This is a genomic window from Shewanella sp. SM55 (genome assembly GCF_025654025.1).
GTDB lineage: Bacteria > Pseudomonadota > Gammaproteobacteria > Enterobacterales > Shewanellaceae > Shewanella > Shewanella oncorhynchi.
The window spans coordinates 173,015-230,685 of the sequence record NZ_JAKKRS010000003.1 but is presented as its reverse complement, the minus strand read 5'-3'; the positions used below and the strand labels follow the sequence as shown (position 1 = coordinate 230,685).

The following is a 57,671-nucleotide window of genomic DNA, read 5'->3' as shown; positions in this document are numbered from 1 at the left end:
TTCCTAAATGATGCTTGTCACGTTTGTCTTATCAAGCGAACCAAACGCTCATCATAAAACAAAAGGAGCGCAGTGTACTTGATTTCGGCCCAGAAAGATCGCCAAGATGAAAATATTCATGCCAGTTTCATCGACTCGCTCAGTGGAGTCAATGCTCACATCTAAAGCAACACTGTGCATATATCCCGACCGTCCTCTGTCTAAGGCAGTTTATCGCAAGCTAGCGTGCCTTAGATAATCGTCGTGCAAACGGTATATATTCTTGTTTATGTCATACAAATAGGCTTTTTCAGTCACATTAACACTTTAGAGTTTCTGATTAATATTAATAACTTACATCATTACTCATAGGTAAATCTGATGAAACTACACCCTATTTCGTCGCTCTCACTCGGCCTGTTAATTGCCACGAGCGCTTTATTAGCCGGTTGCAATAATGACGATGATAACGCCGCTATCACGCCACCCACCAGCAAACCCGTTCCTGCTCAAGTGGGAGAAAGACCTTTATTCCTCGTACGTCAAATGCAAGACAGCACACTTAAAACCCGCTTAGAACAATGCACCACTGACAGTTTTTATCGCAGCGAATTTTCTATCGGTCACCGTGGCGCACCAATGCAATTCCCTGAGCATACAAAGGAATCCTACCAAGCGGCTATCGATTCGGGCGCAGGCATAGTCGAGTGTGATGTCACCTTCACCGCCGATAAAGCTTTAGTTTGCCGCCACTCACAGTGCGATCTTGCCAGCACGACCAACATTTTAGCAGTGCCTGAACTGGCTAATAAATGTTCGAGCCCATTCACTCCAGCCGATGCAGCCAATGGCGTCAGCGCATCGGCGACCTGTTGCACCAGCGATATCACCCTCGCCGAATTTAAAACCCTCAAGGGTAAAATGGAAGGCAACAATCCAAAAGCGACCACTGCGGCCGAATTCATCAATGGTACCCCAAGCTGGCGCACCGATCTTTATGCTGGCAATGGCACCTTGATGACCCACGCTGAAAGTATTGATATGTTTAAAAAAGCCGGTGTGAAGATGACGCCAGAGCTAAAAGCGGCGAGCGTATCTATGCCCTTCGATGGTTTTACTCAGCAGGATTACGCGCAAAAAATGTTGGATGAATACACTGCGGCGGGCGTCGATGCTTCGCAAGTATTCCCTCAATCATTTATCTTAGATGACATCAAATATTGGGTCGCCAACGCACCTGAATTTGCGAAGCAAGCCGTGTTTCTCGATGACAGATACGATTATAACAGCGCCTTTGATCCGCAGAACTCTGCCACTTGGTCGCCATCAATGGCGGATTTAAAGACCCAAGGCGTCGAAATTATTGCGCCGCCACTCTGGGTATTAGTCGCCTTAGATGCGGACAAAAAGATCATTCCTTCGGAATACGCTAAGGCCGCCAAAGGCGCAGGGCTTAAGATCATCACTTGGTCGCTGGAGCGATCTGGTTTATTAAAAAATGGCGGCGGCTTTTACTATCAAAGCATTACCGAAGCGATAGATAACGAAGGCGATACCTTTGAATTACTTGATGTACTGGCGAAAGATGTCGGCGTGATTGGAGTGTTCTCCGACTGGCCCGCCACAGTGACTTACTATGCTAACTGTATGGATTTATAAGTCATCGATATAGAAAAAAAAAATGCGTTAACGATTAATCGTTAACGCATTTTTTTATTGCGAAAATAATCTATATCTCGCCGCGAGCTATTTAAACAGGTGCTGGATATTCTTTAAATCGCCCTTACCTTCGGCAATTTCTTCAGGCGTTAAACCTGTGACTTCGTGCGGGAAAACTAACCAGTCTTCAGAGGCATGAATGTAATAGTCGGGTTTTAAAGGCACTGCGGTATTTTTTGGCTTGTAATAAGGGCAAGCGATACGGATATCGGTTGGCATATTTAGGCGCATCAGTTGGCTGAGTTTTTCTTTTAATGCATGAATACTACGGCCAGAGTCAAACACGTCATCCACAATCAATAAACCATCGCTCGCGTTCGCATTTTCAACGATGTAATGCAGGCCATGAACTTTGATTTCTTTGCTTTGTTTGTCGGTGCCAATCCCATAATAGGAAGAAGTACGCACGGCAATGTGATCGGTTTCAACTTGTTTAAAGTCGAAAAATTCCTGTACCGCGATCCCGATTGGAGCACCGCCACGCCAAATACCCACGATAAATTGCGGACGAAAGCCACTCTCATACACTTGCGAAGCTAATAAAAATGAATCTTCCAGCAATTGCTGCGCGGTAACAAAATACTTTTCTGACATGACACAGTCCCCATCACATTGATTTTATTCTTAGGTCGTTAAAGCAAAAGCTTATGACCCCTGTAAGGTCTGTTCGGCGGGTAAAGGTTCCCAAAACACTAGAACAGCTTTGCCTTAGCAAGTGTAGGCAGCCGCCGAATTTTGGGAGCGAATTTTATACCAAAAAAATGCGATGTGCTGCAGTAATAGTAAGAACTTGCGTGACAACAGACATTTATTTTGCCTTTTAAAGCCAAAAGCAACAAAAAGGCCACCCTAAGGTGGCCGATAAACAAGCGAACAATACCGCATTAAACGATAGGCGTAATCACATGCTCGCCTACTTTTGTCTTAGCACTATAACCACGGGCCGTTGCAACTTGGAAATCCTTCGACAAAATGGTATCCACATAATGCCAGTCGCTGCGCACCTCATCAGCGGTAAAGGTGAGCGTCATAAAGCCTCGGTCTTTTAAGTTAGCGTACTTAAGATCTGGCACTAACTCGACGATTGCCGCCTCGGTCGCGGGGATCTGTTCCGCTGGCAGATTCAAATAATATTCAAGGCCTGGCGATGATACTGAGCTGGTCGCAAACTCCACCCCAACGGTATCGCCATTCACGTCTTTAAGCTCGTTTGCCCATGCATTATGGGTGTCACCCGCGATCACAACTAGATTGAGATTTTTCGATTTAGCCGTACCTAAAATCACTTCACGCTCATAGGCATAACCATCCCAAGCATCTAAGTTGTACGGGATTGCAGGTAATTGCAGCAGTGCGATAACTTCTGGCGTGAGTAAAGCTTGATTGGCTTGAAGATATTGCAGCTCTTGGGCAGTCAGCGTGGGATCATTTGCCGCCGCACGGGCCGCTAACTTAGCTAAAGCCCCTAACATGGCAAATTGGGGAATGCTCATCTGCTGAGTGGCAATCGCCGCCGGCAATGACATCTTACCCATTAATACCTGCTGTCCCAGTACCTGCCACTTGCCTGTCGACTGTAGCAATGTGCCCTGTAGCCATAATAATTGCGTCAGCCCCAGCATAGTGCGAGTGGTCGAAGTGACATCGGCAAGGAAACGCTCTCCAGCAAACGAGCCCGTGGTAGGATCCATATAATCGGCATAATCGAGCTGTTTATCACGGGCTAATACGCGAGTATCCAGCATATGCAGATCGACGAGATTGCCGTAACTGAAGCTGCGGTAAATCTCTTCATGGTTCCCTTCACGCCATGGGCGAATCGGCAACCACTCGAAATAAGCTTGTAGTGCCGCTTCTTTACGAACGGCAAAATCCCCTTCGCCTTCGTTGTGATTCTCGGCACTATCACGCCAAGTATCATTGGCCACTTCATGATCATCCCACACTGTAATAAAAGGCACTTTCGCGTGTAACTTTTGCAGACTCGCATCGGTATGGTACTGACCATGGCGAGTGCGGTAATCACTCAACGTCAGCAACTCATTGGCGGGTAACACTTCACGCCCCAATTCGGCAGCATGCTCACTGGCATAACCACCGCGGGCATATTCATAGATGTAATCGCCTAAATGCACCACAGCATCTAAATCATCCTGCGCCGCCGCTAACTCATAGACGTTAAAATAACCGGCAGGAAAGTTAGCACAGGACATCACGGCTAATTTGACTGAGCTAACGTCACCCTCAGGCAGAGTGCGGGTTTTACCCACAACTGAGGTTTTATCACCCGTCATAAAGCGATAAAAGTAGGTTTGCCCGGCACGTAAACCACGGGCATCAATCTTAACCGTGTAGTCACGGCTCGCATTAGTGACAGTCTCACCTGTGGTCACTAATTGACTAAAGGCCGCATCGCTTGCCACTTGCCAACTCACTTTTACATCGCCCTCAGACTCAGGCGTGACACGGGTCCAGAGGATCACGGCATCGACTGCCGGATCGCCACTGGCAATTCCATGTAAAAATTGCGCGGGTACAGAATTATCATCATTACTATCACTACAGCCCATCAAGCCGTAAGAGATCACAGCAACACCAACACCTTTGGCCGACATAGCCAAAAAATCACGACGAGTTACGGTACGATTCATTATTATTCCTTGTTAGATAAGGCTTCACTGGTATGAGGTCTAATAAGACCACGATTGTGAGATATCACTGTTACATATTTGTGACATCTTTGTCAGCCTTTTATGATATCTATCAATTCAAACACTTATACTGGATAGCGTACTTTATTTGTGCAGGACTGGCGTAGGTTACAGAGAAGCTGCTAACATCGGTGCAGGCTAACGCAGCGTGTTAAATGCACGCCTAAGAATGGCAAGAAAAGGAATTTAACAATGAAAGTCAGCGATATTATGAGTGATCAAGTCATCTGCATCAGCGATGGCGCCAGTTTGAAAGATGCCCACCATCTGATGCAAACCCGTGGCGTACGCCACTTACCCGTGATTTCTGAAATTGATGGCACCCTCGTTGGCGTACTCACCCATAAAAAGATGATCGCCAGCGTGATGACTATGTTGAACAAGTACGGCCAAGGCGCGCTCGAGCGCAAGGAACGATACACGCCGATCACAACTGTGATGGATAAAGACTATCAGCATCTCACCGCCGACGAGCCCTTAACTGTGGTGGTTGAATATTTTATCGAGAACAAACTTGGTTGCCTGCCCGTCGTCGATGTCGATAAAAAGGTACTCGGTATCGTCACTTCATCGGACTTTATTAAGCTGTGCCGTACCCTACTGCAAGAGCAAGCGTAACGTTTTACGCTCCTTTTCTTCTATGTCAGCCTTTTACTACGTAAAGGCTGACGCTGTCTTTTTTATAAACTGTGTTTTCTATAAAAAGAAAGGATTCCCTTGGCTAAATTACTCTCACAAGAACAATTTATTCGCGCCTATGAATGCGCAGAATTTGGCTGTTTTGCCAATCAACAACAACTCGCCAAATTACTCGCCGATCCCGATTACGACTTTTTACATCAAGACAGTACCTACTTTGGCAAAGCGGCGACACAAATCACCTGTATCAGTGACTTACAAAGTATGGAGGAATTGCATTTTGTCGCGGCCAACTTGAATTGGGATAACGATGATCCCGACATGGTCAGGGCGATTATCGAACATCCACTCTGCGACGCAGGTACCGCCTTATTACTCTACTGGTACGGACAAGGCTTTTATTACTCCACGCCGGAGACGCTCGACACGCCTTTTGGACAGCTATTCAAAACCATAACCGATAGATTTGTTGCGCGCGGCTATGCCAGTTATAAAATCCATTTTGACCCGCTTAAAGAATGTTTTATGCCCTCATTAGAAGACGTTCTTACTAGAGGATGCCAAATTCCAGGGGCTATTTTTGCCCCCTACAGCACTATGGAAATCGAAACCTATGAAGGGCATCCAAGGTATCTACAATTTAAAAATGAACTACTGAAATCGGGCAAATGGGGCAACCAATAAGTGCTGACCTTTTGTTATCAGCGCGGTTTAAGCTAGGGTTACTGGCGGAATACGCGTAAAACGCTGCCAGCGACCCGAGCGCCAACGCTGCACCATAATCAATCCACGCACCCATTCATCTGCCGCGACGGCAAGCCAAGCAGCCAACACGCCATAACCTAAATGCAAGCCAAAGAACCAAGCAAAAAATACCCCAATACCCCACATACTAAAGAGGCCTACCCGCACAGGGAACGCCACATCACCCGCGCCTTTTAAGGCCGAAATAATCACCAGATTAAACACCCGCCCCGTTTCGAGCGCGATTGAACCTGCCAGTAATAACGCCGTCAGTTGGATGACTTCTTCGTTCTCACTCAACCAGCCGACAATAACGAATCGCTGCCAATAGAAGACTAATACTATGGTCAGTGAAGCCACAAAGCCCACCAAACAGTAACGCTGCACCCGAGTAGTGATTTCATCGAACCATTGTTTACCCACATAGTATCCGGTCTGAATTTGCGTCGCCTGCCCGAGTGCTACCGCAAAACAATAGATAAAACGGCTAATATTCAAGCCATAGGTGTAGGCCGTGAGCGATAAAGTGCCCATCTGGCTGATAAAGTAGATGATGGTCATCTGAGCCACATTGTAAGACAGCATCTCGCCAGCATTGAGCAGGCCAATACGCATCACACTCCAATAAGTGCTGCGCGGTAAGAGCTTAAGTCGTTGCAGTGGCAGCGGAATTTGCTTATGCCGGATCACCATCAGCATGATACACGCACCGATGATCTGGCTGGTCACTGTCGATATCGCCACCCCAGTTACCCCATAAACAGGTAAACCAAAGGGTGAATACAGGGCAATATAATTACCGATCACGTTCATTAAGCCCGTGCTCGAGGTAACTAACATGGCCGAGCGGGTAAAACCGTAACTACGCAAAATAGCGGCGAAGGCAATGTTCATCACTAGCCCTATGCTCAAGCTGCCGCAAATCACTAAATAGTCATATCCAAAACCAGCCACATCGTGCTCAAGCGCAAATAAGCCGATAATGCCCTTAGCACCAAAGAACATAGATGCGCCCATGACCAAGGCTAATACCAAACTCAATACGACACTCGCCACCCCGATATCGACAGCCTGCTGCGGTTGGCCTGCCCCATTGCTTTGGCTAATCAAAATACTTGCGCCCGTACTCACCATCATGGACATGACCATCATGAAGAACATCAGCTGAGTCGTGAGTCCCACTGCGGCAACCGCATTATCGGAATAATGGCTCAGCATAAAGATATCGCTGATCCCAAGCAGAGATTGCAGCAAGGTCTCGATAAAAATCGGCCACGTCAGGGCAACTATGCCCATGCGCTGTTGCAATGTTTTGGGTGCTTTTGCCACGAAAGATTCCTGCAAATAGAGAACGAATAACGAGTGTGATCGCTGGCTCAATGTGTCGCTCAAACAGCATCTTGGCAACCTATATTTTAGCCAAGAGACTGAAACCCACTTTCACAAATAGACATCAAAGTGCTATCGAACGCACAATCAGGCGGACATTTAAGCGCATTAAGCCTGACAGTCAATTAAGTTGGTAATTTTCTTACAAGACACCCTACAACTCAATCTGTAATAGTGAAAAAGATGCCGACTGCAACCGTATTCATTACTAAGTTAATACCAAAGTTAATTTCCGCAATCATGATAGAGCTCATGGCTGAGTGTGAATCTAGGCTACCAATTCAATTAAGCTGCCGATAAACTCAGCACATTGCAGAACAGCCGAGCGCACTAAAAATTGAGGGAGTATTAAATGAGCCAACTCTATTTAGAAGAGGGAATTAAACAATTGGTTAGCGAGTTTATCGCGGCGGGTTGCCCATCGGTACGAGAGCAAAGCATTGAGCAACGTCGGCAAGGTTATATCGCCAGCACTGTACTCGCGGGTGAGCCTGAAGAGGTGTTCGAGGTGCGCGCAATTTCCATCGATGGCGCAGAATTAACTCTGTTTAAACCCTCGGCGGCAGACAATTTACCTATCGTCATTTACTACCATGGTGGCTGTTTTGTCAGTGGCGGCGTTGAAACCCATAATCAACAACTGCGAAAACTCGCCAATGATTCTGGCGCACTGGTGATCGCCGTTCGCTATCGCCTCGCCCCAGAACATGTTTATCCCGCTGCCCACGACGATGCCTGCCATGCCGCAGAAGTCATCTATCAACATTGTCACCAATGGGGCGGTGATAACACTAAGATCACCCTAATGGGCGACAGCGCCGGCGGCCATTTAGCCCTAGTCACTTGCCTGCGTTTAAAAGCCAAAGGGCAATGGTTGCCACACAAACAAGTGCTTATCTATCCTATGCTCGATGCCACCGCGAAGAGCCAAAGCTATAGCGACAATGGCGAGAAATACATCATCACCCGCGACACCTTGCTAACAGGTTTCGATCTGTATTTAGATTGGCACCCCAGAACCGATGCCGAAGCCAGTCCACTTCGCCGTGATGACTTAGCAGGCTTACCGGAAACCCATATCATCACCGCCGAATTCGATCCACTCGTCGATGAAGGTGAACAGCTATTTAGGAATCTATTAGAGGCTGGCGTAAATGCCCACTGCCGTCGTTATCTTGGCGTCATCCATGGTTTCTTCCAACTCTCGGGCGTGAGCCGTTCCGCTCGGGATGCCATGGTGCAGGTGACCAATATAGTGAAGACAGCCTAACGTCATACTTGATGATTAATTCATTCATAAAAAAGGCTTTCTATCTAGATAGAAAGCCTTTTTTAATCGTTTGATATTCAGATTTAAACGGTTTTCTTTCGATACGCCAAGAACAACAAAACTATACCTACGGCTAAAAACGGTAAGCTCAGAAGTTGTCCCGCACTTAAGAAAGTTTCAGAGTAAGCCGCTTGGCTAACTTTAATCGACTCAATCGCAATTCGCGCACTAAACACCGATACCAGAAACAGGCCGAAAATAGCCCCATGTCCTTGTTTAATCTGCGTGTATTGATACAAAGCATACAGACCAATAAAGATAGCTAAATAAGCGAAAGCCTCATAGAGCTGTGCTGGATGTCTTGGCAACATGTCGACACGGGCAAATATAATGCCCCAAGGTTGAGTCGTAGGATCGCCTAAAATTTCTGAGTTGGCGAAGTTTGCCATACGCACAAAAAAGCCAAAAATGGCGGTGGCGATCGCGAGTCTGTCCAACAAAAACAGGAAGGGTAGCTTCACTTTACGTTGGTAATAATACAAGGCCAGAATCGCGCCTAAACCACCACCGTGGCTGGCGAGTCCGCCTTCCCAAATCGCCAAGATCTTAAGCGGATGAGCAAAGTAATAAGTCGGATCGTAGAACATACAATGGGCCAAACGCGCACCCACAATAATGCCAACCACACAATAAATCAGTAAATTATCAAGGGACTCAAGATCGAGATTTTCCTTGATATAAATCCGCTTCATCACCTGAAAACCAGCAGTAATAGCAAGAGCAAACAGGACTCCATACCAATGTATTTTTAGTCCCATAAACGAGATTAATACAGGATCGAGCTCCCACACTAAGTGTTCCAAATTCAATTACTCCATAACACTTGGTACATAGAGGTACGCCAAAAAGCATGTTTTACGTGGTTAAACGCCAATAGACAAGCCTTGTCGCGGGGATATCTTACTATTGAGTCAAATTTAATGACTCAGAGCGACCTTGGTTTTGCCGAATGAGGCAATGTCAACCAAGTTACCATTTAACAAATCAACTAGCTAAATTTAACTGACTTTGGCGCTTCCCTAACGGCTCAGACGTTGGATGATGTCACTATGCTGTGGATATTGGGCTAACAAAGTTTGTTGGCTAAACAGCTCAAAATCATCAAAGGTAAAACCGGGCGATACCATACAGCCCACTAATGAAAAACCATCTTGATTCATGGCTGAACCAAAGATACAGCCCTTAGGGACTAAAAACTGTGGCCGCTCGCCCGCAGCTAAATTAAGCCCTAATTGCGCCGTCGTTAGCACCCCATCAGGATCAATCATGTAAATCGTCAGTGATTGCCCCGCATGGAAATACCACATTTCATCAGCTGTCAGACGATGGAAATGGGAAACCTCTCCCGTACGCAGCAAAAAATAGATACTGCTCCATAATGCCCGAGTCTGATCAAATGCCGTTTCTGAACGATAGGATGAGCGGTAATAACCGCCTTCAACATGCTGCTCTAGCGCTAAATGTTCAATAAAATCATCTGCAGTATGCATTATAAATCCCTGTGTAAAATTAAAACCACAATTAAGGCCCTAGATTCTACTCGAAAATCATCTGTCCACTAAGCACTGCAATGAAGCTTTTTGAACATAAGCACAAACGCTAAAATTCAAGACATCACGACTGACTCGATACGATCGCAGGGCTTAGGTTTTAAGCCTCAACAGGGATACAACTCTGCGCCATCGAACGCTCTGATGCCTTGGTAAAATCGCGACGACAAATAAATTGTACGGCATATTGTTATGGTTTGTTGTTACCCACAAAAGCGGCTAAATTGTAATGAGTTCGCAGGATGCATTCGCGGCTAAAGCGCCAAAGAGTAGTTTATCTATGATAACTTGGACACGCGGACTTAAGGTTGGGTGATTTTCCACAGGGATTTTAATCGATGATCAAAATAGAAGAAATGGCTTTAGTCCTTGATGCACTTCCTGATCCTACTTTTGTTCTGTCAAAAAGTGGTAAATACATTGCCGTCTTCGGTGGTAAAGATGACCGTTATTACCACGATGGTAGTGGCCTAATCGGCTTGTATCTTAGCGATGTGTTAAAGGCTGACAAACTCAATTACTTCTTACAGGTTATCGAAAGTGCATTAACCAGCCGAAAATTACTGATCGAAGAATATGAATTGAGCAATAAAGATGTCAAAGGCTTACCCGATATAGGCCCTGAACAACCCATTTGGTTTGAGGGACGCATTCAAGCACTAGACTTTCTGGTTGATGATGAGCCTGTGGTGCTTTGGGTCGCCAGTAATATTTCCAAGCGGCATGAACTTGAACTGCAACTACGTCAACTAAGCGATACCGATCAGCTGACAGGGCTGTATAACCGTCGCCGCTTAGAACGTGATTTAACCTTTCAATTCGATATATTTCAGCGCCACCGTATTCCCACCTCAATCTTGATCCTCGATTTAGACCATTTAAAGTCCATCAATGATCAGTTGGGTCACTATGCTGGCGATCAAATCATCATCGCAGTTGCCGAAACCTGCCGAACTCAATTTAGAAAAACCGATAGCGCGTATCGTTTTGGTGGCGATGAATTTGTGATTGCCCTACCTGGGGTTGAGCATTCGCAAGCGGTTGAATTTGCAGAATACCTCTGCGATTGCTTTTACACTGAACTGCAAAAATATGCGGTCAATGGCTTGTTTGCCACCGTAAGCATTGGAGTCGCTTCTATCGAACCATTGGATAAGTCCTATGAAGAAACGCTTAAGCGGGCCGATGCGGCCTTGTATCAAGCTAAACGTAACGGTAAAAATCGAGTTATATCAAATACAGCCTAAGCGGGCTGAACATTTCAAACCACACATAGCAATAACAAACGCCCTTAATAAATGATAGCCACAAGTGCTCATAAGAAGCGCGAATCAAAAGAGCAACAAACAAAAAAGCGAACCAAAAGGTTCGCTTTTAAACACATGAAGCTAATGCCAAATAACAGAATTAATTCAGGTCTTTCGCAGCTTTACGGGCTTGATGCAACTTCTTATAGCTTTCAATCAATCTTAAATGCGGCTCAATACCTTCGAGCTGCATGCTAGTCTTAGTTAAACCATAAAAACGCACTTTACCTGTGACTGAGCCAACGACGTTGTCCATCACTTCTTTACCGAACATACGGTTGAAGTTATGGATAAAATCATCAAGTTCTAACTCTTCATCTAAGGTCACTTCCAGCACAGCATTCATGGCTTGGTAGAACAGGCCACGTTTAACGGTATTGTCGTTAAACTGTAGGAACTCACCGACCAGCTCAATCGCGTCTTCGTGTGCACCGAGTGCCAAATAAATCAGGATCTTAAGCTCAATAATCGTCAGTTTTCCCCACACGGTATTTTCATCAAATACAATGCCGATTAAGGTGCGAATATCCGTGTAGTTATCGAGTTGGCTTTCTTCTAAACGGTTGACCAAATTAGCCAATTGCTTAGTGCTTAACGAATGCAGATTTAAGATATCTTCACGGTACGCCAGCGCTTTGTTGGTGTTATCCCAAATCAAGTCATCAACTGGATAAATTTCAGAGTAATCAGGTACTAATATACGACACGCCGATGCGCCTAAATCGGTAAACTCGGCGATATACACCTCTTTACCTAACGCTTCTAAGATCCCAAACAGGCCGTCGGCTTCTTCTTCGCTGGTGCCAGAAAAATCCCATTCGCAGAATTCATAATCAAATTTACTGCTGAAGAAGCGCCATGAAATCACTCCTGTTGAATCAATAAAGTGCTCAACAAAGTTTTCTGGCTCGCTGACCGCCATGCTGTTAAAGGTCGGTTTTGGCACATCATTTAAGCCTTCAAAGCTACGGCCTTGCAGCAATTCAGTTAAGCTACGCTCTAACGCCACTTCAAAGCTTGGGTGCGCGCCAAAGGAGGCGAATACACCGCCAGTTTTCGGGTTCATCAGGGTGACGCACATCACTGGGAACTGGCCGCCGAGTGAGGCATCTTTAACCACAACTGGGAAGCCTTGCTCTTCTAAACCGTTAATGCCCGCGAGGATGCTTGGGTACTTTTCTAGTACAGACATAGGCACATCGGGCAGGACAATTTCTTGCTCAATAATTTGGCGTTTTACAGCGCGCTCAAAAATCTCTGACAAGCACTGCACATGGGCTTCTTGCAGGTTATTACCCGCACTCATACCATTGCTTAAGAACAAGTTTTCAATCAGGTTCGACGGGAAGTAAACCGTTTCACCGTCAGATTTACGGGTGTAAGGAATCGCACAAATGCCGCGCTTAATATTGCCCGAATTAGTATCAATCAAGTGCGAACCGCACAGCTCGTCGTCTGGGTTGTAAATCTCTAAACAATAGTCATCCAGAATACCCGCTGGCAGCGCATCATCTTCCTCTAACGCAAACCACTTTTCATTGGGATAATGCACAAATTCGCTATTGGCGATTTCAGTCCCAAAGAATTGATCATTATAGAAAAAGTTATTATTTAACCGCTCAATAAACTCGCCGAGCGCCGAACACAGCGCGCTTTCTTTGGTAGCGCCTTTACCATTGGTGAAACACATTGGCGAAGCCGCGTCACGAATGTGCAGTGACCACACGTTCGGCACGATATTGCGCCATGATGAGATCTCTATCTTCATTCCAAGATCGGCGAGCATGCCCGTCATATTGGCAATGGTTTGCTCCAGCGGCAGATCTTTACCCAGAATAAAGGTGCTCGATGCGCCATTAGGCTGGCCCATCAACATGGCATTGGCGTCTGAATCTAGGTTCTCAACGGTTTCAATTTTAAATTCTGGGCCAGTTTGCACCACTTTTTTAACGGTACAACGGTCAATCGAGCGCAAAATACCTTCGCGATCTTTCTCCGAAATATCTTCGGGTAACTCAACTTGAATTTGGAAAATCTGATTGTAGCGATCTTCTGGATCAACAATATTATTCTGCGACAGTCTAATGTTATCCGTTGGAATATCACGGGCTTTGCAATATACCTTCACGAAATAGGCCGCACACAGGGCTGACGACGCTAAGAAATAGTCAAACGGACTAGGGGCAGAACCATCACCTTTGTAGCGGATTGGCTGATCGGCGGTCACGGTAAAATCATCAAACTTGGCTTCAAGTCTAAGATTGTCGAGAAAATTAACTTTGATTTCCATTGAATATGATTTCCACTAAATATGCGAGTCTGTAGCAGCCCATCGACCAAGTCGCGTCATTGGTAATGAGTCATTAAGGGGGAATTATCGGTGTTTTTGGCCCATTAGTCTTGGGTTAATTATGTTAAAAACCATAATCAGGGCATTTACGGCTGAGCTTGGTGGGTTGAATAGTAGGGTTAAGCGAGTACTTAGATTGAGTATCAAGAAGGCGAGGAAACCAATGAGTCGCAGAGTAACACTCTGTGCAAAAACACATTATGGATGTTTTTCAGTTTCGCGCTTAACCAACAGGAAGGTTAAATACATCTTAGTCGGTAATGACAAGGCCATGCCAAAGGCAACACACATGGCACTGAGAATAATCCCTTGCACACCCATCGCTTCAACGGTGTCATTAAAGTTATGCAGATAAATCCCCAGCGCAATAAGACAAATACCCACACTAATGCAGATTTTCAGCGTTAGGATCAACTTTTCATTTGTCACAACCCTGCCCTTACTATTTGCCACTATCTGCACCGGCTGCACCAGCTCTAGCTAATTTTGCATCAATTTTAGCTAATATAGTGAACTCATTGGGCCCATATAATGTTGATAAAGATCAAAAGAAAGGCCTAGATTCACAGCATAGTTAACGATTTTGGAATCAATCAACAGCGCGCATTTTATCGATTTCCATTACATTTTTGTTAACTTAAGCACTTAAGAATGCGGGAAATTAGCTATACTGCCCTGCAATAAAAGAGATGTTCATCATGGAGTCGTCAAGCATGTCTAATTTCAGCCTACGTAATAAATTACTGCTGTTGTCGTTATTCCCTTTAATTTTTACTTTGTTCGTACTCATGACCGTTTCTTACTATGTCGAAAAAGACGCCCTTGCAGATGAAGTGACGACCTTTAGAACTAAGCTCATCGGTGAACGTAAAACACAAATAAAAGAAGCCACCGAAATTGCCGCAGGAATAGTGCAGTATCAGTTGTCTTTAAAAGAAAATGGCAATGTAAACCAAGCGCTACGTGATATCCGTTTTGGCAGTTCTGGTTACTTCTTTATTTACGACTCCCAAGGTAAAAACCTGTTCCATGCCGTCATGCCCAACCTCGAAGGGCAAAATAAAATTGATATGACAGATCCCCGCGGCACTAAAATCATTGTCGGTTTACTCGATGCCGCTAAAAAAGGGGACGGTAACTTCTCGTTCTACTTTCAAAAACCCAATACCAATGAGCAAATTGAAAAAATCGGTTACTCCATGATGATCCCTGGCACTGACTGGATGCTAGGCACGGGAGTCTATATCGATGATATCGACACTGTCGTTGAGGATTATCGTGCGACGGTCACTGAGCAGATGATCGAAAAATCCTATGCCATTCTGTTAATTGCGCTGTTACTCGCCGCGATTACTGTCGCTGTTATTCTGATCACTGCCCAACGTATGGTCGCGCCAATTAAAAATATGGCGAATAACTTAAACGATATCGCTAAAGGCGAAGGCGATTTAACCAAACGTCTTATTGTGAAAGGTGAAGATGAAATTGCACAACTAGGTCAATCCTTTAACCTATTTGTCGATAAACTCCAAACCATCATAGGCGATGTGGCAAACGCGACGGCTAAAGTTAAAACCGCCGCCAACGCGATTCACGATCAAACCAAAGTCATGTCGAGCCAACTCATCAGCCATAACAATGAAACCGATCAAGTGGTTACCGCTATTACTGAAATGTCAGCTACCGCCAGCGAAGTAGCGCAAAATACCACGCAAGTGGCCGAAGCGACCCATGCTGCCACTGGCGATGTAGCCAATGCCCAGCGCTGCGTCGATGCTTCTTTAGAAGAAATTTCGGCACTCATGGCGCAAATAAACAATGCGGCGGGCAGTATTCAATCCTTGAGCGAACAGTCTAAAAAAATCAACAACGTGCTATCAGTGATTGGCGGTATTGCTGAGCAAACTAACCTATTAGCATTAAATGCCGCCATCGAAGCGGCCCGCGCCGGAGAACAGGGCCGAGGCTTTGCCGTGGTGGCCGATGAAGTGCGTAACTTAGCGAGCAGAACGCAATCAAGCACTTTGGAAATCAATGAGATGCTAACTGAACTGCACAAGCTTGTCGCACTGGCAGTAAAAACGATGGAAGAAAGTCAGCAAAGCTGCGTGCGCTCGGTAGACTCATCTCGTGCAATTTCTGAAAGCCTAGGCTCAGTGACATCGGCGGTCACGGCAATTAACGACATGAGCACCCAAATTGCGACTGCTGCCACGGAACAAAGCTCTGTGACCGAAGAAATCAACCGTAATGTGTTCGCCATCCAAGAGATAGTGAATGAGTTACTCCATTCCAGCGAAGATGCTGCCAGAGTCAGCCAAACCGTGTCGCAGGAAGGTATTAACTTAGGTAAGCTCGTCGGTCAGTTTAAGATTTAAAATATTTTCAATGGGTTGCAAGCTAGATAAGACATAGCAACCCATTAGTTTGCTGCAAATGTAAGATAAGGTCTCAGCCTTGCTGAGACCGATGGCAGTGGAATTGAAGGATTGTGGGATCGTGGGATTTTTAATTTCAAAAAGTAAAACTTAAATCCCATTGCCTACGTATATAAGTCCAAATACCCAATCCAATAGAAATGACCATGTTCTCAATATTTAAGAAAAATCCCTTAAAAAAATTAACTCAGCAATATAACGCCAAGCTTGAACAAGCTATGCATGCCCAGAGAAAAGGCGATATTAGATCCTACTCACTGCTGACCGCTGAAGCCGAGCAAATTGAAAATCAAATAAAAGTGTTAGAAAAAGCAGCCCAGCAATAGAGGCGCATAGCGAGAGCGAGAACGCGAAACAAGCAAACTACCAAGAGTCGGCTTGAAAACGTGCCAATCTGGCCTCTGTGACTGTGCATTGGGTCAATTGCATCAACTCACCTAAGGTAATCGCAGGGTTGTCTGTGATAAGCCGAATCAGCTTAGCGTCTAATGGTTCAAGTTTGTCCGCATGTTGCAGCAAGGCTGACTCCAACTTTTTGATAAGATAACCAAACTGGCCATCTTTAGCTGTTAACTGCTGCGCCAGCAATGGCTCACTTTGTAAATGCGCACAGCAGGATTGGATCTTGATCGCCGCGCCAACAATGCACCAATTCCTTGAACGCCGCACACGCTTAAGCTCGCAATCATATTGGGTTGCAATCACTTGAGCTTGTTTAACCGCCTCCCGTCCAATTCGATGAATCAGCGAGGGCAGCGAGATACTAATGTCGTCGTTCATAACGCTTGGTTAATCGCCGCTCTTTTTATGCCTGCATGGGTAAAAGCCTGCTCGACTTTACATTCAAATACAAAAATTCAATGCGCGGCAGTGTACTCTGCCTCACTTTATTCTAAAAGCTCCACCCTCTGCCGGATAAGATTTGATGCGATTATGCTTTTACTCATTAACCCACATATTTTGAGTGAGTTTCGCACCAAGTTTGTAGCTTATGTTGTAAATCGCGCAGCTTCTTTGGGTAATGGCTCTGCTTGGCATAAACCATATACAACTCATGTGGATAGCATTGCCATTGGGGAACGAGCAAAGTGAGTTTGTGCTGAACGATATCCTCCTCTACCAAATAATAAGGCAGGCTAGCGATACCTGTACCACTCAAAGTAAGAAGATGTGTAGTGGCATAGTTTGAACTGCACAGTGCAGGCTCAAAAGTGAGCGTGAGACTGTCCCCTGTGAGCGGTTCAAACACCCACTGAGTTTCGCCCGAAGACAATAGACGATAATGGCGTAAATCATCAGGGTGACGAACTTCTGCGGCTGCGGGATGCGCGGGCGAAACCACTAAGACATGGCGAATTCTGCCAAGATATCTGGCGATCAGATTATCGCTGTGCGCAATGCTTGTTCTTAAGGCGAGATCAAAATTACCGAACTCAACATCTTGAATACTCTGCTCAAAACACAGTTCGAGTTTCACTTGAGGATACGAAGCAATAAACTGAAGCAGCATAGGACTCAGCAATTTTTTGCCCAGTTCCGTTGGAGCGGTGAATTTTAAAGTCCCACAGGAGTCCTGCGTTAAATCCTGCACTAAACGTCCAGCTTCATTGGCCAGCCTCTCGATTTCGCAGGCTTTACCATATAATGCTTGCCCTGCTTCGGTCATAGATACTCGCCGCGTGGTTCGGTGGAGTAATTGACAACCCATTTCATCTTCAAGGGATTTAACATGGCGCGACACTAAGCCTTTAGATGCGCCGAGTTGTTCAGACGCAGCGCTAAAACTGTGCATTTTGGCAACCAGCATAAATGACTGCAGATGAGTGAGATTCATCAATTAAGCCTATTAACGAAACAATGTGGTGATTATATGCGCTTTTTCTATTTAATTAACCAGATTATCCTCAATTCGTATTCAATTTAGGAGCATGTCATGAAAATAGTCGTAGTGGGTGCATCAGGCACAATCGGACAAGCCATAGTCCGCTTATTTCATTCAACTCAGCATGAAGTTATTCAGGTAGGGCGAACAACGGGGGATGTCCTGATAGACATTCGGGATGAACATTCACTTCATCAAGGGCTAGAAAAAATCGGTAAAGTCGATGCAATGATTTCGGCCATGGGTGATGTCGTGTTTAAACCCTTTAACGCTATGACTCAAGCAGACTGGTATACAGGGCTCCAAAGTAAGTTATTGGGGCAAATACAGTTAGTGCAAATAGGTAGCCAATACCTCAACGCTGGGGGCAGTTTTACACTGACCAGTGGCATTATTGCCGATGTCCCAGTAAAAGATGGCATCAGTGCCGCCACAATCAATGGCGCACTTGAGCATTTTGTTACCGCCGTCGCGGGTGAATTACCTGCGCAGCAGCGGATAAACATTGTCAGCCCAACGGTATTAAGCGAGTCATTAGCGAGCTATCAGGACTATTTTCCCGGTTTTAGTGCAATCAATGCCGACATATTAGCCAAGGTTTATTTGCGCTCAGTCATGGGCAGAGAAAACGGCCGAGTGCTGAAAGCCTTTTCCAGCTGCGGCACAGTGTCCTAACAGCTGTGCCCTAACAGCAGTGCCCTAACAGCAGTGTCCTAACAGCAGTGTCCTAACAGCAGTGTCCTAACAGCAGTGTCCTAACAGCAGTGTCCTAACAGCAGTGTCCTAACAGCAGTGTCCTAACAGGACAACCTAACTTTGTAACGCAAGGCGCGCAATCAGTCACAGTTAAAGTCTTGAGCGTTGCGCTGGGATTGCCTACAATAGCGCACGCTTTTTCACTATAGACAACGACAGATCACGACCATGACCGACACAACATCATTACCTGCTTTACCGGATCGCCTTTCCGTTAACCCACGCAGCCCACACCATGTAGCAGAAATTTTCGAGCACGATATCGGTATTAAGCTCAACGGCAAAGAGCGTTTTGATGTCGAAGAATATTGCATCAGTGAAGGTTGGGTAAAAGTGCCAAGCAAATCCTTAGACCGTCGCGGCCAACCTCTTTTGCTCACAGTAAAAGGCACAGTTGAAGCCTTTTATCGTTAAGCTTTAGCGCAAAGAGCAGGATCATAACAACGGCCAATCTAATTGGCCGTTTTTGTTTGCCCAGCAGCAAATGATACTAATTCAATACTACTTGCTGAAACTGCACCAGTGCAGTGAACGACTATTCGGAACAGCTATCTAGTCGTTTTTTGGCGAAATGGATTAAATCAAATAGCATTATGCATGCCTACTTATTTGAATATCATCAAGTTTATCTGGGGATTCGCTAGAGAAAAGCGTTAGAGAGAGGAGAAATAGTTGATGTCTCGGTAACTCCAATATATAAAGGTCCTTCCAGAATATCGGCAGGTATAACAGTAAATGCTCAAGATAGTGATGGTTTCTTTGAAAGCATTGCTCTTCTTAATCCTCGTGGAATGTAGATCATGACCCTATCTGTATTAAATAGCATTTTAACTCCCCCTAACTTCCCTAATGAATCTGGGATTGGTAACGTTTGGCCTTCTATAGATGAAGGTCTTAGTTTTCCCAGGGATTACATTGCGTTTATTAATCGTTATGGCACAGGAAGAATTGCCGATTTTATAGCGATATTCAATCCATTTACTACGAATTGTGACCTTGATTTTTTTGAGCAGAAGAAATCAATCATTGAGGATTTCAATTACCTTAATAATGAAGACCCAGAGTATTTTAAATATAACCTCTATCCAGAAATTAATGGCCTTTTACCAATAGGCGTAACGGATAATGGTGATTGCATATTTTGGGTTGTTTCCGATCTGAAAGACAGTGAGACATGGGGCACTGCAATAATCGCATCTAGATCGCCAGATGTAGAATATTTTGATGAAAATATAACCTCTCTATTGACTGGTTTATTGTTAAGAAAAATAAGATCAGGATCATTACCTAATAGTTTCCCTCCTAAAAATGTTACCTTTGAAAAAATTTAAACAAAAAATAAATGGTCATCCGCAATAAATCATGGACCGCCACGGCCAACCACTGCTACTCGCAGTAAAAGGCACAGTTGAAGCCTTTTATCGTTAAGCTTTAGCGCAAAGAGCTGGATCATAACAACGGCCAATTAATATTGGCCGTTTTTATTTGCCTATTCTACTTCTGCGGCTAAACCATAAGCTTGGTAAATCTGTTTTACACGGCCCGATGCAGCCATATCAAGCAGCGCCCGATTAAGTTCATCGAAAATAGCAGCATGGGTAGAGTTACGGGACATACCAAAATAATGTTCGATCCGATTTGACTGACGGTAATCGGCATAGCTAAAACGATCGTAACCGAGCTGCTTGAAGGCATTCTCAATGGCGGCACGATCGAGCACCACCATAGTGTCGAAACGCCCCATGATAAACATGCGAGCCATGTTTTCATCATCGGTAGACTCAATTTTACGTAGCGCGGGATCCGTATTAAAACGCTCAAAATAAACTGTGCCCCGTTTAACCCCTACAGTAACCTGATACAAATCCTCATAGGACTTAATCCGTCCTTCCTCGCCGGCTTTTACGAGAAACAAAATATCGCGAGTCTGAGTGCCGATAGGACCAAGAAACCGTACAAATGCCTCTCGCTCTTCGTCTCGTATCGTGCGCGGCACAATGTCGACCGTGCCTACCCGCAACTCATGAATGCTGCGTGCAAAAGGACGAGCGCTCCATTCGACGCGATAACCGACCTTAGCCGCCGCTTCCTCAAGAATATCCTTTAACGGACTCGTCATAGTATTAGTTCGCTCATCAAGCACCATCTCAGGAGGACGATGCCGAAAATCGGCACGCAACACGTTAGAAAAAGTAGCCGATTGCACCTCAGCGGCGACAATGATGCCCGCGAAAAAACCACAACCAAGCACACACAAAATTGCGTAAACAGAAGGCAACGAAACAAAGATACTTTTAAAATACATAGAGATACCCGCAAATTTATATGCTGCATTTAGCATAACTCAAAAAATCGAAAACTAAAGTGCATAAAACATTAAAATAAATGGCCATCCATAATGAATCCTTAGACCGTCGTGGCCAACCTCTTTTACTCGCAGTAAAAGGCACAGTTGAAGCATTTTATCGTTAAGATGTATGCGTACTGATAATATCGGTACGACTGTTGATGTAGTGGCTAACAAGATGTGATCACTACACTCAGAGACTCATTATTTTTGGCATAAAAGTACTAGCAGCTAACGGATATGTACTTAACAAGTTACAATGACAATACTAAACAAGGATGTAATGATGAATTCGAATCAATTAATACTTATCGGGCTGGGTTTGGCGATTATCATTTTCGTGCCGCTACTCTTACGCATTTTCACTAATCTGCTTATCCCATCTTCAGATAATAACTATCGCTACCGTAAACAAGACGCCCTATTTTCCAGTGCTGAACGCTCCTTTCTCGGGATATTAGATCAAGCTGTAGGCGAACAATTCCGAGTTTTGGGCAAAGTACGTATCGCCGACGTTATCACCCCAGAAAAAGGCATGAACCGCAAACACTGGCAAATTGCCTTTAATAGAATTTCAGCCAAGCACTTCGATTACTTACTCTGCGACAAAAATACACTTGAAGTTATCGCCGCCATCGAACTCGACGATAAAAGCCATAAGCAAACACGTAATCAGCAACGCGACCTCCTCATCGAGCAAGCCTGCGAAAGCGCCAAACTGCCATTAATCCGCTTCAATGCCAAACGCAGCTATCAGCTAGAGCTTATTCGCAGCACTATACATGCAGCCTTACCAGCAAAAACTCACGCAGCTGAAGAGTCGCCAATCATACTGACCGCGGACTAAACATAAACTAAATCCATGAACACTACACATCCTGAGTTTGAGGATGTTAAGCTTGACTCGATTTTTTACCCTTATGCTGCTTTTTGAATTCATGTACATCATGTAAGCGGGCAGCGCTTACTCGTCTAACAGCGCTTGAGATTTAAAGCGGCCTTCCCCAAACGCACCTTTAATACTTGTCTTAACGATTGGCCTTGTGAGCAATTCCTTCAATAAAACAAAGCATAAGCTAGCTAATACTACTTAGCAGCTCATTCTACTCGGCGAGCAACACGTCAAGTAACATGATTTCACCACAGTTCAAAGTATCAGCATTATTCGGGCAATTTAAAAGCGGTGCTAAAAAATGCAAAAAGATGTGGCTTTACTGGCTTAAATTATAACTGACTCAATTTACTCATGGAGGTAAAGCAGCTTTGACTGGCTTACCTCCATATTATTGATTATTTAGAGATATATTTAACCAAAATATCTTACTCGCCGACTATTCGCCTGTTAATGACGATTAAAAAAACCTGTTTCAATAATCTTATCCGCAAAAACTTTATGCACGGCAGTCGTTGGATGAGTGATCCCCCAAAACAGATACTTATCAGAGCCATAGTAGGCACAATCTTTTGTTAAGCTGTGTGACAACAAATAATCCTTACTACTATCTCTATTGATATCTAAGCAAGCATCTGTGACATTAACAAAACCATACTCTTTAGGATTTTGAATAATTTCATCGAAGATAGAATGAGCATCAAACAACACTAGATCTATACCTTTTGCTTGATACAACAGAGCCTGCTGTTTAATAAAACCATTGAACTCTTCAATTTTTGATTTTATTTTTACAATGTTTTCTTGAGTAGAATACTTGAACTGTGGTGCGCGCGTAGCATCGGGCAACGTGAATAAAATAATATGCAGAGCTCCGCCTTCATCAACTAAACGTTTTAACCCATCACTTAAATTCTGACTCACATCTTTAACCTCACGATCATAATTCATAAAATCATTAAGTCCAATTTCAAGTGTAAATAACGTATTTGCAGGCTGGTAATTTTCAGCCTTTTTTAAATAATGAAAATAGGATTGTATTTGATGACCTAAACCGGGAATAATCTTATATTCATCAATACCTGCTGCCCCGCCAACAGACCAATTATACAGAGGAATATTCTGCGATTTAGCTAAATATTCCGGCCATACAAATCCATTAGAAAAATGACCTAAAAACCAAGAGTTAGGATTTGGAAATCGCCACTCAGAACCATTAAATAGATTTCCCGTATCAGACAAACTATCCCCAAATGCGATAATTTTGTTAATTTTATTCCCTTGATCCGCCTTATCTTGCGTCCAGATAGTCTGATTAAATGACAATTTTTCATTAGCAGCAAAGAAGGTAATGTCTGCGACTTCGTTGCTTGAAACGCCTAATGTATCGACACACCGTTGCATGATTTCATCTTGTGACGTCTCTGTATAAAACATATTTTTACCCGAAAGCTTATGTCTCCAAGCGCCTTGAATAGAATAATATTCATCACTGTCCTTTTGCTTTGCCCATCTATGTTCAGTTGCAGGATTATTATGCGTTTGATCTAATCTATACCAACAACGAATATAAGTATGACTGTGACCAGCTTCCAAATGGTTATCTGGACCATCTGTCTCATCTATATCATCTATCTCATCGATATCCGCAGATCTAAGCGTTTCCAATATGCTAGTTTGGCTCTCCATATCATCCTTAAACGTTTCATTAGCAGCCCAAGCAGCTGAAAAAGGTAGGGTTAATGAAAAAAATAATAAAGCCTTATTCATACATTTCCTTAACAAAAATAAAATCAACACATATAAATTGGCCATAAAGTTAAAATTGAGAAACCTAGTCATTCAACAGACTAATAAGTTTTTTCACAGCCAATATCAGAATAAATATTAAGTATGGGAGAATAATGATAAAAAACTCAAAAAAATATTATAATTAGTATGTTGACACTTAAAACTGGTCCGATGAGGCAATATAAAATATCCTTACTACGGGTAGTTATTTACATGAAGTGTTTAATCTTGTTTAACACTTGTGTAAATCTGCAAGTTTAGTAAGTAAAAATATCAGAATCTAAAAACGCGACGCGACAAATGATGCCTATCAGATCTTTTCCCCAGAGTAACTTGTATACAAGTTGTTATTTAAAATACGTTTTTGTGATAAAGCGCATTGATTAAACCGTATAGAGCGGGTTAAAGTGTGACCACTCAGGAAAATGCAGGGCAAACTCGAACTCAATCATCGAGCACGCCATTTAGGGAAGAAGAAGCAAATCAGCAATGTGCGCCCAAACTCTAAGCAGACAAGTCTGCCACCACTTTCCAAAATAATAAGTACATTTTATTAGCGGGTTATGTCATCGGGTTAACTATTGACTCGCATTACTTCAGGGACGTAAATGACCGATTTCAGCAGCATTCTTTTATCCTACGGGATACTTCTGTCTGGCCTTCTTGTCACAGTGGGTGTGATGTATGTGTTGCTCAAACATCGCGATGCAACCGTCAAGTTGCCCGTTGATCGTGAGCAACTGACCCGTATCCCCGCCTATGGCTTACAAGAGCAAATCCATGATCTGCAATTAGATTTAATCGGCTGCATGATGATGGGACTATTGATTGTTTGCCTTCCATTTGCCGCCAGCAGCATCCAAGCGCATATCACAGTCGGAAAATTCCCTTGGTTGTTCGCCTTAACAGGTTTAATAGGAGTAATTTACTTCGGTATTAAAACCTGGAAACTCTTTTCAAAGCTCACCAAATTACGCCTCGGCCATACAGCAGAAATCGCCACAGCCAATGAGCTCATAGGCTTACAAGCATTGGGTTATCAAGTGTTTCACGATGTCCAAGCCGACGGCTTTAACATCGACCATCTCGCCGTAGGCAAAAATGGCGTATTCGCCATTGAAACCAAAGGCCGCCATAAACGGAACAAAGACCTACTCCAAACCAATGGAAATGGCCCAGTCTCTGGTAAAAAAGGCTATCAAGTATTTTACAAAGACGGGCGCTTAAACTTCCCCTCCTGGACTGAAACCAAACCGATAGAACAGGCTGAACGTCAAAGTAAGTGGGTCAGCCAATGGTTAACCAAAGCCACAGGAACATCTGTCGCCGCCACCCCAGTACTCGTATTCCCCGGCTGGTATGTCACGAGTCAATCAAAACCACCGTTCCCACATATTTGTAATAAAGAGTTGAGTCACAAATTTCTAGTCGGCACAATTCCATAGATAAAAAGCCAAACACTCAGTCAACAGAAAGTCGAATAGATTATTTATCAAGTCGCACAAAGATGTATGAGCAAAAGTGAGGCAAAGAAATGATGAATCTAGGAAAATTTACTTTGCCAATTATTGATATTAATTAAGCCGAAACAAGGATTAGCTTGAGAAATTCATTAAAAAATTTAATAAAAAAGACACTCATATATAAGTATACATTACCTAATGTACTGTTAGATATTGATGGCATGTCCTTGAGCAATGTTGAAGATGATTGCTTTAGTTGTGAGTGCGAAACTGCTTTAGCCGAAATAATTTATAACAGTGTAATTGAATATTCTTTTAATCAATTTGATCTAACCGATAAAGATTATAAATCAATGTATGCTAGAGCATTGAAATCAAAAATACGCTTCAACCCAGATGCGTCTGACACCACTAAAATTTCTTATGGTTTTTTTGGTGAAGTTTTACTCTATTGCTTTTTAGCACATTACTACTATGCCGACCCCATTATCGCTAGGGGGTATTTCTATAGCCCTGTTGATAAAAAAGAAACTGCGGGATATGACTCTTATCACTTAGTTGATAGTGGTAATAGCATTCATCTTTGGTTTGGAGAAGTTAAATTCAGAGACTCTCTCTCTAGTTGTGTACATAGTGCTATAAAAGGATTGGATAAAGTAATTTCTGATGATTACTTATCATCTAACGTCATTAATCTCGAGGATCGCTTAGAACAATTTAATATTAAAGGCTCTAAGCTAGAGAAAGTTATCACGGATTGGCAAGACAACCCTGAAATAAACATCCCAAAAGAACTTGCAAAACACAATATTTCATTGACATACCCAATATTACTCGTTTACCCAGATAAGACTAACGATTATGACATTCAAATAAAGAAAGCGGTAAAATTTATTAATGATAAATATTCAAAACAGAAATTCAATTTATCGATAAATTATGAATTATTTTTTATTTTACTACCACTAAGTGAAGTTAAAAAAATTAAGCAGGACGTGATCTCATGGATAGAATTAAAAAAACCTCTGCTTTAGTAAAGTCTTTAAATGACTTTCACAAGCGCGAACTACCTGAATATGAATTCATCAAGCAAGTATGTGCTTACTTCGACCTAATAAAGTTAGCACCACTTTCATCTGCTGACTTCCAGTTTTTAAAGTATATATCTAATGCTTCAGGCATCCCTCATTATTATGACATGTTAATTAATAAGTTCACCGAAGAAAAGTTAGATGTTATTGATTTAAAAACTATGTCTTCATTCATTTATGAAGCATCGCTTCATATCGATGACAATATAAAAATTCATAAATATCAAAAGCAAGTTTTAGAGCTGTATAAACAAAAATCATTGAATAGATATTTCTTGTCAGCAACCACCTCTTTCGGTAAAACATTTTTGATATATGAAATCATAAAAAAACTCCAATATAAAAATGTTGCACTAATTTTCCCTACAATTGCTTTGTTATCTGAAAACTATCAAAAAATATTTACCGATCCTAACTATTCATATTTTTACGATGAATTTAAAATTCATACACTCAGTGATATCGACACAATAGATGAAAATGGAAAAAACATTTTCATCTACACCCCAGAAAGATATTTATCATTTATTGACAAACATCCTAAAATTAAAATGGATTTTGTTTTTGTAGATGAAATTTATAAAATTGACAATGAATACCTTATCGATACCGCCAATAAAGAAAATGAAAGAGATACAGCATACCGAGTGACTTTACAAAATATACTTATAAATACACCCGATGTCTTGCTTGTAGGACCATACATAGAATTCCCTGATAAATCAAATGCTAATGTAAACCAATCATTTAACACTTTTTTAAATAGCAATAAATTTCAAATAATTGATTACAACAAATATGAAATAGTAAATAAAAGCTTCAACGTTCTTCACGGCAAGGTGAATGAGATTGATGCTACGTTAACTATCGACTTAACAGGTTGGCACCAGAATTCTGGCAGAAAAGTTAGTAAGGTTTTTCAAGAAATATTAAATATTAACGAAAACTCAATTGTTTACACCAAAGGTGCAGGTACAGCAGAAAGTAATGTAAAGTTAATACTAAAAAACGTATCAAATTCAAAAAATATTTCATCTGAACTTATGAGTTTTATTTTTCATTTGAAATCTGCTTTTTCATTCGATGGTGTCTGGATAATTATTTCAGCTTTAGAGAGTCGAATAGGTATACATCATGGTTTAGTTCCTAAGTATATCCAAAAAGAAATAATCAACTTCTTTAATAAAGGGGAACTAGATTTATTGGTTTCAACCACAACTATCACGGAAGGTGTCAATACATCTGCAAAAAACCTAATTGTTACTAATGCTCGAAAGGGTAATAAACCACTTAAAACATTCGATGCAAAAAACATTGCAGGAAGAGCTGGACGTTTTTTACATCATTTTAGTGGAAGAGTATTAATTCTAGATAAAGAATTTAAAAAAATTATTGATGGTAATGATGATGAAATCAAGCATAAAAACTATGATCTAGACGTTGAAAAGAATGAAATTGATTATTTCATAACAGATGATGCGTTTCTCAGCAGGGCAGATATCGAGCACAAAAATAATATACTTTTAGAACAACAAAAAAGAGGTCTACCTAATGAGATAATGGCTATGTACAAGGTTATTTCTCATAGCGACAAAATAACTGTTTATGATAGTATTTACCAACTACCCCAATTAAAATTACAAGCGATACGTAAATTAATTCAGACTATCAATAGTAATATGCATGTTGACTTTGAAGGCTTTCAAGTAATCTTAAATACCTTTAGACCGACGGTAAAAAGCGATAAGCTTCAGCGACTAATAGATCATAAGGTAACTATTTCCAAAGGGGTTAACATTGGAAAACAATATTCCGTCATTGTTTTTATGCTTAGTTCATATCTTGAAAGTGGTTTTCAAGGTTCTGTTCAATATAATCTAGAAAACAAAACCAAGCCAACAAAAAATGGTAAACGCCCTTATACCGTTGATGAGGCTATCAGAGAGTCTTCAGAGTTTATATTTAGCACTCTTAAATATCAACTTGTAAAATATCTTGGTGTTTTCAATTTGATGTATAAATATTTTCTTGCTTCGAAAAAAAATGTAAAAATTGATGAAGTATCAGGTATTGATAGACTATTACTTAAGCTTGAGTATAACGCCACATCTGACAAGGGGCGTTTAGCTAGCGATTATGGTGTACCCTCAAAAATAATTGAATATTACGAAGGAGGTGAACAAAATGGTGGGATTGAACGCTTTGATGCTTTCGAACTTGAAAAATTTCGACAAATTGAATCAATACTCAACAAGTAATATGAATCTTCTAAATTAAATCGTAGTCCGTAAATAAATAAAATAATGGCCATCCATAATAAATCAATAACATAACCTAATTTTTGCTTGCCTACGTCTGCACTGGCTAAAATTGCTTAGAAAATAAATCGCGATTTGAAGTGGGTGGCACGATTTACTCGTTAACGATTTAAGATCGGTGACACAATTTAACTAAAGTAGAAAGTTGTGATTGGGGTGATAAGATACTGGGTGGTGCTCTTTCTATTCTAAGAGGTAAAAGATTGTGAAAATGAGATATCAAGAAGGTGATATTTTTATTATTCCTACAGAGGGTAAATTTGCCATCTGCCAAATTGTTTTTGCCCCAAAAGGGAAGTTTAAGCAAGTAATAGGTTTCTGCGTCCTATTTGTACAGGATAATAAATTTTTTAAAAGTGATGACATACTTCGCCCTCTTCCTATCATGGATATGGGGAAAGAGATGAAAGTTATATTTACTGGAAATCAAAATGTAAAAAATGGTTCTTGGGAGATAATTGGACATGCAGACCTGACCGAAGATAAAGACGAGTTAAGGATCTTTAATTACGCAGGAGGGCTATATAAGGGAGAGGAAGAAATTAAACGAATCCCTGTCTCTGAGTATAATAACTATACCTCAATGGAGGTGTATGGTTTCGAGCTTGTTAATCGCTTATTGGCAAGCCTGTAACACCTCCGTTTTATCCGCCAGCGTCTCGTATTTGGGAAATGTCAGAACAAGCATAACTCTGTACTAAACCGTTACACCAGAACAGGCATTGTTGCATCAGTGACCTTTTAGAACATAGGCCTTTTAGTTGAGCCTACAGGGACGACTAATGTTTACATTATGGGCGGCGTGTCACTGGTGTAGCGAATATAAGAGCCTGCAGCAGGCAACAAAAAAGCGACCTTTCGGTCGCTTTTTTTATGCTTCAAATTCGCTGAAGCCGACTACACCATAATTGCGTTGCTGGCGAAGCTAATGCAAGGCGGATTGAAAGCTTTCGCGCGGAGTTGACTCCTGTCAATGAGCACGAAAGCTGAGATTCAACGCCGCAGTAGCTAGCCTAAGCAGCAATTATTACTCGTAGTCTGATAATGGTGCACACGAACACATTAGGTTGCGGTCGCCATAGACATCGTCGATACGATTCACGGTTGGCCAGAACTTGTTAGTACGCACTGCTGCACTTGGGAACACGGCCACTTCGCGGCTGTATGGACGCGTATCGAACTCTGGGTCCATGATATCGGCCATAGTGTGCGGTGCGTTGTGCAGCGGGTTGTTGTCCGCTGGCCATTCGCCCGATTCCACTTTGGCGATTTCAGCGCGGATTGACACCATAGCGTCGATGAAACGATCGAGTTCCACCTTAGACTCAGATTCCGTAGGCTCAATCATCAGGGTTCCCGCAACAGGGAAGCTCATGGTTGGCGCGTGGAAACCGTAGTCATTCAAACGCTTAGCGATATCCATTTCAGTCACGCCTGACGCTTCTTTCAGTGGACGCAGGTCGATAATACATTCGTGCGCGACGCGATCGTTACGGCCACGGAACAATACTGGGTAGTGTTCAGACAGCTTCTTCATCACGTAGTTAGCGTTTAACAGCGCAGTTTGGGTCGACTTTTTCAGGCCATTTGAACCAAGCAGCTTAATGTACATCCAGCTGATCGGCAGAATGCCTGCGCTACCGTAAGGTGCGGCTGATACGGCGCCATTGTTGTCGCTAACGCGGCCCGGTTTAACCACAACGTGACCCGCAACAAATGGGGCTAAGTGTGATTTCACGCCGATTGGGCCCATACCTGGACCACCACCGCCGTGTGGAATCGCGAAGGTTTTGTGCAGGTTAAGGTGTGATACGTCGGCACCGATAAAACCAGGAGACGTTAAGCCGACCTGAGCGTTCATGTTGGCGCCGTCTAAGTACACTTGACCGCCGTGCTGATGCACTATGTTGCAGATTTCGCGGATAGATTCTTCATACACACCGTGGGTCGATGGGTAAGTGATCATGATGCAAGACAGGTTTTCAGCCACTTCGGCAGCTTTCGTCTTCAGATCTTCTAAATCGACGTTACCTTGCTTATCACACGCCGTCACCACCACTTGCATACCGGCTAATTGCGCCGATGCAGGGTTAGTACCGTGGGCAGATTGCGGGATCAAACAGATGTTTCTGTGCGCATCGCCACGTGACTCATGGTATTTCTTGATGGCTAACAAGCCAGCGTATTCACCTTGAGCGCCAGAGTTAGGTTGGATGCACACAGCGTCGTAGCCTGTAATGTTCACTAACCAAGTCGACAACTCTTCAATCAACTGAGTAAAGCCTTTAGCTTGATCCAGTGGGCTGAATGGGTGCATGTTGGCAAATTCTGGCCAGCTTACGGGTAGCATTTCAACCGCTGCGTTTAACTTCATGGTGCAAGAGCCCAGTGAAATCATTGAGTAGTTAAGAGCTAAGTCTTTGCTTTCGAGACGTTTGATATAACGCATCATCTCGGTTTCGCTTTGATAGCGATTGAAGGTTGGGTGGCTTAAAATCGCATCTTGGCGCACGAGTGCCGCCGGAATCGATTGGCTACCTTGGCTAACTATTTGCGCGTCTAACGCGGCAACATCTAAACCATGGCCAGCACCTAAGATCACATCGAACAGGGCTTCGATATCTGTGCGTAATGTGGTTTCGTCTAAGCTCACGCCCACAATACCATCGGCATCGAAACGTAGATTCATTTCAGCAGCCAGTGCGCGTGCATTGATGGCAGCAACATCTAAGCCTTTGATGCTAACAGTATCAAACCAAGTGCTGTTGACTAAGTTCACGCCCTTCGCTTTTAAGCCTGTAGCTAAAATATCGGCGAAACGGTGAATGCGTGATGCAATAGTTTTCAGGCCATCTGGGCCGTGGAATACGGCGTAGAAAGACGCCATATTCGCCAACAGAATTTGTGCAGTACAAATGTTTGAGTTGGCTTTTTCGCGACGGATATGTTGCTCACGAGTTTGCATTGCCATACGCAGTGCGCGGTTACCACGGGCGTCTTTTGACACACCAATGATGCGGCCAGGCATAGAACGTTTGTGCTCATCACGGGCAACGAAGAAGGCCGCGTGTGGACCACCAAAGCCCATTGGCACGCCAAAACGCTGCGCACTACCAAATACCACATCGGCGCCCATAGCGCCCGGTGATTTCAGTAATACCAAGGACATAATGTCGGCGGCGACAGTCACAACCACATTCTTCGCACGCAGAGTTGCGAATAATTCGCTGAAGTCAGTGATTTGACCGAAACGGTTGGTATATTGGAACAAAGCACCAAACAGCTCATGGTTAACGGCCTCAGATGCAGGGCCAACCACCACTTCAAAACCAAAACACTCAGCGCGGGTTTTCACTACGTCTAAGGTTTGCGGGAACACATCATCGGCAACGAAGAAGATATTGGCTTTTTTCGCTTTAGAAACGCGCTTTGCCAGCGCCATCGCTTCGGCAGCAGCAGTTGCTTCATCTAACAAAGAAGCAGAAGCCAAATCTAAACCCGTTAAGTCCATCGACACTTGTTGGAAGTTTAGAATGGCTTCTAAACGGCCTTGGGCGATTTCTGGCTGATATGGCGTATAAGCCGTGTACCAACCTGGGTTTTCAAATACGTTACGCAGGATCACGTTTGGCACTTGAGTGCCGTAGTAACCCATACCGATATAGCTCTTAAATACTTGGTTTTGTTTCGCTAAACCACGAATGTAAGCAATGCCTTCGGCTTCGCCGCAGGAATCACCAATGCTCAGGTCTTGGCTTAAACGGATCGACTCAGGCACAATTTGCGCGGTCAGATCGTCCAGAGACTCAGCACCAACATAGTTCAGCATGGCTTGCTGTTGGCTGCTATCTGGGCCGATATGACGACGTAGGAATAAATCGTGCTGTTCTAACTGAGTGAGGGTTTGCTTGGTCATGATAAACCTTGTTCCAGATTTGCCGAAATTCAGAACTGTAGGGTACTGATTAACGGACTGTTGTTATGTCAATCTTGCGCTAAAACAAACGAAGCCCCTTAGGGCTTCGTTAGCGTCGACGATTATTCTTCGTCGATGACAGCTTGGTAGCCTTCAGCATCCAGCAGAGCGTCGACTTCTGATTCGTCAGAAGGCATTACGCGGAAGAACCAGCCTTCGCCGTAAGCACTGCTGTTAACGAGTTCTGGCGAATCTTCCAGCGCTTCGTTCACGGCAATCACTTCGCCAGAAATGGGGGCATAAATGTCAGACGCCGCTTTTACTGATTCAGCTACAGCACAGTCTTCACCCGCAGTCACAGTGTCGCCAACTTCTGGGAGTTCAACGAAAACCATGTCACCTAACAGCTCTTGGGCGTGTTCAGTGATACCTACTGTGTAGCTGCCGTCTTCTTCCTTGCGGATCCATTCGTGTGAAGAGGCGTATTTCAGTTCTGTCGGAATATTGCTCATTGTTCTTGTTCCTTGTTCCGTTTTTTTAAAATGCTTGTTTACCGTTGCGCACAAAGTTTGGCGCTACTACTCTAACAGCCACACGTTTTTTACGCATTTCGACTTCCGCAGTATCCCCAATCGAGTTAGGAACACGCGCCATCGCAATAGAATAGCCCAATGTTGGCGAGAAAGTACCGCTGGTAATCACGCCTTGGTGCTCAACACCGGCTGAGTCGGTGAAAAATACTGGCATATCATGGCGTAACACGCCCTTTTCTTCCATCACTAGACCAACAAGTTTGCTGGTTCCGGCATCGCGAAGTGCTTCGAGGGCTTTACGGCCGATGAAGTCACGGTCGCTTGGTTCCCATGCAATAGTCCAGCCCATGTTGGCGGCCAATGGGTTGATGGTTTCGTCCATGTCTAAGCCGTAAAGATTCATACCGGCTTCGAGACGCAGCGTGTCACGGGCACCGAGACCACAAGGTTTAACCCCTTGATCTAACAATGCTTGCCACAAGGCTTGGGCTTCATCTTCTGGGACGATAATTTCGTAGCCCGCTTCGCCTGTGTAACCCGTAGTCGCAATAAACAGTGAGCCAGCTTGCTTACCGAAGAAAGGTTTCATGCCTTCGATGGCGGCGTTTTGCTCGGCACTGAACACGGCAGCGGCCTTCGCTTTTGCGTTAGGACCTTGAACGGCAATCATCGCCAGCTCAGGACGCTCAGTCACAGTGACATCAAAACCTTGGGATTGCTTGGCGATCCATGCGAGATCTTTTTCGCGGGTCGCTGAGTTCACTACCACGCGGTAGTTAGTGTCAGTGAGGTAATAAGTGATGAGGTCGTCGATGATACCGGCATTGTCATCTAACATGCCGCTGTATAAGGCTTTACCTGGCACTTTAAGTCTAGCCACATCGTTCGCCAGCAACTTACGTAGAAATGCACCAGCGTCGCTACCTATCACATCAACCACAGTCATGTGGGATACGTCGAACATACCCGCGTCTTGACGCACAGCGTTGTGTTCTTCGATTTGTGAACCATAGTTGAGGGGCATATCCCAACCGTGGAAGTCGACCATCTTAGCGTTTGATTCTAAGTGCTTGTTAAACAGAATAGTTTTGTTAGCCATTGTTATCCCTTTTTGCGGCCTTTTTCAGGTCTCTGCCTAGTGTAGGGTGTAGATACTAGGGTCTAAAATGCGGCGAAATTATACCTTGCGTCACAAATTTGTATACAGGAGATTTTTCTAATCCGAAGCCATTGTCATTAGATTTTCTCATCTTCAACATGTAATTTTTTTACATGCGAAGGCCAGATTTGCGCAGCTTGCACCCAAATTGCTGATATTGTCAGCAATTCTGATCACATTAGCGCAACCTAGGCTAACGGCACAACTTAGGTAGTGCCGACTTATTGCCCATGGCCTGTTGTATGAACACTGTTTTCAGCCCAGCGACATTATCAACCAGATTTAATCCCAGAGCGCGAATCGCCTTTTTGACTGGGTTTGAACCTTCGAATAGGCGTTTAAAGCCCTCCATCGCTGCGATCATCTCCATTGCATCGGCTTTGCGCCAACGTTCAAGTGCACGCAGCTGCGCATAATCGCCGATATCTTTACCCGCTTGCTGTAATTCGCTGATCACTTCGATAATGCTGGCCGCATCTAAAAAGCCGAGGTTCACCCCTTGGCCAGCCAGCGGATGAATAGTATGGGCAGCATCGCCTGCTAATACTAAACGGTGACGGGCAAAATGGCGGGCGTAGCGCATCCGTAATGGAAAGGCTTGGCGCTCGCTTTCCAGCTTGCAAATCCCTAAACGACCGTCGAAAGCCGCGGTTAAGTTGCGCTCGAATTGCACTTTATCCATTGCCAATAATTCAGTGGCGCGCTCGGGCGGTACCGACCAAACGATAGAGCAGAGATTGTCTTCATACAAAGGTAAAAATGCTAGCGGGCCGTCCTGCAAAAACACTTGGCGGGCGGTGGCAAGGTGTGGCATTTCGGTACGAATAGTTGCGACGATTGCGTGGTGGCCGTAATCCCAGAATGTCAGCGGGATCTTGCACTGCTCGCGCACCCAAGAGTTGGCGCCATCGGCGGCTATCACAAGTGCGGCACTGACACTTTCTATTTCAGAATCGACGCCATTGGCAAGGGTCAACCAAGCTTCGCGCTCACCAAAAGCAATGCGCTCTATGCGTTGGTTTTGAATATGGGTGATATTGTCAAACTCACTGACACGTTTGGCGAGGGCAAAGCTAATGGCATCGTTTTCGATAATCGCGCCGAGACTGGTTTCGCTGATGCTGTTGGCATCAAAGGCAATTTTACCGAAACCGTCTTTATCCCACACCGCCATTTTTTGATAAGGCGTGGCGCGGGAAGTGTCTAAATAACTCCATGCCCCTAAGTTTTCTAACAAGCGCTGGCTCGCCTTATTGATGGCGCTCACCCGTAAACGCGGCTCGCCGCTCACGGCCTCAGTGTGGCCCGCATCGATAACGACAACATTCAGATCGGCCTGCGCCAATCCAATCGCGGTGGCGAGTCCCACTATGCCGCCACCCACAATGGCGATGTCATAGGCTTGTGAACTTAACATGGGTACATCCTTTTCGCGTTGCGATACCAGTAAATTACTGAGTTATTTCCAGCCCATTGCCTTTTGAGCGACGGGGGTTTTCAGTGGCGGAAACCAAGACAAGAGCCGTAATCCTAAGTTACGCCCCAGCGACATCGGCCAATATTGGTTTGAAAAGCCACGGACTAAAAATTCGATATTGCGGATAGTGCTGTTTCTGTCGTGCTCGCGGGCATTAAGGTACGCATGGGTCACAGCGGCGGAGCCGATATCGTCACCCTGCGCGAGCGCCGTTTGGATCACCTCGAGCAAACTCACCACATCCCGCAGTCCTAAGTTAAACCCTTGCCCCGCAATCGGATGCAGTGTCTGCGCCGCATTGCCGATAAACACACATCTGTGATGAATTGGCCTTGGCATATAGGACAAATTAAGCGGATACGCATGGCGCGCGCTGACATCAATAAACGTGCCCGCACGATAACCAAAGGCCTGTTGCAGCGCCGCTAAAAACTCGGCCTTAGGCGCGTCTTGCATCTGTTTAGCCCGAGCATCATCGAGCGCCCACACGAGAGATAAGCGAGGTTGACCTTGAATATCGGCCATAGGCAATAACGCTAAGGGACCCGTTTGGGTAAAGCGCTCATAGGCCCAATGTTTGTGAGGCCTATTGGTTGGCAAATCGGCGGTTTGAATATTGGCAATAATGGCCGTTTGCTCAAAGGCCACTTGGGTCACAGGCAAATTAAAACTGCTGCGCACTTTGGATTGCAAACCATCTGCGGCGACCACAAGTTTGGCTTGAATTCGCTCGCCCGTATCGAGCACTAAGGTGTGACCTTCAACGGCGGCTTCTACTTGGGCAAGCTTGGCGGGGCAATAGAGTTTGACATTACTCTTATTCAACTCGTTAAACAGCACTTGGCCAACCCGTTCAAGCTCAACCACTTGGCCTAAGGCATCTAAATGAAACTGCGCCGCATTGAGTTCTGTCATGCCGAAGTGACCGCGATCCGACACATGGATATTTTCAATCGCCGTGCCCAAATGGGCGAGCTTTTGCCATAAACCTAAACGGGATAATTCGAAAATAGAACCGTGGGCGATAGCAATAGAGCGGGCATCGAACCCTGGGTGTTGCTTATCGGGAAGGTGCGCTTCGATTAAGGCGATAGAAAGTGGCCGAGCTGCGGATAAAGAAAGACGCGCGAGAGCTAACGCTAGGGTCGCCCCCGCCATGGCACCGCCTACAATCGCGATGTCGACGTGTTGAACTGAAGTATCCATGTGATTTGTGGCCGTCATGGGGATCTCATTCAAGCTTTGGCATAACACTAAGGCATGTAAACATAAAAGATGTAAACATCAATGCTATGCACTCAAAAACACCAGTGCTATGGACTCAAAGGCAGGTTTGCCCACCTTTGACATCTAATGAAGCCACTACTGTGTTAACTTATTGAACATTAAACAACTGCGGTAAATTAATGCACAACCGCAGTATCGTCAGCCTCGCCATGGGGAAGCTCAGGACCAAACTCCGAGTAACACATGATGGCTGCAATACGGACAAACTCGAGTAATTCAGTGTAAGCGGCTTCGGATTCTTCATCGTCGGCAACATCAAATTCCACTTGGGCAATTTCCGCCAAGTCTTTGATCACTTCACGTACTTCTGCCGAGGCTTGATTCAGTTTCGGCTGAATAATCGCCATGCCAGTCAAAAAACTCTGGGTCCACAGGGACAAGGCTTCAACACGTTGGCTGAGCGGCTCTTCTTCTTCTGGCAACAGCGGCATGAAACCAAATTCAAAATCCACTAAACGCGTCACTGAATCGTTAAACAAATCACACACTAATTGGTGCAACTGCGCTGGCAAAGGTTGACCATCGTTCATCAGGTCGAATAAAGGCTTGATCCAAGTGTCGCCAGTTTGCTCTACACCACCGCAGATTAAACCGACTAAAGCACCGTGAACTTCTACCGGATGCTGGCCGATTTCAGCCGCATCTAAGGCGAGTTTTAAGCTGTCGATACGTAACGAAGGAGGGGTTGCCATATCAGATCCCAATAAGATTTTTCCAGCAGCAATGCTAGCAGAGATAAAGACTTGAACCAATACTGAATCCCAATAATGGCGAAATCGGCCACGCCCTGATAAAAAACTATCCAACTGCTCACACAAACAGCAAACAAAACCGTCAAAGACCAATCCATTTGCGGCTTACCTTGCACTTTTAAGATCAGCCCTATATAGTCCGCCCTAAGAGGCTAACGAAAGGATCACCCGCGACATGAGTAACAGTGCTGTTGAAATTACCCTACTTGGGCGCACCTACTCTATCGCTTGCCCGAAAGGTCAAGAGGATGCCTTACGTACGGTAGCGTTGGGAGTTGAACAACAACTCAGTGCGTTAAAAACCCGAACCAATAGCCTAAGCCGTGAAGAAATTGCGATCATGGCGGCGCTGAATATTGGACACGAGTTGTTCCAAGAAAAGCAAAAAAATAAGCACTACATGCAACAGATGGACGACAGGATCAGCTTGCTGCAGTCGACCCTCGAAAGTGCCTTAGTTGAGCGTTCAACTAAATAGATTTAAACTGTGCATCTTAGTGATTTAACACTCATTGAGTTAAACCAACTGACGCACAGTGAATGGCTAAACAGGATTATCAACATAAACCAATGCTTTAGCGATTCAATACCGTTTTGCTCCCTGGGATGCATGCCAACTGGTAATGTCCCTGTGCCGATAATTTTTATCTCAGGGTGAATGCTTTACTGACATTGTGCATGCTCGGCTTGTACCGAGAAGCCTTAGGAGGTAATCATTTACCCGCCTTGAACCTACGGTTCAAGGGCTACACCGGTAGCGGCATTCTGGGGAGCATCTTAATTCTATGTCTACATCTTCCAAACTTTCTCATTTGAATGCCAAAAGCGACACGGCGCACCTTGCCGTAGAAGTCGCTGATGCCGTAGATGTCGCAAGCTATGCGGCAAATATCGCACTCCATACAAAAGAAAGCCGCAATCTGTTACGCAAAGCCATTCGCACCGCCCGTAAATCTCTCTCCGAAATAGAACAAACCCAAGCAAGTTTAAACGCCTGCCAGCGAATGCTCGATGCATTGCAGGCCAACAAAGCGCAACATGTGGCGTTATATCTCACCCACGATGGCGAACTCGCCACGCCACCGCTGATCGCTGCGCTGTGGCAAATGGGCATAAACACCTATCTGCCTAGGTTACATCCCTTCAATGCCGGACAATTATTATTCCTGCATTACACCGCAGACACCCCCATGCAACCCAATCAATTCGGCATCTTAGAACCTAAATTAGATGTGCGCGCCATTATCCCAGTGACAGAGTTAGATGTGGTTATCACACCATTAGTGGCTTTTGATTTAATGGGAAATCGTATGGGCATGGGCGGCGGCTATTACGATAGGACACTGGCGAACTGGCAGCTTAAAGGTAAACCTTTGCCTATGGGTTACGCCCACGACTGTCAGCAAGTGACAAATTTACCCTGCGAGTATTGGGATGTGCCTTTGCCATTTATCATCACCCCAAGTCGGGTACTGACGTTTTGAAAAAGAAGGATCTAGAAACTAGAATCTAGAGCCATGCCGTGGCGTTCTAGAGCCTTCTCTACCTTAAATGCCGGCCACCATCGACATTATGGCAACGACCGGTGACGTAGCGGCTATTCAGCAGATATTCCACTAAGTCGATAATTTCCTCATTCCCCGCCTCTTTCGGCAACAGCGCTTTGGCTAAGGTTTTTTGCTGATAGGCAGCATCATCACCCACATTAAATAGGATCATCGCTGGCGCAATCGAATTCACTTTGACCTCGGGCGCAAACTTGGCGGCAAAGGATAGCGTCATATTGTGCAGCGCAGCTTTACTGGCGGCATAGGCAATATGCTTCTGACTGCCCTTCTCTGCCACATAGTCAGTAATATGAATCACATCACTGCCGCCGATTTCATCGCCAGCACCCGCACTTAGCTGCGCCTCTAAGGCCAAGTTCAACTGATAGGGTACGCTCACATGCACTTGCATCATGCGCTGCAGCACTTGGCTCGGCGCAAAAGTGGTACTCTTTAAAGACTCATTCTTTGTAAGCACAGGATCCGGCAGCCAGTCCGAGGCATTGTGAATAATGGCGCGAATTTGCGGCAGCTTAGCTAACTCATCAATCAAGGATCGCACTTGAGTATCGTCATAAAAATCACAGGGATACAGAGTCGCACCTAAGGCGTTCAGCTCATCTATGCTAGCGTAATGGCTGCGATAGGTACCAATCACCTGCTGACCTTGGGCGAGAAAATGTTTGGCTAAGGCGTAACCGATACGCTTACCCACGCCTGTGATTATGATGGGAGATGTCATACCTATCCTTTTGAGTCGTTATTGGTCAGGCTTTACCTTGTTCGCTTAAAAATCAGCAATCAAGTTAAACTGATGAATAACCAAGATGTTACTGCACTCATTTGAATTTAACCTAACAAAAAGCCCAATGAGATGCTGATCCGTTCTACAATCGCTTCGATCTAAACCCCTTTATTCTGCGTATAGGGTAGAAGAAAACCAAGCTTGAGTACTCAAGCCAAGAGCTTAGACCAAGTATTGTGATCAAGTCATCAGAGGTGATACCGATGGAACTGCGGATTTTTTACGATGGGAATTGTCCATTATGTAGCGCCGAAATGCGCCAACTGAAAGCGCGCGATCCGAAGAACTTGATTGCGCTTGAGGATTTAAATGCGCCAGACTTTAACGAGCGTTTCAGTCATATCGATAGAGACTACGCTAATACGATTCTTCATGGCGAAACCGCAACGGGCGAAGTGTTACTCGGGTTAGATGTCACTTGTAAAGCGTGGGCACTGACAGGCACACGCGCTTGGATCCAACTGTTACGCCTGCCCGTGATTAAAACTGTGGCCGATTGGTGCTATCTCAGATTTGCAAAACACAGATATCGCATCTCCTATTTACTGACGGGCAAAGCCCGCTGCGACGATAATTGCCAACTGCCCACTAAGCGCCGCTGATCGACTGAATTAGCTTAGTAAAGTGTAAAACCTAGGCATAAAAAAACGGAGCTCAATGGCTCCGTTTTTAATTCGTCATAATCTAAAAAGATTATCCGAAAGATTATTTAACGAAATCAACGCCTAGTTTGATATCGCCTTTCAGCGTATCTAACATAGAATCACGAGCGTTAGCTTCGAATGCACTCACTTCACCGTAAGGCAGTACTTTTTCAATACCGTTTTTGCCTAACAGCACAGGTTGTGCGAAGAATTCAGCATGCTCGCTGCCGCCGTCAACATAGGCGCATTCAACGATGTTAGCTTCGCCTTGCAGACCACGAACCAGAGACAGACCGAAACGGCAAGCCGCTTGACCCATAGACAGAGTCGCGCTTCCGCCACCGGCTTTAGCTTCAACCACTTCGGTACCCGCGTTTTGGATGCGAGTCGTCAGACTTGCCACTTCTTCGTCAGTGAAAGTCGCGCCTTCAACTTGAGACAGTAATGGCAGAATGGTCACGCCGCTGTGGCCGCCGATCACATTCACTTTAACGTCAGCAACGTTCAGGCCTTTTAATTCGGCGATGAAAGTTTCAGAACGGATCACGTCTAGAGTCGTGATACCGAACAGACGGTTCTTATCGTAAACACCCGCTTTTTTCATCACTTCTGCAGCGATAGCTACGGTCGTGTTGACTGGGTTAGTGATAATGCCAACCAAAGCCGTAGGGCAAGTTGCCGCTACTTTTTCGATCAGGTTGCGAACGATACCCGCATTGATATTGAACAGATCAGAACGATCCATACCAGGCTTACGCGCAACACCAGCAGAAATTAGAACAACGTCAGCACCCACTAGGGCAGGCGTTGGATCTTCACCAGCAAAACCTTTGATTTCAACAGCAGTTGGAATGTGGCTCAAGTCAACCGCAACACCCGGAGTAACCGGTGCGATATCATATAGAGACAATTGTGAACCCGCAGGCAATTGAGTTTTTAACAGTAGGGCAAGAGCCTGGCCGATACCACCAGCAGCACCAAGTACAGCAACTTTCATAGTTATCTCCGTTATTTCTCGGATATGTGTGACATGGATCTAATTTGCGTTGGCGTCACATTACTGGAATGTCACAACAATTTCAATTATCCCTTAGTCGTGGGACAAAAGAATTCCGGAATAACGCAGAAGCAATGTAGAACAATTACTCAAATTGGGATTTTTACGCCCCCTACAAACGCTTAACCACTGGGACTTAGTGAATTTTTATTCAACCAATCTGGTTATTTGTTGACAATTTTTCTAAAAATATTCAAAATGGGCCTGTTTTTTTGAATAACGAATAATAATATTATGCAAACGACCAAGAATCAGGATGACCTTGTTAGAATTTTTAAGTCGATTTTAAAAGAAGAGCGCTTTGGCTCTCAGAGTGAAATCGTCACCGCCTTGCAAGCTGAAGGCTTTGGTAATATTAACCAATCGAAAGTGTCACGCATGCTCAGCAAGTTCGGCGCAGTGCGGACTCGCAACGCTAAGCAAGAGATGGTGTATTGCTTACCAGCCGAATTAGGCGTACCCACCGCGGGTAGCCCGCTGAAGAATTTGGTACTCGACGTCGATCACAACCAAGCTATGATCGTCGTGCGAACTAGCCCTGGTGCCGCGCAGCTTATTGCCCGCTTGTTGGATTCTATCGGTAAACCAGAAGGCATTTTGGGTACGATTGCCGGTGATGACACTATCTTTATTTGCCCATCGAGCATCCAAGATATCGCCGATACCTTAGAAACCATCAAATCTTTATTCAATTATGCAGAATAAAAAAACAGGTCAGTGAGCTGACCTGTTCTATTTTATCTGTACATTTTGAAGTGCTATACCGCGCTGGTTATTTGGCCATTGTCCCGATTACGTTACACATTCAAGCACAATATCTAACTCACAATCTCTAACTCAACTATAACGATATCAGTAAGCCACACTGATGCGCTGGTTTGGGTGAGCGCCCTTTTCGGCTTCATCTACCATGGCTTTTGCGTAATCGGTTACAGAGATACGGCTTTGACCATTAGCATCGGTAAAGAAGCTGTCTCCACCAAGACGGTACGGGCCTTCACTCTCACCGGGATAAATCTCAGCCGCTGGGCTCACAAAGGTCCAATTGATTGCCGTTTGCGCCGCACGGAATACCTTCAAGGCTTCACCCTGAGCTAACGCCTCATCTTTATATGCTGCAGGGAAATCTGGACTAGAGACCAGCGTCACACCCGGCGCCACTTCTAAACTCCCAGCACCACCGACCCACAATAAACGTGACACGTTAGCGTTAGGCAGCACATCCAGTAAATGCTGAACCGTACTCGCCACTAGACCATGATTTTGTTGGGCACGGCCACCAACGGCGGCAATCACGACATCTACGCCAGCAAAGGTATCGGCAACCAATGGCTGCTCTAAATCCACGGCACGTACTGCCACGTCAGCCACGGATAACTTACTTGGATCACGCACTAACGCTATCACTTGATGTCCACGACTCTGTGCTTCTTTTAAAATTGCACCACCGATCCAACCCGTTGCACCTAAAATTGCGATTTTCATTTCATTGTCTCACTCAGATGATTTACATTGGATCCAGTTTACTTGCAGTTTTTCACCTAATAAACATCAATAATTGAGCATGATTGTTTCAATATAGGATACTAATGTGGATAAAATTGCCGCTATACGCAGTTTCGTCGAAGTCGCAAACTGCGGCAGCTTTACCAAAGCTGCCGAACATTTAGACCTCAGCCGCCTGCAGGTTTCCCGTCATATTCAAGAAGTGGAGCAGTGGTTGAGTTTACGCTTATTACACCGCACCACGCGCAGCGCCAGCTTGACTTTGCAGGGTGAGGAAGCGCTACAATTTTGCCAGCGGATCTTAAGTGAAGTTGCGGCCATGGAGAGCCGTGCCCACAGCCATAACAGTGAACTGGTAGGCAGTATTCGTATCGCTACGCCTATTGGCCTAGGGCAGCACAGTCTGTTTGATGTCGTCGATCGCTTTATTAAAATTCATCCTAAGGTCAACATTCAACTGGTAATGTCGGACAGTTTTGCGCAATTGGTAGATGAAAGAGTCGACGTGGCGCTACGTTATACTGAGCAGCCCGATGAGAATCTCATAGCTCGGCGTTTGATGACCATAGATGCGGTACTTTGCGCGGCGCCGAGCTATCTTGATAGCGCAACGCCACTCCTCGAACCCATTGATCTGCTGGCCCACAACTGCCTCATACACTCAGTGCAACAAAACTGGTCTTTTCTAAAAGAACTACAAGCCGAGCACGTCAAAGTTACAGGGAATCTTAGGGCTAACGATATGGGAGTGTTGGTCAGTGCGGCGCTACGTGGACATGGCATAGTGCGGTTACCCTGTGACTTGGCTAACCAATACCTTGCCAGTGGTCAGCTCAAAGAAGTCCTACCCGAATTTACGACACCAGGCCAAACCTTGTGGGCGGTATATTTGTCCCGCAGTTATCAGCAAAATCTAGTGCGCGCTTTTATCGATTTCACCGCCCTGCAATGGCAGCTCGATATCAAAAAATGGGTTCCCGCACATTAGCATAAAAAACGCACTTAGGCGTTAGCTTAAGTGCGTCTCGATTGATACTAATCCGGCTTGATTATAGAAAGCTTATTCGTCGAACTGCAGCATAAAATCTAGTGCGGGGGCAAAGAAAGATGAACCTGTCATCGCCTTAGTAAAATGCATCAAGTGATCATGATTGCCTTCGCCATCACCAAACATCATGCTATGCAGCATCTTTTCAAAATGTTCTGGCGTGCGGCAGTTAGAGATAAACATTAATCCCTGCTCCTTCAGCGAACCATAGGGCATACTCTGACGCAGGATCTCCATTGATTTACCATCGGCATCTTTAAGATTAACGCGCTTGATATGGCTGGTCAGTGGCTTATCTTCAGATTCATACTCGATATTATCTTGCTTAGTACGGCCGATAATATCCTCTTGTTTTTTAACTGGTAATCTATGCCACTTACTCAAGTTATGGGCATATTTTTGCACATGGATATAGCTGCCACCCTTAAACTCAGGATCCTCATCACCCACAAGTGCCACTTCCTGGCGGTGGCGCCCCTTAGGGTTTTCGGTGCCATCGACAAAACCAGTCAAATCGCGGCTATCCATAAATCTAAAGCCACGCTCTTCTTCAACTAACTCTACTAAGTCTTCAAACATTTGGCTGATTTCATTAGCCACTAGATGCAGAATGTCGTAACGATCACTGCGAATATGCACGAATAAATCATATTCAATTGCAGGCGCTTCACGACTGCCCACTTGCATCGCAGGGAAAGGTTTGAGCAGTTCTGGGCGAGCAGTAGGATAGAGGCTATCCCAATAATTAGCACCAATACCAACAAAACCATTGAATGCACTGTCGGAATATTGATCTGTCAGCTCATAAATATACTGCGCAACGTTGGCAAGACAGGGACGTAATTGCGACTCGACATTGTCATTGGCATTAAACATCAAATAGACACTGTGTAAGTTCCCCTCTGCACACACACCCAACTGTTCACGCGGCATATTTTGAATATCCATTTGGTTATCACCCTTTTTCTAAATTCATTTTCGGCAATATTATCCGCAACTTTACCTAAAAATGACATTAACTAACGCACAGTTTGCTCTGATCTGTTAATGATAATGCCAATAGCGGAGCATTATCCCACCCCAGACCCTTAAACGTAAAAATTGACGAGACCATTAAAGTCTCGCCAATCAGTTAAATCGAATAAATGAAGCAAAGCTTACTCTGCCTCAAGCTTACCTTAGCGTGACGCTGAAGTTAATAACCCGCGGCGTGACCATCCTTGCGACTCTCAGAGGCCGCACGATATACGCCGGTTTCGGCATTAAATCCAATGGCTTGATAGCCACCAAACTCCCCAAGTCCATCACGCAGTACATGGCCTTTCTTAATCAACTCACGACGGGTTTCTACCGGAAAACCTGATTCCAGACTAACGTAGCCGCCATCATTCATCACTTCGCCTGTGGGCTCGGTTGAACCCATATGCAAAATTCTGGGGGCATCGCCCGCTTCTTGCAAGTTCATTTTAAAATCAATCAGATTCATTACAATCTGCGCGTGCATTTGTGGCTGAGTCGCGCCGCCCATCACCCCAAAGCTCAGCCAAGGTTTACCGTCTTTGGTCACAAAAGCCGGAATAATGGTATGGAATGGACGCTTGCCCGGTGCGTAGGTATTAAAACGCCCTTCCGTTAAATCAAACATCTGCCCGCGGTCTTGCAGCACAAAGCCGAGATCCGGCGGTGTCATCCCTGACCCCATACCACGGTAATTACTCTGAATGAGTGACACCATGTTGCCATCTTTGTCGGCGGTAGTCAGGTACACAGTATCGCCATGTTGCAACGCCGGATTACCCGCATCGACACTCTTGGCGGCTTTTGTAGGGTCAATCAACTTAGCGCGATCATAGTTATATTTCTGTGAGATAAGCTCAGTAACGGGCACTTTATTAAAGGCCATATCGGCATAAAACTTAGCTCTGTCGGCAAAGGCGAGTTTCTTTGCTTCGACAAATAAATGGACATATTCAGGACTATTAAAGCCCATGGCAGCCACATTAAAGGGTTCCATGGTTTTTAAGATTTGTAGCGCCGCAATGCCTTGACCATTAGGTGGCAGTTCCCACACATCGTAACCACGGTAGTTCACCGAAACGGGATCTATCCAGTCGCTAGTATGGCTCGCTAAGTCATCATAACTTAAATAACCACCTTGAGATTTCATGTACTTATCGATACTTTTGGCGATATCACCTTTATAGAAAGCATCGCGGCCGCCCTTGGCAATTTTCTCATAGGTGTTAGCAAGCGCGGGATTTTTAAAAATTTCCCCTACGGCAGGCATCTTACCATTAGGCATATAGGTTTCTTTAAAACCGGGGAATTTTGCGAGTTTTTTACCGCTACCCTCAAAATAATAAGCAATCAATTCGGAGACAGGGAAACCATCACGGGCGTAATGAATTGCAGGCGCGAGGTTATCGGCCATAGCTAATTTACCAAACTTATTATGCAGCTCGTACCAACCGTCCACAGTGCCCGGTACAGAAACCGGCAAGGGCCCAAGCGGCGGTAAATAGTCTAATCCGAGGGATTTAAGCTTTTCTAAACTTAAGGATTTGGGACTGCGCCCCGATGCATTAAGACCATAGAGGCGTTTATCTTTTGCGCTCCAGACGATAGCAAATAAGTCCCCACCGACACCCGAGCCCGTTGGCTCGACTAACCCTAACATGGCGTTAGCGGCAATCGCTGCATCGACCGCACTGCCGCCCTGTTTGAGTATATCAATAGCGACTTGCGTGGCTAAAGGCTGACTGGTCGCCGCCATCCCTTGGGTTGCATACACTTCTGATCGCGTTGCGAAGGCTTTACCTGTGATCCTATCCATGGCCATCACTCCTGAAGACGATATTGCCGTTGCTACAATAACGAGGGTGCAAATTGAATTTATTGTTTTTATCATAATTCCTCCAAAACCGGAGGATAAAAGTAGCAAGGATGGTCGAAAATATCACCAACCAATACCACATAGACCCAAGTTTAACGTAAGCAAAAATGTCGTACTTTAGTTGGCTATGTCATATCAGCATTGAATAAATACTCATCGCTTAGATTGGGTCCCCACAGTTTGAATATGCTGAAGATTCAAACAACACGAGCGAATGCGGCTCAGTCGTTACCCCAACCTTTTGACCAATACTTAGCTGCATCATTTGGCTACGCACCTCCACATAATAAGCATGGGAAGCGGCCTCAATTTTGACCCAATAATGACAAAAGGCGCCTAAGAAACGTCGCTCAGTGATAGTACCAACGCCCTGTTCATCGGCGCTGAGCGTCAATTGCTGTGGTCGCAAGAATACTGTTCCGCTGAACTCGCTCGGCAAATTTAATGGCGTGAGGCTGGTTAAATGACCTATGGGAGTGACAACACTGTGCCCATCAAACACTGCTGCAGGTAAGTAATTACCGCTACCTAAAAAGTCCGCCACATAGCGGCTGTTTGGGGCGGCATATAAAGCTTCGGCACTACCATGCTGCACTATGATGCCTTGATTAAAGATGGCTAAAGTATCTGCAAATACAAAGGCTTCATCCTTGCTATGAGTAACAAACACCGCGCTGACATTACGCTGTTTTAAGATGCTGCGAATTTCCGCCATCATCTCGTAGCGCACTTGGGCATCAATATTGGAAAAAGGCTCATCGAGCAGCAATAACTGCGGCTCATAGGCAAGTGCCCGCGCAATCGAAACTCGCTGCTGCTGACCGCCAGATAATTCATGGGGATAACGCTGTGCCAACCCTTCAAGTTTGACCAAGGCTAGCATTTCATCCAAACGTGCCTGACGTTCTGCGCCCGACAATCTAGCCACCCCAAAGAGGATATTTTCCGCCACAGTCAAATGAGGGAAAAGCGCATAGTCTTGAAAAATCATGCCGATGCCGCGCTGCTCGCTAGGTACAAACTGGCTATTGCCACTCACTATGCGGCCATTAATCTGGATTTCACCTTGGCTTATGGCCTGTAATCCAGCAACTGCACGCAATAAGGTCGTCTTGCCACAACCGCTTGGGCCTAACAACGCCAGAATTTCCCCTTGGGCGAGCGTTAAACTCAAACCTTTAAGTACTTGCTGGCCCTGATAATCGCTATGAATTTGCTTAAGCTTGAGCGTACTTGTCATCAGCTGTGATGCTCCAATGAACGGTTTAAATAAATAAGCGGCACTAAACCCACCAGTACAATCACAATAGCAGCTAATGCGCCGTGCTCGAGTTTTTCATCGGACGCAAACTGGAATACATAAGTTGCAAGATTCTCAAAGCCGATAGGCCGCAGCAATAACGCAGCGGGCAGTTCCTTCATGCTTTCGATAAACACCAATAAAGCGCCCGCAAATAATCCCTTAGCAAGTAAAGGCAAATGCACCCGCCGCAAAAGTTGCCGAGGAGTTTGCCCCATGGTCAGACTCACCATGTCTAGCGATGGCGAGATGCGTTTATAACTGCTTTCAACACTGCCAATCGCAATTGCCACGAAACGCACACAAAAAGCAAAAATCAATGCCATCACACTGCCTGTAAGGATAAGACCAGGACCTGCTATGCCGACAAGATCCGCCAGATCGTTAATCGCAAAATCTAACATAGTTAAAGGCACTAATACCCCAATAGCCAGCACAGTGCCAGGTAAGGCATAGCCCGTAGAAGCTAACCGTGAGGGCAAAGCATCACTCTGTCTTGGGCTTATCCGGCGAACGAACATAAGCAGTAAGGCGATTAAGCAACAGAGTAAACTGGTGATCAGCGCTAGACTGAAGCTGTTAAGACTCAATTGCCAAAAACTCTTATCCCAGCTTTGTTCAAAGTAACCAATCGCATAGGATAATAAAATCCCGAAAGGTAACAGAAAGGCTAATAGCAATAGCATGCCGCAAAAGCTGAGTGCGACCAAGGTTTGAGTCATCGAGAGTCGATACAAGTCAGTGACTTGTATACGTGATTGTTTTTGGAATAACTGCTGTTTACGACGGGCAAAACGCTCAAATCCAATCAGACTAAATACCACCAGCAAGATAATCGCCGATAACTTAGCGGCGGCGGTCAAATTGCCATAACCCAACCAAGTGTCGTACACGGCTGTCGTTAAGGTAGGCACGGCAAAATAGTTAACCGTTGCAAAATCAGCGGCCGTCTCCATCGCCACTAAAGCCACCCCAACGGCGAGCGCAGGCCTTGCCATAGGCAAAGATAAACGCCAAAAACTTTGCCACGGTGAACAGCCCATAATGCGCGAAGCATGTGCCAAACTTAAGGATTGCTCCATAAAAGCGGTACGCGCCAAGAGATAAATATAGGGAAACAATACCAGCGACAACATACACGCCGCGCCGCCTAAGGTACGAATATCGGGGAAGAAATAATCCTGCGGTGAGTCCCAGCCAAATATCGAACGAAGACCGCGCTGCACTGGCCCCGCATAATCGAGTAAATCGGTATAGACGTAGGCGACAATATACGCAGGCATAGCGAGGGGCAATAATAGCGCCCATTGCAAATATCGCCTGCCGACAAATTCACAACGAGCCATCAACCAAGCGCAGGGTAAAGCGAGTAATAACGCCCCCAGACTCACCCAGAAAATCAGCAATAAACTGTTAATGATATATGTCGGCAGAACCGTTGCCATCAAGTGCCCAAACACGGCTTCGTCAGGCTGAAAAGCTTGAAATATCAACGCAAATAGTGGCAATACCAGCAAGGCAGCCACGGCATAACCAGCAAGCGACCAGCTTCTGGCTAATCCTAAAATCATGTCAATCCTTAAAACATCACAGCGCCAATCACTGGCGCTGATAACCTAAATCTGCATTTTGTCGCTAGCACTGGAGCTAGAGATCAAACTGCACTTCATCTAATAGCTTAACCGCCGCTTGGTGATATTCTGCCAACTTAAAAATGGGCAATTGATCTGACTTAAACTTACCCCATGAAGCCACTAAAGATGAAGGTGCCACATCGGCTTTCACTGGATATTCCATATTCACATCGGCATAGGCCTTCTGAGCCACATCGGCGGATAAGAACTCCATCAATTTGATCGCATTGGCTTTATTAGGCGCATGGCGAGTGAGTACCATACCAGACACATTCACATGGGCACCGCGGTCAGCTTGGTTCGGGAAGTTGAGCGTCACAGCTTCGGCAATCGCCTTTTGCTCAGGATCCTGCAACATATTGCCGTAATAGTAGCTATTACCAATGGCGATCTCACACACACCTTCTTTTACTGCGGCAATTTGCCCCCTGTCGTTCCCCTGAGGTTTGCGGGCTAAATTAGTTTTCACGCCTTGTAACCAAGTTTTTGCCTCAGCTTCACCGTGATGAGCAATCATAGATGCTACTAACGCTATGTTGTATGGATGTTTACCACTGCGAGTACAAATCTTTCCTTTATATTTGGGATCGGCTAATTCTTCATAGGTCAATTGCTGCTGGCCTAAACGATCCTTGGCTGTATAGAGATTTCGCACCCGCATAGTCAGGGCATACCACTGGCCGTCGGGATCGCGATACTGCGCAGGAATATTACTCTCTAGCAGGGGATTTTTGACTGGAGAGGTTAGATCTTTATCCACTAATTCAACTAAACGTGAAAAATCAGACGTCAGCACAAGATCCGCTGGGGATAAACGGCCTTCACGGACGAGACGCTCGGCAATACCGTCTTTAGCAAATACCAAATTCACACCTATGCCAGTTTCTTCGGTGAAACGCGTCAGGATAGGCTCCACTAAGAAAGCTTGACGATAAGAATAAACGGTTAATTTATCATCTGCATTCGCTGAATGCCCAACCGACATTAACCCAAAAACAGCCGCGCAAGTTACCCATTTCATTACCGAATTCTCCCCAAAGTGATGACGTGTTCAGCAAAATTTGAACACTAACGCATTAATGATAATGCTTATCAGTTTCGCAAGAGTAATAGATACGGAACTTGAGAGCAAGCAGCTAATTAACTTTATGTTTTTAATGGTATTAATCTGAAAATTTGAGATTATCTCAAATCAAACTAAACTGAACCTTAATTTGATAAAAATGCTTTCAGGAGGCGTTATGTTAACTGTTTTGCTGCTAGGCGTAGCCGCAATTGCGCTATTTGGCTTATTCAAACTCAATACTAGTCCCAAAAGACATAAACACTCTTCTCAAGCTGCAGATCCCAGTATTAATAAAACTCACAGTTTTCACAGTGTGAGCATAGTGAATAACGGCAGTTGCTGTGAGCAGATTGAAGCGCTTTCTGGAAAACGATTTTTATCGAAAGATGCGCCCGAAATTCCGATGGAAGAATGCACTATGGCAAACTGCCAATGCCGCTATCAACACCATGAAGACAGGCGCCAACTAGGCAATGATCGCAGAGTAGAATATGGGGTTACTCGTGAGTTATTCGGCGCTTTTGGTGAACAAAATCGCCGTGATAGGCCAAGAGGAAGACGCGCAACCGACGGTTGAGCATCCTCTGCGGATTATTGGGGACGAGTTTGAATAAATGCAGGTAAATCACGCATTTCACTGAACCAAAGTGCTGTCGCAGGTGCAACCTTACGCCAATCTAGCTCTGGATGTCTAAAATCCACATAATCGAGTAAGCAAATCAAGGCTAATTGCGGTGCTTGAATCGTGGTTTGGGTGATCACAGTTTGAAGCTCAATCTGCATAAGGCCGCGCAGCAGTGCTTGTTCAAAACGTGCAGTCCAAAATACTGACCTCACGCCTTCTTCTTCACGCATTTGCTCTTGGCGTAATTTCACCGCGCTATCGATTAAGCCTTTAACTAAAGAATACTGACACTCCAGCACCCAGTTATTATTTGAGATCCCAAACATCTTACGATCGCCAAACTCTGCATCTAGGTAACGCATGATCACTTCACTATCGAATAGTGCTACACCATCGTTGGTAATAAGACATGGGATCTGTCCTAACGGGTTAGCATCGAGTAATTCTGCGCTGTTTTCAAAGGGATTAACTAACTGCTCTTCAATATTGTTAATCCCTAGATACTGGATTAAGGCTCTTACACAACGGGCATAGGGCGAAGCTTGAGAACTTAACAACTTCATCAAAAATTTCCTTTTGTTTGCATTAAACGCTATGGCTTTTTAGGGGCAAGAACGGCAACAAGTTTACTCTCGCCTTCTATGTAAAATTGAGATTACCAGTATTTTTCAACGGTAATTTGCCCAGGAGCACGGCGTAAATTCTTCACCAACCCTTTATCGAGTAAAGCGGCTTGCGCACCATTAATCATACCCGGATTGCCGCAGATCATAACTTGAGAGTCAGCTGCGTTTAAGGTTAGTCCTGCCTTTTTTTCGATTTCACCCGAGACTATTCCCTCGGGAATGCGGCACTGTAAAGCATCGGCAAAGGGTTTACGGGTCACACTCAAGACTAATGTAAATTGTTCAGGGTATTTGCGTTCTAAATTACGCAGCTTATCAAGATATGCCAAATCCTGTGCCTCGCGCACGCCATACACAAGCACGACTTTTTCAAAACGCTCCCAAGGTTCATCGGTGTCGAGCATAGACAAAAATGGCCCTACTGCTGTTCCTGTGGCTAAAAACCACAAATGCTTCCCTTGGAGTTCACCCTTAGGAATTTCAGCTAAGGTCATAAAACCAGTCGCGGTTGAGGTAATTTCAATTTCATCGCCTATTGCAAGGTTGTGTAATTGAGGCGATAACAGGCCATCCTCTACCGCAACGGCGAGCACCTCGGCATAGGGTTTATCGGGAGAATTAACTAAGGAGTAGGCTCTAGCCACACGCTTATCATCTTGCATTTGACTTAACTTGATAAACTGACCAGGAATAAATGGAGCTAACTCGGCAGCAATGCGCAATGAGAATAACTTATCACTCCAATCAATACGTTCTATCACTTGTCCCCTAATCCACATAACTTGCCCTCAAGCGAAACGTTAAATAGGCTTCCAGCATAGACTTTTTTCTGCACAACAAAAACCCCTTATATAAGGGGCTTATGACTATAACGCTGAATATAGAACTGAAAATACTGAGGTATTAACTCGGACTCTATGCTGTCTCATCAGTCTTCTTGTTAAAGCTATCTCTAAAGGCTTGCAGCCCCTCTTGCACTAAGCTGTAGGTTTTATCGACACCATCGGCAATATCACCCTGCAATACTTTAAGGCCGGACAGAATATCTTTAGCCTCTTTAAAGCCATTGTCGATGGCACCGCCAATAATCCCCATAAAGCTATCGAGTTGATCACTTAGACTCATACCCGAATTTTGTTGTTGGTGAATGCTAAAAAACTGCGTCGCAAAACTCACGATACGATCTGCAGTCGCTTCTGGAGAAGTATCTACGCCATTATCGTAAGCCGTCTGAATCGCGTTCTCGCCCATAGTGGGCGCTAATTCTTTATTAATCGACTCTATCGCTGCGCGATAAAGCAAGGCCATAGACTGATCGCCTGACTTGATATTCACATCTTGCTGTGCCGATAAAATCGCTTGATTCATCAGCTGCTTGCTCGTTTGCTGCGCAGTTTGCTTCGAGGTTACTTCTGTGGCTTTCGCGTCCTTCGAATCACTCACTTCGGTGCCCTTAGACGCCGTGTTTTCAGCATATTTTTTCTGTGGCAAAGGAGTACTTTGCACTTGAGGGGGTTTATTGATTTCCATGATGACTATCCATTCAATTCGGGTCGACTTAATTATCGACCAAAATTTAACCAGCTTTAGTAATTTTTAGAATTGAAGTACCATCTGACCACAAGGCCATGATAAGGCCCACATAAATTAAGTGGGTTCATTCTTTAATAAGGTGCATAAAGCGCCAACCCACCGCAATGCAGATCATTACTATCGCTGAGCTTAGACATAAGCCAATAGAAAAGGATGTTACACCATGGCAGCAGGCCGCAGTTTGAGTCATTTCCGCTTTCACGAGTTTACACTAATCCTTAAGCACTATTTTAAGCATAATCTGGGTATCAATATAAAACGCTTTAGCCTGCTAACAAGCCTCGTCATATTCACTTGCCTCGGCTTTACTCCCATTAGCCAAGCTCATGCGGAGAGCAGACTAATTATTTTAGTCAGACATGCGGAAAAAGCCGACACGCCAGCCAATAACCCGCAGTTATCACCCAAGGGAGAAATACGCGCAGCATCACTGATCACTGCCTTGAGCCGCACGCCGCTGTCGCAACTTATTGCGACTCAATACCTAAGAACCCAACAAACACTCGCGCCCATCGCCGAGGCTCGCCATTTACCTGTGACGATAGTAGAAGCAGCCAAACCTATCGAAGGACATATTCAACACATTGTCGAACAAGTGCATGCTGTAAAGGGCAATACACTCATCGTTGGGCATTCAAACACTGTCCCACTGATCATTAAAGCCCTTGGCGGACCAGAGATCCAAGCGATCAGCGAAGATGACTATAGCCAGCTGTTTTTACTCTCTCTTAATGATGACCAACCTGCGAGCTTGATCGCCACCCGTTACGGACAAGAATAAGGATAAATAACATGAGTGAACTCAATTGGTTTATGTGGGGACTCGATCTATTTTCAGGGCTGTTTTTGATTGTAATAGGACTCGCTGTACTCGCGGTTATTTACATGTATATCGCAGATAAAATGCAGACCAAACAAGCGGTAAGACATAACTACCCAGTAATTGGTCGCTTTCGGTATCTGTTCGAGAAACAAGGCGAGTTCTTTAGACAATACTTTTTCGCCCAAGACAGAGAAGAACTGCCATTCAACCGTGCAGAACGCAGTTGGGTTTACCGCGCGGCTAAAAATGTCGATAGAACTATCGCCTTTGGTTCAACTCGCCCCTTAGATAATGCTGGTACCATTATGTTTATGAATACCGCCTTCCCAACCCAAGATGAAGAGATCACACCCATTCATCCACTGACAATTGGCACCAATTGCCGCCAACCCTATACGACTCAAGCTATTTGTCATATTTCAGCCATGAGCTTTGGGGCTCTATCGCGCCCAGCAATTACCGCCCTTTCCCACGGTGCAGCGCAGGCGGGTTGCTGGCTTAACACAGGTGAAGGCGGCTTGAGCCCTTATCATCTAAAAGGTGGCTGCGATATCGTCTTTCAAATTGGAACAGCCAAATACGGTGTACGTAATGAGCACGGACATTTAGACGATGAAAAGCTCAAGTCGATAGCCATTCATCCCGAAGTCAAAATGTTTGAAATTAAAATGAGTCAAGGGGCTAAACCGGGTAAAGGTGGCATTTTACCAGGGATCAAAGTCACAGCTGAAATTGCCCATATCCGCGGTATTCCTCAGGGTTATGACTCTATTAGCCCTAATGGTCATATTGAATTCAAATCCGTGAACGATATTTTGGATATGGTTGAACGAGTACGTGAAGTTACCGGTAAACCAACGGGCATTAAGGCCGTACTCGGTGACGTACAGTGGCTCGAAGATTTATGTGATGAAATCGAACGTCGTGGCGAAGACTCTGCCCCCGACTTCTTTACTTTAGACAGTGCCGATGGCGGCACAGGCGCTGCACCACAACCTTTAATGGATTATGTCGGATTACCACTGAAGGAAAGCTTACCAATCCTAGTTAATGTCTTGATCCAACGAGGCTTGCGTAAACGCATCAAAGTCATCGCTTCGGGTAAACTCATAGTGCCATCAAGAGTCGCTTGGGCTTTAGCATTAGGTGCAGACTTCATCGCATCGGCCCGCGGCAATATGTTCGCCCTAGGTTGTATTCAAGCCTTACAGTGCAATAGAGATACCTGCCCAACGGGCATCACAACGCACAATCCCAAGCTACAACAAGGACTCGATCCTAGGGATAAATCGGCTCGTGTTGCTAACTATAATCATAATTTACACCATGACTTAGCCTTAATTGCGCACTCTTGCGGAGTGACAGAACCAAGACAACTCAAACCCTCACATGTCCGAATTGTACTCGATAGCGGTTTATCCATTTCACTCGATAAATACTATGCACATATGGATAAGTAGCCGCGAACCCTCGCGGTTAATGGCGAATACAACTTTCGTTTATATAGGGTTTACATAAGGTATATTTGAATGCGTATCACAAAAGAGGTAAGATCCGTGACGTGAGACATTATTCAAATGTCTTACCCACAATTGAACTTAAGGAAACACTTTGAAATCTAGCTTCGTAAGCCAACTGCCCGCCAGTAAAACTGTAAGCACTAGCTGTAAGAGCTGTAATCGCCTGACCGAGATCGAAGGTGAACTGGTGTGTTTTCGCGAAGGGCAGATCATTCGACTCACTTTGATAGATGAGTCAGTACCTAAATTGAATCTTTTATGTGAAGGTTGGAAAGCGGGGAAGCTGAACGGCGTAGCTTAATTCAGTCATATTTTATCTCTGGAGTCTCTCTAGAGCATCAAGAATAGAGGCTCACCTCTATTCTCGTACGTTCTCACCTAAACTGTACTAAAGCACTAGCGAACACACCTAACGCATACCCATAAAGTCACTTGTCGGCGCGTTCATATCGCGGATCACACCTGCCAGCACCATTTCTGGATTGACTTTAGCCAAGGTAAGTCGCCGAGTTGTAACCAACAGGCCCGCATTCAATTCAGCATGAATACGTTGCAATGAATCATAATCAACACCACGTTTTTTCAATGTCGCCATGATGGCATACCAATCAGTGGCGACTTTTTCTTCTTTGCCTTCAATATTAGCTCTCAGTGTAATATTTTCCATGCCAGATCTCTTCCGATTGATGTGTTGGCATTGAGTATAGAGAGCCGAAGCTGAATAAAGACTGAACTGTATTACGCTATTAACTGCTCAGAGGAGTATGTTGTTGCTCATTTTGTATCCGCCATAATTTGGCATAGAGACCATTTGCCAACAGCAAAGTCTGATGATTACCTTGCTCAACTATTTCTCCTTGGCTTAATACGACTATTTGATCGGCATCGACTATGGTCGATAACCTATGAGCCACCACTAGGCTAGTGTGCCCCTTAGCGACTTCCCGCAGTGCCGACAAAATAGCTTGCTCGGAGCGACTATCGAGTGAAGATGTCGCCTCATCAAACACCAGCACTGGCGAGCCCTTCAAAATGGCCCTTGCTATCGCGACACGCTGTTTTTCTCCGCCAGAGAGTTTTAAGCCGCGCTCACCCACCTTTGTGTCCCAACCAAGGGCCAGTGATGCAATAAATTGCTCTAAGTGCGCCAGTTTAATCGCGTTA

General features: G+C 44.8%; 53 protein-coding genes, 1 other RNA gene and 2 pseudogenes (1 of these 56 cut by a window edge). 26 read left to right on the top strand and 30 right to left on the bottom strand.

What is annotated here, in order from left to right; translation table 11 throughout:
- Nucleotides 1-360 precede the first annotated feature (360 nt).
- On the top strand, nucleotides 361-1,638 hold the full coding sequence (locus tag L5L91_RS06395; protein WP_263161469.1) for a glycerophosphodiester phosphodiesterase family protein: 1,278 nt from the start codon (nucleotides 361-363) through the stop codon (nucleotides 1,636-1,638).
- Nucleotides 1,639-1,725: 87 nt separating this feature from the next.
- On the opposite strand, the gene L5L91_RS06390 is transcribed toward L5L91_RS06395, so the two are convergent.
- Together L5L91_RS06390 and L5L91_RS06385 are read right to left on the bottom strand one after the other, a co-directional pair.
- A complete protein-coding gene (locus L5L91_RS06390; protein WP_028759331.1) occupies nucleotides 1,726-2,292 on the bottom strand; it encodes a phosphoribosyltransferase in 567 nt (188 codons plus the stop codon).
- A gap of 290 nt (nucleotides 2,293-2,582) precedes the next feature.
- Nucleotides 2,583-4,349: an alkaline phosphatase D family protein gene (locus tag L5L91_RS06385; RefSeq protein WP_263139624.1), complete on the bottom strand. Its 1,767-nt coding sequence runs from the start codon at nucleotides 4,347-4,349 to the stop codon at nucleotides 2,583-2,585.
- Between the two features lie 252 nt (nucleotides 4,350-4,601).
- On the opposite strand from L5L91_RS06385, the gene L5L91_RS06380 reads away from it, so the two are divergent.
- Nucleotides 4,602-5,027 carry an HPP family protein gene (locus tag L5L91_RS06380; protein ID WP_263161466.1) on the top strand — a complete coding sequence of 142 codons (426 nt, stop codon included), beginning with the start codon at nucleotides 4,602-4,604 and terminating at the stop codon, nucleotides 5,025-5,027.
- A gap of 99 nt (nucleotides 5,028-5,126) precedes the next feature.
- On the top strand, nucleotides 5,127-5,732 hold the full coding sequence (locus L5L91_RS06375; RefSeq protein WP_263161463.1) for a DUF4274 domain-containing protein: 606 nt from the start codon (nucleotides 5,127-5,129) through the stop codon (nucleotides 5,730-5,732).
- Between the two features lie 27 nt (nucleotides 5,733-5,759).
- On the opposite strand, the gene L5L91_RS06370 is transcribed toward L5L91_RS06375, so the two are convergent.
- Nucleotides 5,760-7,121, bottom strand: coding sequence for an MATE family efflux transporter (locus tag L5L91_RS06370; RefSeq protein ID WP_263161462.1), 1,362 nt, complete (start codon nucleotides 7,119-7,121; stop codon nucleotides 5,760-5,762).
- Between the two features lie 412 nt (nucleotides 7,122-7,533).
- Here L5L91_RS06370 and L5L91_RS06365 point away from each other — a divergent pair, with 412 nt between their 5' ends.
- Nucleotides 7,534-8,451, top strand: coding sequence for an alpha/beta hydrolase (locus L5L91_RS06365; RefSeq protein ID WP_219250407.1), 918 nt, complete (start codon nucleotides 7,534-7,536; stop codon nucleotides 8,449-8,451).
- 83 nt (nucleotides 8,452-8,534) lie between these two features.
- Here the strand turns inward: L5L91_RS06365 and lgt are convergent, their stop codons facing one another.
- Nucleotides 8,535-9,314 carry a prolipoprotein diacylglyceryl transferase gene (gene lgt, locus L5L91_RS06360; RefSeq protein WP_263235929.1) on the bottom strand — a complete coding sequence of 260 codons (780 nt, stop codon included), beginning with the start codon at nucleotides 9,312-9,314 and terminating at the stop codon, nucleotides 8,535-8,537.
- A 216-nt stretch (nucleotides 9,315-9,530) separates the two neighbouring features.
- Nucleotides 9,531-10,001 (bottom strand): cupin domain-containing protein, encoded by a 471-nt coding sequence (locus L5L91_RS06355; protein WP_173242850.1) that lies wholly within the window; start codon nucleotides 9,999-10,001, stop codon nucleotides 9,531-9,533.
- A 398-nt stretch (nucleotides 10,002-10,399) separates the two neighbouring features.
- Between L5L91_RS06355 and L5L91_RS06350 the strand changes: the two genes are divergently transcribed.
- Nucleotides 10,400-11,308: a GGDEF domain-containing protein gene (locus L5L91_RS06350; protein WP_131523762.1), complete on the top strand. Its 909-nt coding sequence runs from the start codon at nucleotides 10,400-10,402 to the stop codon at nucleotides 11,306-11,308.
- Nucleotides 11,309-11,468: 160 nt separating this feature from the next.
- Here L5L91_RS06350 and L5L91_RS06345 read toward each other — a convergent pair whose 3' ends face one another.
- Together L5L91_RS06345 and L5L91_RS06340 are read right to left on the bottom strand one after the other, a co-directional pair.
- Nucleotides 11,469-13,658: an OsmC domain/YcaO domain-containing protein gene (locus tag L5L91_RS06345; RefSeq protein ID WP_219250409.1), complete on the bottom strand. Its 2,190-nt coding sequence runs from the start codon at nucleotides 13,656-13,658 to the stop codon at nucleotides 11,469-11,471.
- A 258-nt stretch (nucleotides 13,659-13,916) separates the two neighbouring features.
- On the bottom strand, nucleotides 13,917-14,147 hold the full coding sequence (locus L5L91_RS06340; RefSeq protein ID WP_263203955.1) for a hypothetical protein: 231 nt from the start codon (nucleotides 14,145-14,147) through the stop codon (nucleotides 13,917-13,919).
- Between the two features lie 284 nt (nucleotides 14,148-14,431).
- Between L5L91_RS06340 and L5L91_RS06335 the strand changes: the two genes are divergently transcribed.
- Both L5L91_RS06335 and L5L91_RS06330 read left to right on the top strand, forming a co-directional pair.
- Entirely contained in the window at nucleotides 14,432-16,096 is a 1,665-nt protein-coding gene (locus tag L5L91_RS06335; RefSeq protein ID WP_212599701.1) for a methyl-accepting chemotaxis protein, read from the top strand.
- Between the two features lie 206 nt (nucleotides 16,097-16,302).
- Nucleotides 16,303-16,482 (top strand): DUF6435 family protein, encoded by a 180-nt coding sequence (locus tag L5L91_RS06330; RefSeq protein WP_263200092.1) that lies wholly within the window; start codon nucleotides 16,303-16,305, stop codon nucleotides 16,480-16,482.
- A 37-nt stretch (nucleotides 16,483-16,519) separates the two neighbouring features.
- On the opposite strand, the gene L5L91_RS06325 is transcribed toward L5L91_RS06330, so the two are convergent.
- Nucleotides 16,520-16,936: a ribosome recycling factor family protein gene (locus L5L91_RS06325; protein WP_212599700.1), complete on the bottom strand. Its 417-nt coding sequence runs from the start codon at nucleotides 16,934-16,936 to the stop codon at nucleotides 16,520-16,522.
- 166 nt (nucleotides 16,937-17,102) lie between these two features.
- Nucleotides 17,103-17,990, bottom strand: a complete 888-nt coding sequence (locus L5L91_RS06320; RefSeq protein ID WP_212599699.1) for a LysR family transcriptional regulator — start codon at nucleotides 17,988-17,990, stop codon at nucleotides 17,103-17,105.
- A 99-nt stretch (nucleotides 17,991-18,089) separates the two neighbouring features.
- Between L5L91_RS06320 and L5L91_RS06315 the strand changes: the two genes are divergently transcribed.
- The 3 genes from L5L91_RS06315 to L5L91_RS06305 all read left to right on the top strand — a co-directional run bounded on the left by L5L91_RS06315 (nucleotide 18,090) and on the right by L5L91_RS06305 (nucleotide 20,125).
- The gene (locus L5L91_RS06315) at nucleotides 18,090-18,713 is read left to right on the top strand and encodes a short chain dehydrogenase (RefSeq protein WP_212599698.1); all 624 of its coding nucleotides are present in this window, start codon (nucleotides 18,090-18,092) and stop codon (nucleotides 18,711-18,713) included.
- A gap of 249 nt (nucleotides 18,714-18,962) precedes the next feature.
- Nucleotides 18,963-19,208 carry a DUF3297 family protein gene (locus tag L5L91_RS06310; protein WP_006080205.1) on the top strand — a complete coding sequence of 82 codons (246 nt, stop codon included), beginning with the start codon at nucleotides 18,963-18,965 and terminating at the stop codon, nucleotides 19,206-19,208.
- Between the two features lie 386 nt (nucleotides 19,209-19,594).
- Nucleotides 19,595-20,125 (top strand): SMI1/KNR4 family protein, encoded by a 531-nt coding sequence (locus L5L91_RS06305; protein ID WP_263146593.1) that lies wholly within the window; start codon nucleotides 19,595-19,597, stop codon nucleotides 20,123-20,125.
- Between the two features lie 158 nt (nucleotides 20,126-20,283).
- On the opposite strand, the gene L5L91_RS06300 is transcribed toward L5L91_RS06305, so the two are convergent.
- The gene (locus L5L91_RS06300) at nucleotides 20,284-21,099 is read right to left on the bottom strand and encodes a substrate-binding periplasmic protein (RefSeq protein ID WP_263235928.1); all 816 of its coding nucleotides are present in this window, start codon (nucleotides 21,097-21,099) and stop codon (nucleotides 20,284-20,286) included.
- 86 nt (nucleotides 21,100-21,185) lie between these two features.
- Between L5L91_RS06300 and L5L91_RS06295 the strand changes: the two are divergent.
- A pseudogene (locus tag L5L91_RS06295) lies at nucleotides 21,186-21,266 on the top strand (DUF3297 domain-containing protein); the annotation flags it as partial.
- Between the two features lie 161 nt (nucleotides 21,267-21,427).
- The gene (locus tag L5L91_RS06290) at nucleotides 21,428-21,988 is read left to right on the top strand and encodes a DUF2726 domain-containing protein (RefSeq protein ID WP_263161444.1); all 561 of its coding nucleotides are present in this window, start codon (nucleotides 21,428-21,430) and stop codon (nucleotides 21,986-21,988) included.
- 495 nt (nucleotides 21,989-22,483) lie between these two features.
- Here L5L91_RS06290 and L5L91_RS06285 read toward each other — a convergent pair whose 3' ends face one another.
- On the bottom strand, nucleotides 22,484-23,803 hold the full coding sequence (locus tag L5L91_RS06285; RefSeq protein ID WP_263222711.1) for an SGNH/GDSL hydrolase family protein: 1,320 nt from the start codon (nucleotides 23,801-23,803) through the stop codon (nucleotides 22,484-22,486).
- Between the two features lie 629 nt (nucleotides 23,804-24,432).
- Here L5L91_RS06285 and L5L91_RS06280 point away from each other — a divergent pair.
- The 4 genes and pseudogenes from L5L91_RS06280 to L5L91_RS06265 all read left to right on the top strand — a co-directional run bounded on the left by L5L91_RS06280 (nucleotide 24,433) and on the right by L5L91_RS06265 (nucleotide 29,330).
- Nucleotides 24,433-25,308 (top strand): annotated as a pseudogene (locus tag L5L91_RS06280) (nuclease-related domain-containing protein).
- 116 nt (nucleotides 25,309-25,424) lie between these two features.
- Nucleotides 25,425-26,321: a DUF1837 domain-containing protein gene (locus L5L91_RS06275; protein WP_263235927.1), complete on the top strand. Its 897-nt coding sequence runs from the start codon at nucleotides 25,425-25,427 to the stop codon at nucleotides 26,319-26,321.
- Nucleotides 26,291-28,636, top strand: coding sequence for a helicase-related protein (locus L5L91_RS06270; protein WP_263139660.1), 2,346 nt, complete (start codon nucleotides 26,291-26,293; stop codon nucleotides 28,634-28,636). Before L5L91_RS06275 ends, L5L91_RS06270 begins: the two co-directional genes overlap by 31 nt.
- Nucleotides 28,637-28,907: 271 nt before the next feature.
- A complete protein-coding gene (locus L5L91_RS06265) occupies nucleotides 28,908-29,330 on the top strand; it encodes an immunity 26/phosphotriesterase HocA family protein (protein ID WP_263235926.1) in 423 nt (140 codons plus the stop codon).
- 393 nt (nucleotides 29,331-29,723) lie between these two features.
- On the opposite strand, the gene gcvP is transcribed toward L5L91_RS06265, so the two are convergent.
- The 6 genes from gcvP to L5L91_RS06235 form a co-directional block, all read right to left on the bottom strand.
- On the bottom strand, nucleotides 29,724-32,612 hold the full coding sequence (gcvP, locus tag L5L91_RS06260) for an aminomethyl-transferring glycine dehydrogenase (protein ID WP_263235924.1): 2,889 nt from the start codon (nucleotides 32,610-32,612) through the stop codon (nucleotides 29,724-29,726).
- Between the two features lie 122 nt (nucleotides 32,613-32,734).
- Complete coding sequence (gcvH, locus tag L5L91_RS06255) at nucleotides 32,735-33,124, bottom strand: glycine cleavage system protein GcvH (protein WP_011845766.1); 390 nt, start codon at nucleotides 33,122-33,124, stop codon at nucleotides 32,735-32,737.
- 25 nt (nucleotides 33,125-33,149) lie between these two features.
- Complete coding sequence (gene gcvT, locus L5L91_RS06250; protein ID WP_263235922.1) at nucleotides 33,150-34,244, bottom strand: glycine cleavage system aminomethyltransferase GcvT; 1,095 nt, start codon at nucleotides 34,242-34,244, stop codon at nucleotides 33,150-33,152.
- A 253-nt stretch (nucleotides 34,245-34,497) separates the two neighbouring features.
- Nucleotides 34,498-35,721 carry an FAD-dependent oxidoreductase gene (locus L5L91_RS06245; RefSeq protein WP_263235920.1) on the bottom strand — a complete coding sequence of 408 codons (1,224 nt, stop codon included), beginning with the start codon at nucleotides 35,719-35,721 and terminating at the stop codon, nucleotides 34,498-34,500.
- Nucleotides 35,722-35,763: 42 nt separating this feature from the next.
- Nucleotides 35,764-37,005 carry a 2-octaprenyl-6-methoxyphenyl hydroxylase gene (gene ubiH, locus L5L91_RS06240; protein ID WP_263235918.1) on the bottom strand — a complete coding sequence of 414 codons (1,242 nt, stop codon included), beginning with the start codon at nucleotides 37,003-37,005 and terminating at the stop codon, nucleotides 35,764-35,766.
- 179 nt (nucleotides 37,006-37,184) lie between these two features.
- Nucleotides 37,185-37,760, bottom strand: coding sequence for a UPF0149 family protein (locus L5L91_RS06235; protein ID WP_105252998.1), 576 nt, complete (start codon nucleotides 37,758-37,760; stop codon nucleotides 37,185-37,187).
- Between the two features lie 235 nt (nucleotides 37,761-37,995).
- Between L5L91_RS06235 and L5L91_RS06230 the strand changes: the two genes are divergently transcribed.
- The 3 genes from L5L91_RS06230 to L5L91_RS06220 all read left to right on the top strand — a co-directional run bounded on the left by L5L91_RS06230 (nucleotide 37,996) and on the right by L5L91_RS06220 (nucleotide 39,304).
- Nucleotides 37,996-38,298 carry a cell division protein ZapA gene (locus tag L5L91_RS06230; protein WP_105250206.1) on the top strand — a complete coding sequence of 101 codons (303 nt, stop codon included), beginning with the start codon at nucleotides 37,996-37,998 and terminating at the stop codon, nucleotides 38,296-38,298.
- Nucleotides 38,299-38,415: 117 nt separating this feature from the next.
- Nucleotides 38,416-38,596: non-coding RNA, 6S RNA (gene ssrS / locus L5L91_RS06225), on the top strand.
- 9 nt (nucleotides 38,597-38,605) lie between these two features.
- Nucleotides 38,606-39,304, top strand: a complete 699-nt coding sequence (locus L5L91_RS06220) for a 5-formyltetrahydrofolate cyclo-ligase (RefSeq protein WP_263235916.1) — start codon at nucleotides 38,606-38,608, stop codon at nucleotides 39,302-39,304.
- Between the two features lie 58 nt (nucleotides 39,305-39,362).
- Here L5L91_RS06220 and folM read toward each other — a convergent pair whose 3' ends face one another.
- The gene (folM, locus tag L5L91_RS06215; RefSeq protein ID WP_263235915.1) at nucleotides 39,363-40,109 is read right to left on the bottom strand and encodes a dihydromonapterin reductase; all 747 of its coding nucleotides are present in this window, start codon (nucleotides 40,107-40,109) and stop codon (nucleotides 39,363-39,365) included.
- A 266-nt stretch (nucleotides 40,110-40,375) separates the two neighbouring features.
- Here folM and L5L91_RS06210 point away from each other — a divergent pair, with 266 nt between their 5' ends.
- Entirely contained in the window at nucleotides 40,376-40,774 is a 399-nt protein-coding gene (locus L5L91_RS06210) for a thiol-disulfide oxidoreductase DCC family protein (RefSeq protein WP_263235913.1), read from the top strand.
- 103 nt (nucleotides 40,775-40,877) lie between these two features.
- Here the strand turns inward: L5L91_RS06210 and mdh are convergent, their stop codons facing one another.
- Complete coding sequence (gene mdh / locus L5L91_RS06205) at nucleotides 40,878-41,813, bottom strand: malate dehydrogenase (protein WP_105250210.1); 936 nt, start codon at nucleotides 41,811-41,813, stop codon at nucleotides 40,878-40,880.
- Nucleotides 41,814-42,107: 294 nt separating this feature from the next.
- Here mdh and argR point away from each other — a divergent pair, with 294 nt between their 5' ends.
- On the top strand, nucleotides 42,108-42,578 hold the full coding sequence (gene argR / locus L5L91_RS06200) for a transcriptional regulator ArgR (protein ID WP_006080175.1): 471 nt from the start codon (nucleotides 42,108-42,110) through the stop codon (nucleotides 42,576-42,578).
- 147 nt (nucleotides 42,579-42,725) lie between these two features.
- On the opposite strand, the gene L5L91_RS06195 is transcribed toward argR, so the two are convergent.
- Nucleotides 42,726-43,358 (bottom strand): NAD(P)-dependent oxidoreductase, encoded by a 633-nt coding sequence (locus L5L91_RS06195; RefSeq protein WP_263197683.1) that lies wholly within the window; start codon nucleotides 43,356-43,358, stop codon nucleotides 42,726-42,728.
- A gap of 106 nt (nucleotides 43,359-43,464) precedes the next feature.
- Here L5L91_RS06195 and L5L91_RS06190 point away from each other — a divergent pair, with 106 nt between their 5' ends.
- Nucleotides 43,465-44,367 (top strand): LysR family transcriptional regulator, encoded by a 903-nt coding sequence (locus L5L91_RS06190; RefSeq protein WP_219250428.1) that lies wholly within the window; start codon nucleotides 43,465-43,467, stop codon nucleotides 44,365-44,367.
- Nucleotides 44,368-44,439: 72 nt separating this feature from the next.
- Here L5L91_RS06190 and L5L91_RS06185 read toward each other — a convergent pair whose 3' ends face one another.
- The 5 genes from L5L91_RS06185 to L5L91_RS06165 form a co-directional block, all read right to left on the bottom strand.
- On the bottom strand, nucleotides 44,440-45,375 hold the full coding sequence (locus L5L91_RS06185; RefSeq protein WP_113939098.1) for a Dyp-type peroxidase: 936 nt from the start codon (nucleotides 45,373-45,375) through the stop codon (nucleotides 44,440-44,442).
- A 247-nt stretch (nucleotides 45,376-45,622) separates the two neighbouring features.
- Complete coding sequence (ggt, locus tag L5L91_RS06180) at nucleotides 45,623-47,335, bottom strand: gamma-glutamyltransferase (protein WP_263235911.1); 1,713 nt, start codon at nucleotides 47,333-47,335, stop codon at nucleotides 45,623-45,625.
- 145 nt (nucleotides 47,336-47,480) lie between these two features.
- Complete coding sequence (locus L5L91_RS06175) at nucleotides 47,481-48,560, bottom strand: ABC transporter ATP-binding protein (RefSeq protein ID WP_173496716.1); 1,080 nt, start codon at nucleotides 48,558-48,560, stop codon at nucleotides 47,481-47,483.
- Nucleotides 48,560-50,191 carry an ABC transporter permease gene (locus tag L5L91_RS06170; RefSeq protein WP_263235908.1) on the bottom strand — a complete coding sequence of 544 codons (1,632 nt, stop codon included), beginning with the start codon at nucleotides 50,189-50,191 and terminating at the stop codon, nucleotides 48,560-48,562. Before L5L91_RS06170 ends, L5L91_RS06175 begins: the two co-directional genes overlap by 1 nt.
- Before the next feature lie 76 nt (nucleotides 50,192-50,267).
- Nucleotides 50,268-51,275: a Fe(3+) ABC transporter substrate-binding protein gene (locus L5L91_RS06165; protein WP_113939101.1), complete on the bottom strand. Its 1,008-nt coding sequence runs from the start codon at nucleotides 51,273-51,275 to the stop codon at nucleotides 50,268-50,270.
- 220 nt (nucleotides 51,276-51,495) lie between these two features.
- On the opposite strand from L5L91_RS06165, the gene L5L91_RS06160 reads away from it, so the two are divergent.
- Nucleotides 51,496-51,897, top strand: coding sequence for a hypothetical protein (locus L5L91_RS06160; RefSeq protein WP_212599677.1), 402 nt, complete (start codon nucleotides 51,496-51,498; stop codon nucleotides 51,895-51,897).
- Nucleotides 51,898-51,911: 14 nt separating this feature from the next.
- On the opposite strand, the gene L5L91_RS06155 is transcribed toward L5L91_RS06160, so the two are convergent.
- From L5L91_RS06155 to L5L91_RS06145, 3 genes are all read right to left on the bottom strand, one after another.
- A complete protein-coding gene (locus tag L5L91_RS06155; protein ID WP_263235907.1) occupies nucleotides 51,912-52,508 on the bottom strand; it encodes a glutathione S-transferase N-terminal domain-containing protein in 597 nt (198 codons plus the stop codon).
- A 92-nt stretch (nucleotides 52,509-52,600) separates the two neighbouring features.
- A complete protein-coding gene (locus tag L5L91_RS06150; RefSeq protein WP_105250220.1) occupies nucleotides 52,601-53,350 on the bottom strand; it encodes a ferredoxin--NADP reductase in 750 nt (249 codons plus the stop codon).
- Nucleotides 53,351-53,486: 136 nt separating this feature from the next.
- Entirely contained in the window at nucleotides 53,487-54,101 is a 615-nt protein-coding gene (locus L5L91_RS06145) for a DUF5610 domain-containing protein (RefSeq protein ID WP_263163574.1), read from the bottom strand.
- Between the two features lie 226 nt (nucleotides 54,102-54,327).
- Here L5L91_RS06145 and L5L91_RS06140 point away from each other — a divergent pair, with 226 nt between their 5' ends.
- The 3 genes from L5L91_RS06140 (at nucleotide 54,328) to L5L91_RS06130 (ending at nucleotide 56,808) form a co-directional block, all read left to right on the top strand.
- Complete coding sequence (locus L5L91_RS06140; RefSeq protein WP_263167803.1) at nucleotides 54,328-54,945, top strand: SixA phosphatase family protein; 618 nt, start codon at nucleotides 54,328-54,330, stop codon at nucleotides 54,943-54,945.
- Nucleotides 54,946-54,956: 11 nt separating this feature from the next.
- Entirely contained in the window at nucleotides 54,957-56,447 is a 1,491-nt protein-coding gene (locus tag L5L91_RS06135) for an FMN-binding glutamate synthase family protein (protein WP_105250223.1), read from the top strand.
- Between the two features lie 151 nt (nucleotides 56,448-56,598).
- A complete protein-coding gene (locus L5L91_RS06130) occupies nucleotides 56,599-56,808 on the top strand; it encodes a hypothetical protein (RefSeq protein ID WP_105250224.1) in 210 nt (69 codons plus the stop codon).
- Between the two features lie 108 nt (nucleotides 56,809-56,916).
- On the opposite strand, the gene L5L91_RS06125 is transcribed toward L5L91_RS06130, so the two are convergent.
- The gene (locus L5L91_RS06125) at nucleotides 56,917-57,174 is read right to left on the bottom strand and encodes a hypothetical protein (RefSeq protein WP_105250225.1); all 258 of its coding nucleotides are present in this window, start codon (nucleotides 57,172-57,174) and stop codon (nucleotides 56,917-56,919) included.
- A 79-nt stretch (nucleotides 57,175-57,253) separates the two neighbouring features.
- Nucleotides 57,254-57,671: the end of an ABCB family ABC transporter ATP-binding protein/permease gene (locus tag L5L91_RS06120; RefSeq protein ID WP_263182490.1), read on the bottom strand. It continues 1,379 nt past the right edge of the window; only the last 418 of its 1,797 coding nucleotides appear in the window; the start codon falls outside the window, past its right edge — the gene reads right to left on this strand; the stop codon is at nucleotides 57,254-57,256.

Bases quoted from the DNA above. Each gene is read 5' to 3' on its own strand.
- L5L91_RS06395 (WP_263161469.1), top strand. From the start codon at position 361: ATGAAACTACACCCTATTTCGTCGCTCTCACTCGGCCTGTTAATTGCC.
- L5L91_RS06390 (WP_028759331.1), bottom strand. From the start codon at position 2,292: ATGTCAGAAAAGTATTTTGTTACCGCGCAGCAATTGCTGGAAGATTCA.
- L5L91_RS06385 (WP_263139624.1), bottom strand. From the start codon at position 4,349: ATGAATCGTACCGTAACTCGTCGTGATTTTTTGGCTATGTCGGCCAAA.
- L5L91_RS06380 (WP_263161466.1), top strand. From the start codon at position 4,602: ATGAAAGTCAGCGATATTATGAGTGATCAAGTCATCTGCATCAGCGAT.
- L5L91_RS06365 (WP_219250407.1), top strand. From the start codon at position 7,534: ATGAGCCAACTCTATTTAGAAGAGGGAATTAAACAATTGGTTAGCGAG.
- L5L91_RS06355 (WP_173242850.1), bottom strand. From the start codon at position 10,001: ATGCATACTGCAGATGATTTTATTGAACATTTAGCGCTAGAGCAGCAT.
- L5L91_RS06350 (WP_131523762.1), top strand. From the start codon at position 10,400: ATGATCAAAATAGAAGAAATGGCTTTAGTCCTTGATGCACTTCCTGAT.
- L5L91_RS06345 (WP_219250409.1), bottom strand. From the start codon at position 13,658: ATGGAAATCAAAGTTAATTTTCTCGACAATCTTAGACTTGAAGCCAAG.
- L5L91_RS06335 (WP_212599701.1), top strand. From the start codon at position 14,432: ATGTCTAATTTCAGCCTACGTAATAAATTACTGCTGTTGTCGTTATTC.
- L5L91_RS06330 (WP_263200092.1), top strand. From the start codon at position 16,303: ATGTTCTCAATATTTAAGAAAAATCCCTTAAAAAAATTAACTCAGCAA.
- L5L91_RS06325 (WP_212599700.1), bottom strand. From the start codon at position 16,936: ATGAACGACGACATTAGTATCTCGCTGCCCTCGCTGATTCATCGAATT.
- L5L91_RS06320 (WP_212599699.1), bottom strand. From the start codon at position 17,990: ATGAATCTCACTCATCTGCAGTCATTTATGCTGGTTGCCAAAATGCAC.
- L5L91_RS06315 (WP_212599698.1), top strand. From the start codon at position 18,090: ATGAAAATAGTCGTAGTGGGTGCATCAGGCACAATCGGACAAGCCATA.
- L5L91_RS06310 (WP_006080205.1), top strand. From the start codon at position 18,963: ATGACCGACACAACATCATTACCTGCTTTACCGGATCGCCTTTCCGTT.
- L5L91_RS06305 (WP_263146593.1), top strand. From the start codon at position 19,595: ATGACCCTATCTGTATTAAATAGCATTTTAACTCCCCCTAACTTCCCT.
- L5L91_RS06300 (WP_263235928.1), bottom strand. From the start codon at position 21,099: ATGTATTTTAAAAGTATCTTTGTTTCGTTGCCTTCTGTTTACGCAATT.
- L5L91_RS06290 (WP_263161444.1), top strand. From the start codon at position 21,428: ATGAATTCGAATCAATTAATACTTATCGGGCTGGGTTTGGCGATTATC.
- L5L91_RS06285 (WP_263222711.1), bottom strand. From the start codon at position 23,803: ATGAATAAGGCTTTATTATTTTTTTCATTAACCCTACCTTTTTCAGCT.
- L5L91_RS06270 (WP_263139660.1), top strand. From the start codon at position 26,291: ATGGATAGAATTAAAAAAACCTCTGCTTTAGTAAAGTCTTTAAATGAC.
- L5L91_RS06265 (WP_263235926.1), top strand. From the start codon at position 28,908: ATGAGATATCAAGAAGGTGATATTTTTATTATTCCTACAGAGGGTAAA.
- gcvP (WP_263235924.1), bottom strand. From the start codon at position 32,612: ATGACCAAGCAAACCCTCACTCAGTTAGAACAGCACGATTTATTCCTA.
- gcvH (WP_011845766.1), bottom strand. From the start codon at position 33,124: ATGAGCAATATTCCGACAGAACTGAAATACGCCTCTTCACACGAATGG.
- gcvT (WP_263235922.1), bottom strand. From the start codon at position 34,244: ATGGCTAACAAAACTATTCTGTTTAACAAGCACTTAGAATCAAACGCT.
- L5L91_RS06245 (WP_263235920.1), bottom strand. From the start codon at position 35,721: ATGTTAAGTTCACAAGCCTATGACATCGCCATTGTGGGTGGCGGCATA.
- ubiH (WP_263235918.1), bottom strand. From the start codon at position 37,005: ATGACGGCCACAAATCACATGGATACTTCAGTTCAACACGTCGACATC.
- L5L91_RS06235 (WP_105252998.1), bottom strand. From the start codon at position 37,760: ATGGCAACCCCTCCTTCGTTACGTATCGACAGCTTAAAACTCGCCTTA.
- L5L91_RS06230 (WP_105250206.1), top strand. From the start codon at position 37,996: ATGAGTAACAGTGCTGTTGAAATTACCCTACTTGGGCGCACCTACTCT.
- L5L91_RS06220 (WP_263235916.1), top strand. From the start codon at position 38,606: ATGTCTACATCTTCCAAACTTTCTCATTTGAATGCCAAAAGCGACACG.
- folM (WP_263235915.1), bottom strand. From the start codon at position 40,109: ATGACATCTCCCATCATAATCACAGGCGTGGGTAAGCGTATCGGTTAC.
- L5L91_RS06210 (WP_263235913.1), top strand. From the start codon at position 40,376: ATGGAACTGCGGATTTTTTACGATGGGAATTGTCCATTATGTAGCGCC.
- mdh (WP_105250210.1), bottom strand. From the start codon at position 41,813: ATGAAAGTTGCTGTACTTGGTGCTGCTGGTGGTATCGGCCAGGCTCTT.
- argR (WP_006080175.1), top strand. From the start codon at position 42,108: ATGCAAACGACCAAGAATCAGGATGACCTTGTTAGAATTTTTAAGTCG.
- L5L91_RS06195 (WP_263197683.1), bottom strand. From the start codon at position 43,358: ATGAAAATCGCAATTTTAGGTGCAACGGGTTGGATCGGTGGTGCAATT.
- L5L91_RS06185 (WP_113939098.1), bottom strand. From the start codon at position 45,375: ATGGATATTCAAAATATGCCGCGTGAACAGTTGGGTGTGTGTGCAGAG.
- ggt (WP_263235911.1), bottom strand. From the start codon at position 47,335: ATGATAAAAACAATAAATTCAATTTGCACCCTCGTTATTGTAGCAACG.
- L5L91_RS06175 (WP_173496716.1), bottom strand. From the start codon at position 48,560: ATGACAAGTACGCTCAAGCTTAAGCAAATTCATAGCGATTATCAGGGC.
- L5L91_RS06170 (WP_263235908.1), bottom strand. From the start codon at position 50,191: ATGATTTTAGGATTAGCCAGAAGCTGGTCGCTTGCTGGTTATGCCGTG.
- L5L91_RS06165 (WP_113939101.1), bottom strand. From the start codon at position 51,275: ATGAAATGGGTAACTTGCGCGGCTGTTTTTGGGTTAATGTCGGTTGGG.
- L5L91_RS06160 (WP_212599677.1), top strand. From the start codon at position 51,496: ATGTTAACTGTTTTGCTGCTAGGCGTAGCCGCAATTGCGCTATTTGGC.
- L5L91_RS06155 (WP_263235907.1), bottom strand. From the start codon at position 52,508: ATGAAGTTGTTAAGTTCTCAAGCTTCGCCCTATGCCCGTTGTGTAAGA.
- L5L91_RS06150 (WP_105250220.1), bottom strand. From the start codon at position 53,350: ATGTGGATTAGGGGACAAGTGATAGAACGTATTGATTGGAGTGATAAG.
- L5L91_RS06145 (WP_263163574.1), bottom strand. From the start codon at position 54,101: ATGGAAATCAATAAACCCCCTCAAGTGCAAAGTACTCCTTTGCCACAG.
- L5L91_RS06140 (WP_263167803.1), top strand. From the start codon at position 54,328: ATGGCAGCAGGCCGCAGTTTGAGTCATTTCCGCTTTCACGAGTTTACA.
- L5L91_RS06135 (WP_105250223.1), top strand. From the start codon at position 54,957: ATGAGTGAACTCAATTGGTTTATGTGGGGACTCGATCTATTTTCAGGG.
- L5L91_RS06125 (WP_105250225.1), bottom strand. From the start codon at position 57,174: ATGGAAAATATTACACTGAGAGCTAATATTGAAGGCAAAGAAGAAAAA.